Source organism: Streptomyces sp. NRRL F-2664 (assembly GCF_000719345.1).
Classification (GTDB): domain Bacteria; phylum Actinomycetota; class Actinomycetes; order Streptomycetales; family Streptomycetaceae; genus Streptomyces.
Genome location: NZ_JOFX01000022.1, coordinates 1 through 57502 on the forward strand (window position 1 = coordinate 1; position 57502 = coordinate 57502).

Genomic DNA, 57502 nt, shown 5'->3' on the forward strand with positions numbered 1-57502 from the left:
GCGTACTCCTCGATCTTCATCGCGACCCCGCTGGTCGTCGACCTCAAGGAGCGCGAGCCGGCGATGAAGGCGCTGAAGAAGCGGGTGCTCGCCAAGCGCGCCTCCGCCGCGGCGAAGGGCGAGTCCGCGGAGGACGACCAGGGCTCCGCCGACGAGCCGCAGGTCGTCACCCAGGGCCGGCAGCCGGGGCGGCGACGTTGACCGCTCAACTGTCGGACGACGTACGGACCCTGCTGCTCAGCCGCATCAAGGACGTCGCGGACTACCCGAAGCCGGGCGTGATGTTCAAGGACATCACGCCGCTGCTGGCGGACCCCGCGGCGTTCGGCGCGCTGACCGGCGCGCTGGTGGAGCTGGCCGGGCGGTACGGCGCGACGAAGATCGTCGGGCTGGAGGCGCGCGGGTTCATCCTCGCGGCCCCGGTTGCGGTGCAGGCCGGGATCGGCTTCGTGCCGGTCCGCAAGGCCGGCAAGCTGCCGGGCGCGACGCTCGCGCAGTCGTACGCGCTGGAGTACGGCACGGCGGAGATCGAGGTCCACGCCGAGGACCTCGCGGCCGGTGACCGGGTCATGGTCATCGACGACGTGCTGGCCACCGGCGGCACGGCCGAGGCGTCCCTCTCGCTCATCCGGCGGGCCGGGGCCGAGGTCGCCGGCGTGGCGGTCCTGATGGAGCTGTCGTTCCTGCCCGGCCGGGCCAGGCTGGCGGGGGCCCTCGCCGGCGCCCCGCTGGACGCGCTGATCGTGGTCTGACCGCGCACCCCTGCGAAAAACGGCGGGCACCCGGGATCCCCGGGGCCACGGCGGCCGCCGCCACGCCCCCGCCGGCGACGCCGGCCCCGCCGGTCAGGCCCGCGCCCAAGCCGGCGCCGGTCAAGCCCGCGCCTGCGAAGTCGGCCGCGTCCTCCAACCGGGTCCGTGCCCGCCTCGCCCGGCTCGGTGTGCAGCGCTCGAACCCGTACAACCCGGTCCTGGAGCCGCTGCTCCGCATAGTGCGCAGCAACGACCCGAAGATCGAGACGTCGACGCTGCGCCAGCTCGAACAGGCCTACCAGGTCGCCGAGCGCTGGCACCGCGGCCAGAAGCGCAAGAGCGGCGACCCGTACATCACCCACCCGCTCGCCGTCACCACCATCCTCGCCGAGCTCGGTATGGACCCGGCCACCCTCATGGCCGGGCTGCTGCACGACACCGTCGAGGACACCGAGTACGGCCTGGAGGACCTGCGCCGGGACTTCGGCGACGCCGTGGCGCTGCTCGTCGACGGCGTCACCAAGCTCGACCGGGTGAAGTTCGGCGAGGCGGCCCAGGCCGAGACCGTCCGCAAGATGGTCGTCGCCATGGCGAAGGACCCGCGGGTCCTGGTCATCAAGCTGGCCGACCGGCTCCACAACATGCGCACGATGCGCTACCTCAAGCGGGAGAAGCAGGAGAAGAAGGCCCGCGAGACCCTGGAGATCTACGCCCCGCTGGCCCACCGGCTGGGCATGAACACGATCAAGTGGGAGCTGGAGGACCTCTCCTTCGCGATCCTCTACCCCAAGATGTACGACGAGATCGTGCGCCTGGTGGCGGAGCGCGCGCCCAAGCGCGACGAGTACCTCGCCCTCGTCACGGACGAGGTCCAGGTGGACCTCAGAGCCGCCCGGATCAAGGCCACGGTGACGGGCCGCCCCAAGCACTACTACAGCGTCTACCAGAAGATGATCGTCCGCGGCCGCGACTTCGCGGAGATCTACGACCTGGTGGGCATCCGCGTCCTCGTCGACACCGTCCGCGACTGCTACGCGGCCCTCGGCACGGTGCACGCGCGCTGGAACCCGGTCCCGGGCCGGTTCAAGGACTACATCGCGATGCCCAAGTTCAACATGTACCAGTCGCTCCACACGACGGTCATCGGACCCAACGGCAAGCCCGTCGAGCTGCAGATCCGCACCTTCGACATGCACCGCCGCGCCGAGTACGGCATCGCAGCGCACTGGAAGTACAAGCAGCAGACCGTGGCGGGCACCTCCAAGGTCCGCACCGACGTCCCGCAGGCCGCCAAGGGCAGCGCCGGCCAGGACACGGTCAACGACATGGCCTGGCTGCGCCAGCTGCTGGACTGGCAGAAGGAGACCGAGGACCCGGGCGAGTTCCTCGACTCGTTGCGCTTCGACCTCTCGCGCAACGAGGTCTTCGTCTTCACCCCCAAGGGCGATGTCATCGCGCTGCCCGCCGGCGCCACCCCGGTGGACTTCGCCTACGCCGTCCACACCGAGGTCGGCCACCGGACGATAGGGGCCCGCGTCAACGGCCGCCTGGTCCCCCTGGAGTCGACGCTCGACAACGGCGACCTGGTCGAGGTCTTCACCTCGAAGGCCGAAGGGGCCGGCCCCTCCCGCGACTGGCTGGGCTTCGTCAAGTCCCCGCGGGCCCGGAACAAGATCCGCGGCTGGTTCTCCAAGGAACGCCGCGACGAGGCCATCGAGCACGGCAAGGACGCCATCGCCCGCGCCATGCGCAAGCAGAACCTGCCGATCCAGCGCATCCTGACCGGCGACTCGCTCGTGACCCTCGCCCACGAGATGCGCTACCCGGACATCTCCTCCCTCTACGCGGCGATCGGCGAGGGCCACGTGGCCGCGCAGGGCGTCGTGCAGAAGCTGGTGGCCGCCCTGGGCGGCGAGGAGGCCGCCAACGAGGACATCGAGGAATCGATCCCGCCGGCGCGGGCCCGCAGCAAGCGGCGCAGCAACGCCGACCCGGGCGTCGTCGTCAAGGGCGTCGACGACGTGTGGGTCAAGCTGGCCCGCTGCTGCACCCCGGTGCCGGGCGACCCGATCATCGGGTTCGTCACCCGCGGCAGCGGCGTATCGGTTCACCGCGCGGACTGCGTCAACGTCGACTCCCTCTCCCAGCAGCCCGAGCGGATGCTGGAGGTCGAGTGGGCGCCCACCCAGTCCTCGGTCTTCCTGGTCGCCATCCAGGTCGAGGCCCTGGACCGGTCCCGGCTGCTGTCCGACGTCACACGGGTCCTGTCCGACCAGCACGTCAACATCCTGTCGGCGGCCGTGCAGACCTCCCGCGACCGGGTGGCGACCTCGCGGTTCACCTTCGAGATGGGCGACCCCAAGCACCTGGGGCACGTCCTGAAGGCCGTCAGGGGCGTCGAGGGGGTCTACGACGTCTACCGCGTCACCTCGGCCCGCAGGCCGTAGCGGACAGCGCGAGGGCCCCGGTACGGAACTCCGTACCGGGGCCCTCGTGCACGGGCGGCCCGATCAGCCGCCGAACTCCTCCAGGCCCTTCAGCGCCTGGTCCAGCAGGGCCTGGCGGCCCTCCAGCTCACGCGCCAGCTTGTCGGCCTTCGCGTTGTTGCCCGCGGCGCGCGCCGCGTCGATCTGCTGACGCAGCTTGTCGACCGCCGCCTGGAGCTGGCCCGTCAGACCGGCCGCACGGGCCCGCGCCTCCGGGTTCGTACGGCGCCACTCGCCCTCCTCGGCCTCCTGGATCGCGCGCTCGACCGCGTGCATCCGCCCCTCGACCTTCGCCCGGGCGTCGCGCGGCACGTGGCCGATGCCCTCCCAGCGCTCGTTGAGGGAACGGAACGCGGCACGGGCCGCCTTCAGGTCCGTCACGGGGACGAGCTTCTCGGCCTCCTCGGCCAGCTCCTCCTTGAGCTTGAGGTTCTCGATCTGCTCGGCGTCACGCTCCGCGAAGACCTCGCTGCGGGCCGCGAAGAACACGTCCTGCGCACCGCGGAAGCGGTTCCACAGGTCGTCCTCGGCCTCGCGCTGCGCCCGGCCGGCCGCCTTCCAGTCCGCCATCAGCTCGCGGTAGCGGGCGGCCGTCGGACCCCAGTCGGTCGACTTCGACAGCGACTCGGCCTCCGATACCAGCCTCTCCTTGACCTTGCGGGCGTCCTCGCGCTGCGCGTCCAGCGAGGCGAAGTGCGCCTTGCGGCGCTTGGAGAAGGCGGAACGGGCGTGCGAGAACCGGTGCCACAGCTCGTCGTCCGACTTGCGGTCCAGGCGCGGCAGGCCCTTCCAGATGTCCACCAGCGCGCGCAGCCGCTCTCCGGCACTGCGCCACTGGTCGCTCTGCGCCAGCTGCTCGGCCTCGGCGACCAGCGCGTCCTTGGCTGCCCGGGCCTCGTCCGCCTGCTTGGCCTTGGCGACCTTGCGCTCCTCGCGCCGGGACTCCACGGTCTCGACCAGCTTGTCCAGCCGCACGCGCAGGGCGTCCAGGTCGCCCACGGCGTGGTGCTCGTCGACCTGCGCACGCAGGTGGTCGATCGCCGTCTGGGCGTCCTTGGCGGACAGATCAGTGGTCCGCACCCGCTTTTCGAGGAGGCCGATCTCGACCACCAGGCCCTCGTACTTGCGCTCGAAGTAGGCCAGGGCCTCCTCGGGGGTGCCCGCCTGCCACGAACCGACGACCTTCTCGCCATCGGAAGTACGCACGTACACGGTGCCCGTCTCGTCGACTCGGCCCCACGGGTCGCTGCTCACAGCGCCTCCTCCACCTGATGCCTGCGAGGGGTTCACCCCCTGGGCATCGTCCACAGTTTCCTGGGGCGGGCAGCGCCCGCCCTGCACAACGCCAACATAGGCGACCGCCGGGCCGGCTGTCCGCATCCCGCACGACGGAATATCGGCACGGGGGGCGGGCCGGCCGGCCCGGGGTCGCGTCACCCCGTCAGTTCTGGGTGACGGTGCCCTTCTCGATCTTGACCTCGTTCTTCGGCGCACCGTCCTGGCCGCCGTCGACGGTCCCGGCCTTGGCGATCTCCTCCAGGACCTTCATGCCGGCTGCGTCGATCCTGCCGAACGGCGTGTACGTCGGCGTCAGCGGGCTGTCCTTGTAGACCAGGAAGAACTGGCTGCCGCCGGAGCCGGGCTGGCCGGTGTTGGCCATCGCGACCGTGCCGGCCGGGTAGACGACCTGGCCCTGCTCGTTCGGCTTGCCCAGCGAGTCCAGGTTCTCGTCGGGGATGGTGTAGCCGGGGCCGCCGCGGCCGGTGCCCTCGGGGTCGCCGCACTGGAGCACGAAGATCCCGCCGGACGTCAGCCGGTGGCACTTGGTGTTGTCGAAGTAGCCCTTGTCGGCGAGCGATTTGAAGGAGTTCACCGTCTGCGGGGTCTTCGCCGCGTCCATCGCGAAGCTGATGTCGCCCGCGCCGGTCTTCAGGGCGAAGGTGTACTTCCCCTTCTGGTCGATCGCCATCTCCGGCGAGGGGGACTGCTTCGGCTCCGGCGGGGTCGCCGAGGCCGAGGGGTCCGCCGCCGTGTCCTTCGGGTCCTTGTCCTTGTCGAAGACACCGCCCACGATCAGGCCCACCAGCGTGGCGATCACCACGGCGGCCACCGCCCCGACCACCGCCGCCCGCTGCCGGCTCTTCTTCCGGGCCTCGGCGCGGCGCTTCTGCTGGCGCTCGTACTTCTCCCTGGCGAGCTGTCGCCGCCGCTGATCGCTCGTGACCACCGGGTCGTCTCCTTGTACGTGTCTGATACTGCTGTCCGGGCTGGGATAGGCCGTACCGTATATGGGTTCGCTGTGTAATGAGCGGCGCCGGTAGGCTCTGAGCAGCAGGATTGACGACCTGCACCCTCCCGCCGACGACGATTGAGGACGAACGTGCTGATTGCCGGGTTCCCCGCAGGCGCCTGGGGCACCAACTGCTACGTGGTCGCCCCCGCCCCCGGCGAGGAGTGCGTCATCATCGACCCGGGCCACCAGGCCGCCCAGGGCGTCGAGGAGACGCTGAAGAAGCATCGGCTCAAGCCCGTCGCGGTCGTCCTGACCCACGGCCACATCGATCATGTGGCCTCGGTGGTCCCGGTGTGCGGAGCACACGACGTACCGGCCTGGATCCACCCGGAGGACCGCTACATGATGAGCGACCCGGAGAAGGCCCTCGGCCGCTCCATCGGGATGCCGCTCATGGGCGAGCTGACCGTGGGGGAGCCCGACGACGTCCGCGAGCTGGCCGACGGCGCAGCCCTGAAGCTGGCCGGAATGGACTTCTCCGTGGCGCACGCGCCGGGCCATACCAAGGGGTCGGTGACCTTCCGGATGCCCGAGCTGGCCGACGTCCCGCCGGTCTTCTTCTCGGGCGACCTGCTCTTCGCCGGCTCCATCGGGCGCACCGACCTGCCGGGCGGCTCCCACGCCGAGATGCTCGACTCGCTGGCCCGCGTGTGCCTGCCGCTCGACGACTCGACCGTGGTGCTGTCCGGCCACGGTCCCCAGACCACCATCGGCCGCGAGCGCGCGACCAACCCGTACCTGCGGGAAGTCGCCGCCGGCCCGGCAGCAGGCCCCCACGAGGGTGCGCCCGCTCCACGACGAGGAATGTGACGAGAGGTCCGTGGCTACTTTCAAGGCCCCCAAGGGCACGTACGACCTGATCCCGCCGGTCTCCGTGAAGTACCTGGCGGTGCGCGAGGCCATCTCCGCGCCCCTGCGCAACTCCGGGTACGGCTACATCGAGACCCCCGGCTTCGAGGACGTCGGCCTCTTCGCCCGCGGCGTGGGCGAGTCCACCGACATCGTCTCCAAGGAGATGTACGCCTTCGAGACCAAGGGCGGCGACCAGCTCGCCCTGCGCCCGGAGGGCACGGCCTCCGTGCTGCGCGCGGCCCTGGAAGCCAGCCTGCACAAGCAGGGCAACCTGCCGGTCAAGCTCTGGTACTCCGGTTCCTACTACCGCTACGAACGCCCCCAGAAGGGGCGATACCGCCACTTCTCGCAGGTGGGCGCCGAGGCCATCGGCGCCGAGGACCCCGCGCTGGACGCCGAGCTGATCATCCTGGCCGACCAGGCCTACCGCTCGCTCGGCCTGCGCGCCTTCCGGATCCTGCTCAACTCGCTGGGGGACAAGGAGTGCCGCCCGGTGTACCGGGAGGCGCTGCAGGGCTTCCTGCGCGGCCTCGACCTGGACGAGGAGACCGTCCGCCGGGCCGAGATCAACCCCCTGCGCGTCCTCGACGACAAGCGGCCCGACGTGCAGAAGCAGCTCGTCGGCGCACCGGTGCTGCGCGACTACCTGTGCGACGCCTGCAAGGCGTACCACGAGGAGGTCCGGGCCCTGATCACGGCGGCCGGCGTCGCCTTCGAGGACGACGAGAAGCTGGTGCGCGGGCTGGACTACTACACCCGCACCACCTTCGAGTTCGTCCACGACGGACTGGGCTCGCAGTCCGCGGTGGGCGGCGGCGGCCGCTACGACGGCCTGTCCGAGATGATCGGCGGACCGGCGCTGCCGTCGGTGGGCTGGGCGCTCGGCGTGGACCGCACGGTCCTGGCCCTGGAGGCCGAGGGCATCGAACTCGACATCCCGGCGCCCACGGCGGTCTTCGCGGTGGCCCTGGGCGAGGAGGCCCGCCGGGTGCTCTTCGGCAAGGTCACCGAACTCCGCAAGGCGGGTGTCGCGGCCGACTTCTCGTTCGGCGGCAAGGGCCTCAAGGGCGCGATGAAGGACGCGAACCGCTCCGGTGCCCGCTTCGCCGTGGTCGCGGGCGAGCGCGATCTCGCGGAGGGCCTGGTCCAGCTCAAGGACATGGAGTCCGGGGAGCAGTCCCCGGTGGCGCTGACCGAGCTGGTCGACGCGGTCAGGGCCCGTCTCGCCTGACGGCGCCGGCACGCACGCCCGACGACGGGGCCGGGGACCTTTCCCCGGCCCCGTCCGTTCACAGACACGTACGGCACAATGACCCGTGCTTGATCACCTGGCAGATGTGGAGCGGGCGGCATGACGACACGGGATACGGACGCGGAGACCGCCGGGGCGAAGACCTTCGGGGCGAGCCGGGCGCTGGCCCTGCTGCTGGTGATCACGGGGGCCGCAGGCCTGCTCGCCGCCTGGGTGATCACGATCGACAAGTTCAAGCTGCTGGAGGACCCGGACTTCACGCCGGGCTGCAGCCTCAACCCGGTCGTCTCCTGCGGCAACATCATGAAGAGCGACCAGGCGGCCGTCTTCGGCTTCCCGAACCCGATGCTCGGCCTGGTCGCCTACGGCATCGTGATCTGCGTCGGCGCGAGCATCCTGGCCGGGGCCCGGTTCCGCCGCTGGTACTGGCTCACCCTCAACGCCGGCACCCTCTTCGGCGTCGTCTTCTGCGCCTGGCTGACCTACCAGTCGCTCTACAACATCAACGCGCTGTGCCTGTGGTGCTGCCTGGCCTGGGTCGCCACGATCCTGATGTTCTGGTACGTCACCTCGCACAACGTCCGCGCGGGCATGCTGCCCGCGCCCGGCTGGCTCCGGAGCTTCTTCGAGGAGTTCACCTGGGTGCTGCCGGTGCTGCACATCGGGATCATCGGGATGCTGATCCTGACCCGCTGGTGGGACTTCTGGACGTCCTGACGGCGGGCCGCCCTGTCGGTGGACTCGCTTAGGCTTCCCCTGTGGAACCAGACCTGTTCACGGCCGCCGCCGAAGAACGCCAGAAGAAGGACCCCGCGAGCTCGCCGCTCGCCGTCCGGATGCGCCCGCGCACCCTGGACGAGGTCGTCGGCCAGCAGCACCTGCTCAAGCCCGGCTCGCCGCTGCGGCGGCTGGTCGGCGAAGGCGCGGGCGGCCCGGCCGGCGCCTCCTCGGTGATCCTCTGGGGCCCGCCCGGCATCGGGAAGACCACCCTCGCCTACGTGGTCAGCCAGGCGACGCAGAAGCGCTTCGTGGAGCTGTCCGCCATCACGGCGGGCGTCAAGGAGGTCCGGGCCGTCATCGAGGGCGCGCGCCGCGCGGCCGGCGGGTACGGCAAGGAGACCGTCCTCTTCCTGGACGAGATCCACCGCTTCAGCAAGGCCCAGCAGGACTCCCTGCTGCCGGCCGTCGAGAACCGGTGGGTGACGCTGATCGCGGCCACCACGGAGAACCCGTACTTCTCGATCATCTCCCCGCTGCTGTCCCGGTCGCTGCTGCTGACGCTGGAACCGCTGACCGACGACGACCTCAGCGGGCTGCTGCGGCGCGCGCTCACGGAGGAGCGCGGCCTGGCCGGCGCGGTGACCCTGCCGCAGGACGCCGAGGCGCACCTGCTGCGGATCGCCGGCGGTGACGCACGGCGGGCCCTGACCGCGCTGGAGGCGGGGGCCGGCGCGGCCATCGCCAAGGGCGAGGAGGAGATCACCCTCCAGACGCTGGAGGAGGCCGTCGACCGGGCGGCCGTCCGCTACGACAAGGACGGCGACCAGCACTACGACGTGGCGAGCGCGCTGATCAAGTCGATCCGCGGCTCGGACGTGGACGCCGCGCTGCACTACCTCGCACGGATGATCGAGGCCGGCGAGGACCCCCGGTTCATCGCGCGCCGCCTGATGATCTCCGCGAGCGAGGACATCGGCCTCGCGGATCCGACGGCGCTGCCGCTCGCGGTGGCGGCGGCGCAGGCGGTGGCCATGATCGGCTTCCCGGAGGCCGCGCTGACCCTCTCGCACGCCACGATCGCGCTGGCCCTGGCCCCGAAGTCGAACACCGCGACGACCGCGATCGGCGCGGCGCTGGCCGACGTACGGGCCGGCCTCGCGGGCGCCGTGCCCACGCACCTGCGGGACGGGCACTACAAGGGAGCGGCGAAGCTGGGTCACGCAGTGGGGTACGTCTACCCCCACGACGTCCCGGGTGCCATCGCCGCCCAGCAGTACGCTCCGGACGAGATCCACGGCAAGCGCTACTACGAGCCGACCCGCTACGGTGCCGAGGCCCGCTACGCGGACGTGGTCGAGAAGGTCCGCGAACGCCTGCGCGGCACCGACGGCGCCTGAGGGCCTCGGGCCGGTCGATCCGTGCACCGGTCCGCACCGACGTCCGGACCGACCCGGTCGGTGTCCTCAGTGGGAGGCGGCCGAAAAGAGGGTGCGCATCGCCCGGCGCAGGCCGCAGATGTCCGCCACCGGCTCCGGGAAGTCGAAACGGGCGTCGAAGGAGCCGCCGCGGGCGCCGCCGGTGAAGCGGACGCGCAGGCCGGCGCGGTCCAGGGCGAGCGGGACGGCGGTCAGGCCCCGCGCCCCGCGCTCGCCCAGGAGCCCGCACAGCTCGCCGAGCCGGTCGCCGTGGGCGGAGTGCAGGTGCTGGAGCAGCTCGGCCTCGTGCGGCGCCACCGGGTCCGGCTCGGCGGCGGCCAGGTCGTCGGGGTCCACGCGCTCGGCGCCCCACAGGTCGTCCACCGAGATCTCGCCGACCTCCAGCCGCAGCATCATCCAGGCCGGGCGGCCGGCGCCCCGGAGCAGCTCGGCGGGGGAGTCGAGGGACTCGCCCAGGCCCAGCAGCTCGCCCACCGGGTCCCGCTCCGCCAGGAGGGCCGCGCACCGGGCGCGGTCGTCGCCCCGCACCGGCGTCAGCCACCCGGCCAGCCACGCACGGCCTCGGATACGATGGGGCACGGACACCGGCGCCACATCCGTGATCTCGATCACGGCGGTGAGGTCGTCGTCCTGGGCGTGAGCGGCTGCCCTGGCAGCCGCGGACTCCCCTGACATCAGGAGAATCACGTCCCCGTCCGGGGTGACGGTCCGCGCGACCGGCATCCCTGTCCCGAACTCCTCGGCGCTCTGACTGTCACGAGCATCGATCAGCGTGAGGGATACTGAGGCGTTGGACTCTACGAGGGTTCGTACGCGTTCGGCTCCGGTGAGCTGCCGAACGCCTTCCCTGGGACGCGGCTGACCTTGCTTATCGTCGGCGCAAGCGGATTCTGTTTCGTTGGAATCCGAACTGCGTTGCGCACTGGGCAGGGGGATCCCATGTGGTCGAGACATTACGTCCTCCTCGATAAGGTAAGCCTCACCTAACTTACATGGAGGTAGGTTCCCCGTGAACCAGAAGCGACCCAAGGTCAAGAAGTCTCGCGCCCTCGGCATCGCGCTGACGCCGAAGGCCGTCAAGTACTTCGAGGCCCGCCCCTACCCGCCGGGCGAGCACGGCCGTGGCCGCAAGCAGAACTCGGACTACAAGGTCCGTCTGCTGGAGAAGCAGCGTCTGCGCGCTCAGTACGACATCTCCGAGCGCCAGATGGCCCGCGCGTACGACCGCGCCAAGAAGGCCGAGGGCAAGACGGGCGAGGCGCTGGTCGTCGAGCTCGAGCGTCGTCTCGACGCCCTGGTCCTGCGTTCGGGCATCGCCCGCACGATCTACCAGGCCCGCCAGATGGTCGTTCACGGCCACATCGAGGTCAACGGCGCCAAGGTCGACAAGCCGTCGTTCCGTGTCCGCCCGGACGACGTCATCACCGTGCGCGAGCGCAGCCGCGAGAAGGTTCCGTTCCAGGTCGCCCGTGAGGGTGGCTACGCAGGCGAGGGCGAGACCCCGCGCTACCTGCAGGTCAACCTGAAGGCCCTGGCCTTCCGCCTGGACCGCGACCCGAACCGCAAGGAGATCCCGGTCATCTGCGACGAGCAGCTCGTCGTCGAGTACTACGCCCGCTGATCCTCCAGCAGGCGTAGCCCTCACAGGCTGGGGGAAACCCGCCGCCCCCTCCGGGGGACGGCGGGTTTTCCGCTTCCCCGGCAGCTACGGCTGGTCCGCCGGCGCCGTGCTGCGCGCGACCCGGGGGCCGGGCACGCCGCCCCGCTCCACCGGCAGCGGCTTTCGGGCCGCCCCCCGCAGCGCCCGCACCACCAGCGACTCCCGGTTCAGCTCCCGCCCCTCGGCCGCGTGCGCGGCGTAGCGGTCGGCCCCGAGCAGCTCGGCCGCCCGCTCCCGGCACATCAGCCGCGGGGCGTTGAAGTACCCCGAGCCGAACAACTGCAGCCCCACCCCGCCCCACAGGGGCTCCGCCGCACCCTGGAGCACCGCGGCCTCCGCCGGGTCGCCCTCCGCGACCGTGACGAGCGCGAGCAGCTCCAGCGCGAGCACGAGCCCCACCAGGTCGTGGAAGACGTGGTTGATCTCCACGCACTCGGTCAGCAGCCGCCGGGCCTCCTGGGTGCCGCCGGCGTCCAGTGCCGCGTAGGCCAGCACGTACAGCGCGTACGCCTTCGTCCAGCGCTCCCCGCGCTCCTCGCAGATCTCCCGGACCTCCCCGCACAGTGCGAGCGCGCCCGGCACGTCGCCGAGGAAGGCCAGCGCCATCCCCAGCTCCACCTGGCACATCAGGACGTTGCTGTTCAGCTCCCCGGCCGCCCGGTACTGCTCCAGCGCCCCGCCGAGCAGCTCCCGGGCCCGGGCCATGTCGTCCGAGACCAGGGCCAGACACCCCAGGCGGTGCACCGCGTACGCCGCGGCCACCCGGTTCCCGCTGCGTTCCGCCCCGTCCCGGCACTCGTACAGGGCGCCCATCGAGGCCGTCGCGTCGCCCTGGAGGGCCGCCACGTAGCCCAGCACCCACAGGGCCTTCAGGCGTGAGCTCTCGTACTCCGTCACCGCCCCGCCCGCGGCCCCCAGGCTCCGGTCCAGCCAGTGCCGACCCTCGGTGAGGCGCCCGCAGCCCGCCCAGAAGAACCACAGGGTGCCCGCCAGGTACTGGCCCAGGTGCAGCTCGTCCGGCTCGTCGAGGCAGCACTCCAGGGCGAGCCGCAGGTTCGGCAGCTCCGCCTCCACCAGCGCGGCCACCTCGTGCTGGCGCGGGCTGAACCAGTCCAGCTCGCACCAGGTCGCCAGCCCCATGTACCAGTCCCGGTGCCGGCGCCGCAGCCGCACCGCGTCGCCCAGCGACTCCAGCCAGCCCGCTCCGTACAGCCGTACGGTCTCCAGCATCCGCAGGCGCACCCCCGCGGGCGTCTCCTCCCGGACCAGGAGGGACTGGGCGAGGAGCTCGCCCAGGAGGTCCAGGATCCCCTCCACCGGCAGGTCGGGACCGGCGCACACGTACTCCGCGGCGTCCAGGTCGAACTGACCGGCGAAGACCGACAACCGCGCCCACAGCAGCCGCTGCGCCGGGGTGCACAGCTCATGGCTCCAGCCGATGGCCGTCCGCAGCGCGCGGTGCCGCGGCAGGCCACCGCGCGCACCGCCGGTGAGCAGGCCGAAGCGGTCGTCCAGCCGGGCCAGCACCTGGGCCGGGGACAAGGTCCGCAACCGGCACGCCGCCAGCTCCAGGGCGAGGGGGATTCCGTCCAGGCGGGCGCACACCTCCGCCAGCACCACCCGGTCGGCGTCGCTCACCGCGAAGTCCGGGTCGGCGGCGGACGCCCGCGCGAGCAGCAGCGCCAGCGCCTCCTCGGGGGCCGGCGGGGCGAGCGGGAACGTCCGCTCCCCCTCCACGTCCAGCGGGCGCCGGCCCGCCGCCAGCACCCGCAGCCCGGGGGAGCGCCGCAGCAGCTCCCGCACCAGCCCGGCGGTCTCCTCCACCAGCTGCTCGAAGCCGTCCAGGACCAGCAGCAGCCGCTTGCCGGCCAGGTGCTCGGCCAGCACGGTCCGCGGCGGCCGGGTGGTGTGGTCGGTGAGCCCGAGCGCCTCCGACACGGTCAGCTCCAGCAGCGACGGATCCCGTACGCAGGCCAGCTCGACCAGCCAGACCCCGTCGCAGTAGCGTTCCTGCCCCGGCCTACGCGCCTCCTGCGCGCCGTGCACACCCTGCGCCCCGCCGTCCGCCGGTACCTCCTGCGGCTCGGGCGCCTCCTGCGCGTCCCACTCCTCCGCAGCCGCCCCGGCGGCCGACCGCGCCGCCGCCAGCACCAGCCGGGACTTCCCGACCCCGCCCACACCGGTCACGGTCACCAGCCGCGAGGCCTCCAGGAGCCGCCCCACCTCGGCGAGTTCGGCACCCCGCCCGATGAACCCGCTCAGCTCCGAGGGAAGATTGCCCCGGGCGGTCTGTCGAAGGGGTCTGTGTCGCATGGGACACGGAGCGTACTGGTCCGGATGCGCTGCGTCCAAGACGGGGCCCTCCGGTCCCGCATCGGGGTACGGCCGGGTATCCCCGGCGCGATAGGGTCGGAGGACCATTTGTAGGAATCGCTGCTGCCGGCGGTTCGGGTACAGACAGAGAGCGGTGGGACGTGTCCGGTGTAGAGGTGGCCGGGATCATCGTGGCCGTCTTCTGGGCCATCCTGATCTCCTTCCTCGCCGTCGCCCTGGTGCGGCTGGCGCAGGTGCTCAGGGCGGCCACCAGGCTGGTGTCGGAAGTGACCGACCAGGCCGTACCGCTCCTGGCCGACGCCTCCAGCACCGTCCGCTCCGCCCGCACCCAGCTCGACCGGGTCGACGCCATCGCGAGCGACGTCCAGGAGGTCACCTCCAACGCCTCCGCGCTGTCCTCCACCGTGGCCACCGCCTTCGGCGGACCGCTCGTGAAGGTCGCCGCCTTCGGCTACGGCGTCCGCAAGGCGCTGGGCAGGGGGGACGCCGCCCGGGACGGCGCGCCGCCGAAGGCATCCCGCCGTACTGTGATCGTTGGCCGAACGGTGCCGGCCGCCCGGCGCCGGAAGCAGAAGGACTGAGACCGCCGATGTTCCGCCGAGCCTTCTGGTTCACCGCAGGCGCAGCCGCCGGCGTGTGGGCCACCACCAAGGTCAACCGCCGGCTGAAGCAGCTGACGCCGGAGAGTCTCGCGGCCCAGGCCGCCGACAAGGCCGTGGAGGCGGGTCACCGCCTCAAGGACTTCGCCCTCGACGTGCGCGCGGGAATGACGCAGCGCGAGGACGAGCTGAACGATGCACTGGGGCTCCACCAGGACCCCGACCGGCCCGACAACGTCACCGCCCTCCCCGGGCCGCGGCGCCTTCGGGCCATCGAGAACGACCAGACCAACCCCCGACCAAAGCTTTCGTACAACCGGAATGAGGACCACTGATGGAGTCGGCTGAAATCCGCCGCCGCTGGCTGAGCTTCTTCGAGGAGCGCGGTCACGCCGTTGTCCCTTCGGCGTCGCTCATCGCGGACGACCCGACTCTGCTGCTGGTCAACGCGGGCATGGTCCCCTTCAAGCCGTACTTCCTCGGCGAGACCAAGCCCCCGGCCCCCCGGGCCACCAGCGTGCAGAAGTGCGTCCGTACCCCGGACATCGAAGAGGTCGGCAAGACCACCCGCCACGGCACGTTCTTCCAGATGTGCGGCAACTTCTCCTTCGGGGACTACTTCAAGGAAGGCGCCATCAAGTACGCCTGGGAGCTGCTGACCAGCTCCGTGGCGGACGGCGGCTACGGCCTGGAGCCGGAGAAGCTCTGGATCACGGTCTACCTCGACGACGACGAGGCCGAGCAGATCTGGCGCGAGAAGATCGGCGTCCCCGCGGAGCGCATCCAGCGCCTGGGCAAGAAGGACAACTTCTGGTCCATGGGCGTCCCCGGCCCCTGCGGCCCCTGCTCCGAGATCAACTACGACCGCGGTCCGGAGTTCGGCGTCGAGGGCGGCCCCGCCGTCAACGACGAGCGCTACGTGGAGATCTGGAACCTGGTCTTCATGCAGTACGAGCGCGGCGCCGGCGAGGGCAAGGAGGACTTCCCGATCCTCGGGGACCTGCCCTCCAAGAACATCGACACCGGTCTCGGCCTCGAGCGCCTCGCCATGATCCTGCAGGGCGTGCAGAACATGTACGAGACCGACACCCTGCGCGTGGTGATGGACAAGGCCACCGAGCTGACCGGCGTCCGGTACGGCGCGGCCCAGGACACCGACGTCTCGATGCGCGTGGTCGCCGACCACATGCGCACCTCCGTCATGCTCATCGGCGACGGCGTCACCCCCGGCAACGAGGGCCGCGGCTACGTGCTGCGCCGCATCATGCGCCGCGCCGTCCGCAACATGCGCCTCATGGGCGCCACCGGCCCGGTCGTCCAGGACCTCATCGACGTCGTGATCGACACGATGGGGCAGCAGTACCCGGAGCTCATCACCGACCGCAAGCGCATCGAGACCGTCGCGCTCGCCGAAGAGGCCGCCTTCCTCAAGGCGCTCAAGGGCGGCACGAACATCCTCGACACCGCCGTCACCGAGACCAAGGCCGCCGGCGGCACCGTCCTGTCCGGCGACAAGGCGTTCCTGCTCCACGACACCTGGGGCTTCCCGATCGACCTCACCCTGGAGATGGCCGCCGAGCAGGGCCTCTCCGTGGACGAGGCGGGCTTCCGCCGTCTGATGCAGGAGCAGCGCGACCGCGCCAAGGCCGACGCGAAGGCCAAGAAGACCGGCCACGCCGACGTCTCCGCCTACCGCGAGATCGCCGACAGCGCCGGCGCCACCGAGTTCACGGGTTACGCCACCAACCAGGGCGAGTCCACCATCGTCGGCCTGCTGGTCAACGGCGTCTCCGCGCCCGCCGCCTCCGAGGGCGACGACGTCGAGGTCGTCCTGGACCGTACGCCCTTCTACGCCGAGGGCGGCGGCCAGCTCGCCGACCAGGGCCGCATCAAGCTCGACTCGGGCGCCGTCATCGTCGTGCGCGACGTGCAGCAGCCCGTCCCGGGCGTCTCCGTGCACAAGGGCTCCGTCCAGGTCGGCGAGGTCACGGTCGGCGCCTCCGCCTACGCCGCCATCGACGTCCACCGCCGCCGGGCCATCGCCCGCGCCCACTCGGCCACCCACCTGACCCACCAGGCGCTGCGCGACGCCCTCGGACCCACGGCCGCCCAGGCCGGTTCCGAGAACAGCCCCGGCCGTTTCCGCTTCGACTTCGGCTCCCCGAACGCCGTCCCCGGCTCGGTGCTCACCGACGTGGAGCAGAAGATCAACGACGTGCTCTCGCGCGAGCTCGACGTCACCGCCGAGATCATGAGCATCGACGAGGCGAAGAAGCAGGGAGCCATCGCCGAGTTCGGCGAGAAGTACGGCGAGCGCGTGCGCGTCGTGACCATCGGCGACTTCTCCAAGGAGCTGTGCGGCGGCACGCACGTCGGCAACACCGCCCAGCTGGGTCTGGTGAAGCTGCTCGGCGAGTCCTCCATCGGCTCCGGCGTGCGCCGCGTCGAGGCCCTCGTCGGCGTGGACGCGTACAACTTCCTCGCCAAGGAGCACACGGTCGTCGCCCAGCTCCAAGAGCTGGTCAAGGGCCGTCCGGAGGAGCTGCCGGAGAAGATCTCCGCCATGCTCGGCAAGCTGAAGGACGCCGAGAAGGAGATCGAGAAGTTCCGCGCGGAGAAGGTGCTCCAGGCCGCTGCGGGGCTCGCCCAGAACGCCCAGGACATCCACGGTGTCGCCCTCGTCGTCGGCCAGGTGACGGACGGCGTCGGCGCCGACGACCTGCGCAAGCTGGTCCTCGACGTCCGGGGCCGCATCCCGGGCGACCGGCCGGCCGTCGTGGCCCTGTTCACCGTGGCGAACGACCGCCCGCTGACCGTCATCGCCACCAACGAGGCCGCCCGCGAGCGCGGTCTCAAGGCGGGCGACCTGGTCCGCACGGCCGCCAAGACCCTCGGCGGCGGTGGTGGCGGCAAGCCGGACGTCGCCCAGGGCGGCGGCCAGAACCCGGCCGCGGTGCCGGAGGCCATCAGCGCCGTCGAGCGCCTCGTCGTCGAGACGGCCTGACCATGACACTGCGCCGCGGCCGCCGACTGGCCATCGACGTCGGGGACGCCCGGATCGGGGTCGCGTCCTGCGACCCGGACGGGGTGTTGGCCACACCGGTGGAAACCGTTCCCGGGCGGGACGTCCCCTCCGCCCACCGGCGGCTGCGGCAGCTCGTCGAGGAGTACGAGCCCCTCGAAGTCGTCGTCGGCCTCCCCCGCTCGCTCAGCGGGCGGGAGGGGCCGGCCGCGGCCAAGGTGCGCGCCTTCGCGGGTGAACTCGCCAAGGGCATCAAGCCGGTGACGGTCCGTCTGGTGGACGAGCGGATGACCACGGTCACCGCCGCCCAAGGTCTGAGGGCCTCCGGGAGGAACGCGAAGAAGGGGCGTTCGGTCATCGACCAGGCCGCCGCTGTGGTGATCCTTCAGAACGCTCTTGAGACCGAACGGGTATCAGGTAATCCGCCCGGCGAGTGCGTCGAAGTGGTTGTCTGATCGCGATACGGTAACGTTCCGCGCGATGAGACGGCATTCGAACAGCCGTCGCCCACCGTCAAAGAGGCGGAACCGGGTGCCATGGACGACGGGGTCCGCGGCCTCGCGTCTCGCGGCTCTAGGGGACCGATGACTGAGTATGGCCGGGGCCGTGGCCCCGAACCCTGGCACCCCGAGGACCCCCTGTACGGGGACCAGGGGTGGACCGGGCACCAGACCCAGCAGGGCCAGGTGCCGTACGCCGGTGCCCCGCAGCAGGAGTACCAGCAGCCGTCCCACTACCAGCAGCAGCACCCCCAGCAGCCGCAGTACCAGGAGTACCAGCAGTACCCCGAGTACCAGCAGCAGTACGGGCAGCAGCAGTACGCCCAGCAGCAGCCGCAGCAGGGGTACGCCCAGCCCCAGCAGGGCTACGCGCCGCAGCAGGCCCAGCAGTACGCGCAGCAGCCGGCCGGCTACGACGACCAGGGCTGGGACACCGGCCAGGGCCAGTACACGGCCGCGGTGCAGACCGACCCGTATGCCGGCGCGGACTACGCCCAGCACCCGTCGGCGGGCTATCCGGGGGAGACCCCCGACCTCTACGGCACGGACGAGGCCTACCCGCCGCCGCAGCCGCCGGGCCGGCGCCACCTGGAGCCGGAACCGGTCGAGCAGGAGGAGCCCGAGGAGGAGCTCGCCGGTGGTGCGGGCGGCCGCGACGACGACGGTGACGAGCCCACGGGCCGCCGCGGCGGCCGTTCGTCCAAGGGCGGCAAGCCCAAGCAGCGCAGCGGCACGGCCTGCCTGCTCGCCGCCGTGGTCATCCTCGGCGTGGTCGGTGGCGGCGGCTACTACGGCTACACCTACATCAAGGACCGCTTCGCCCCCGCCGCGGACTTCGCGGGCGAGGGCGCCGGCGAGATCGTCGACGTCGAGATCCCCAAGGGAGCGGGCCTGGGGCAGATGGGCCGCATCCTCAAGGAGGCGGGCGTCGTCGCCAGTGCGCAGGCCTTCGTCGACGCGGCGAACGCCAATCCCAAGGGCAAGTCCATCCAGCCCGGCGTCTACCCGATGAACAAGAAGATGTCGGCTGCGGCCGCCGTCGCGCTGATGATCGACCCCACCAAGCTGAACGTCATCACCGTCACCGAGGGCATGCGCAACTCGAAGGTGTACGAGGCGATCGACAAGAAGCTGGGCAAGCCGGACGGCACCACCAAGGACATCGCCCTGCGCGAGGCCAAGAACCTGGGGCTGCCCGCCTGGGCCGGGAACAACCCGAAGCTCATGGACCCGCTCGAAGGCTTCCTGTTCCCGACGCGCTACGACCTCAGCAAGGACAGCACCCCGGAGTCGCTGCTCAAGCAGATGGTCAAGGAAGCCAGCGACAAGTACGCGGAGCTGGGCATCGAGGCCAAGGCCAAGGAGCTGGGGCTGGAGAACCCGCTCCAGGTCGTCACGGTCGCCAGCCTCGTCAACGCCGAGGGCAAGAACCACGACGACTTCCGCAAGATGTCCGAGGTCGTCTACAACCGCATGAAGAAGACCAACGACGTCACGAACCAGAAGATCGAGTTCGACTCGACGTACAACTACGCCAAGAACCAGAGCGAGATCAACTTCAACCTCAAGGAAGCCCAGGCGTTCAACAACCCGTACAACACCCACTTCATCAAGGGGCTGCCCGTCGGCCCGATCGGGAACCCGGGCATGGACGCCCTTACCGCTACGCTCAACCCGGACCACGGCGGCTGGATGTTCTTCGTGTCGGTCGACGGCAACACGACGACCTTCACCAAGACCTACGACGAGCACCTCAAGCTCGTCGCCGAGTTCCAGGAACGGCAGAAGCAGAAGAACGGCGGGTAGCAGGACATGACACGGATACGGGCTGCGGTGCTGGGTTCGCCCATCGAGCACTCGCTCTCACCGGTACTGCACCGTGCCGCGTACCAGGAGCTCGGCCTCGACGACTGGTCCTACGACCGGTTCGAGATCGACGAGGCCGCGCTCCCGGAGTTCGTCTCCGGGCTCGGCCCCGAGTGGGCCGGGCTGTCGCTGACCATGCCGCTCAAGCGGGCGGTGATCCCGCTGCTCGATGCCATCAGCGACACCGCGGCCTCCGTCGAGGCCGTCAACACGGTCGTCCTCACGCAGGACGGCCGACGCCTGGGTGACAACACCGACATCCCCGGCATCGTGGCCGCCCTGCACGAGCGCGGCGTCGAGAAGGTGTCCTCGGCAGCCGTCCTCGGCGCCGGGGCCACCGCATCCTCGGCGCTCGCCGCGCTCTCGCGGATCTGCACCGGCGAGGTCACGGCGTACGTCCGCTCGTCGGCGCGCGCCGGCGAGATGAGGCAGTGGGGCGAGCGGCTCGGCGTCGCCGTACGCACCGCCGACTGGTCGCAGGCGGCCGCGGCGCTGGAGGCGCCCCTGGTCGTCGCGACCACCCCGGCCGGAGCCACCGACGAACTGGCCGCCGCGGTCCCGGACGCCCCGGGCACCCTCTTCGACGTCCTCTACGACCCCTGGCCCACCGCCCTCGCCGCTGCCTGGTCGCAGCGCGGGGGAGCCCTCCTGGGCGGCCTGGACCTGCTGGTGCACCAGGCGGTCCTCCAGGTCGAGCAGATGACGGGCCGCTCGCCGGCGCCCCTCGACGTGATGCGGCGGGCGGGTCTCGCGGCCCTGTCGCAGGCCCACTGAGACGCCGGCCCCGACCGCCCCCCTCTCTGTTACTGGACGGTAATACCAGCCGCTATCCTGATCATCCGCGCATGTACAGGGGGATGGACGGGATGGACGGAACGGACACCGGGCAGGGACTCGCGTCGAAGTGGGACATCCCCTTCGTGCTGCTCGGCGCCATCAGGGTGGCCTTCGGCGACCTGCCGGTCTGGGCCAAGGCCCTGGTGCTCGCGGCGGTGGGTTCCCTGGGCGTGTGGACGGCGATCACCTGGCTCCGGGCGCGCCGCAGCCGGGTCCTGTGACCACCAGGGCGTCCGCCAGCTGGAACGGGGCCCGTGGAACCGGTCCGGACGTGGGAGGATTCGGGTGAGGCGGGTCCGGGCCGCGCACCCGATCGCGCCGTCGCAGTACCAGGCGCGAGCATGAGGAGCATCGTTGAGCAGGTTGCGTTGGCTGACCGCAGGAGAGTCGCACGGACCGGCACTGGTCGCGACGCTGGAGGGCCTTCCCGCCGGCGTCCCGGTCACGACCGAGCTGGTGGCCGATCACCTGGCCCGGCGCCGGCTCGGCTACGGCCGCGGTGCCCGCATGAAGTTCGAGCAGGACGAGATCACCTTCCTCGGCGGTGTCCGCCACGGCCTGTCCCAGGGCGGCCCGGTCGCGATCATGATCGGCAACACCGAGTGGCCCAAGTGGGAGACCGTCATGTCGGCCGACCCGGTCGACCCCTCGCTGCTCAAGGACACCGGCCGCAACGCGCCGCTGACCCGGCCGCGCCCCGGCCACGCCGACCTCGCGGGCATGCAGAAGTACGGCTTCGACGAGGCCCGGCCGATCCTGGAGCGCGCCAGCGCCCGTGAGACCGCCGCCCGCGTGGCCCTCGGCGCCGTCGCCCGCTCCTTCGTCAAGGAGGTCGCCGGCATCGAGATCGTCTCCCACGTGGTGGAGCTGGCCGCGGCCAAGGCGCCCTACGGTGTCCTCCCGACCCCCGCCGACGTCGACAAGCTCGACGCCGACCCGGTGCGCTGCCTCGACGCCGACGCGTCGAAGGCGATGGTCGCGGAGATCGACCAGGCCCACAAGGACGGCGACACCCTCGGCGGCGTCGTCGAGGTCCTGGCCTACGGCGTGCCGGTCGGACTCGGCTCCCATGTCCACTGGGACCGCCGTCTCGACGCCCGCCTCGCCGCCGCCCTCATGGGCATCCAGGCCATCAAGGGCGTCGAGGTCGGCGACGGCTTCGAGCTCGCCCGCGTGCCCGGCTCGAAGGCGCACGACGAGATCGTCTCCACCCCCGAGGGCATCAAGCGCACCTCCGGCCGCTCCGGCGGCACCGAGGGCGGCCTGACCACCGGCGAGCTGCTGCGCGTACGGGCCGCGATGAAGCCCATCGCGACCGTCCCGCGCGCCCTCGCCACCGTCGACGTCGCCACCGGCGAAGCGGCCGTCGCCCACCACCAGCGCTCCGACGTGTGCGCCGTGCCCGCCGCCGGCATCGTCGCCGAGGCGATGGTCGCCCTGGTGCTGGCCGACGCGGTCGTGGAGAAGTTCGGCGGCGACTCGGTCCCCGAGACCCGCCGCAACGTCCGGTCCTACCTCGACAACCTGCAGATCCGGTGACGGCCGGACCGCTCGTCGTCCTCGTCGGGCCCATGGGGTCCGGCAAGTCCACGGTGGGGGCGCTGCTGGCCGCACGGCTCGGCGTCCCCTACCGGGACACCGACGCGGACATCGTCACGGCCCAGGGCCGGCCGATCTCCGACATCTTCGTCGACGAGGGCGAGCCGTACTTCCGCGAGCTGGAACGGCAGGCCGTCGCGGCCGCCGTCGCCGAGCACACCGGAGTCCTCGCCCTCGGCGGCGGCGCCGTCCTCGACGAGGGCACCCGCGCGCTGCTGGCCGGCCGGCCCGTCGCCTACCTCTCGATGGACGTCGAGGAGGCCGTTCGGCGCGTGGGCCTCGGCGCCGCGCGCCCGCTGCTCGCCGTCAACCCGCGCCGACAGTGGCGCGAGCTGATGGAGGCCAGGCGCCCCCTCTACACCGAAGTCGCCCGCGTCGTCGTGGCCACCGACGACCGCACCCCCGAAGAGGTCGCCCAGGCGGTCCTCGACGCTCTGGAGTTGAAGGACGTATGACAGACCAGGTGACGCGGATCCACGTCGGCGCGAGCGCCGGCCACGACGCGTACGACGTGCTGGTCGGCCGGCAGCTGCTCGGGGAGCTCGGCTCCCTGATCGGCACGCGGGCCCAGCGGGTCGCCGTGATCCACCCCGAGGCCCTCGCCTCGACCGGCGAGGCGTTGCGCGACGACCTCGCCGACCAGGGCTACGAGGCGATCGCCATCCAGGTGCCCAACGCCGAGGAGGCCAAGACGGCCGAGGTCGCCGCGTACTGCTGGAAGGCACTCGGCCAGTCCGGCTTCACCCGCACCGACGTCGTCGTCGGCGTCGGCGGCGGCGCCACCACCGACCTCGCGGGCTTCGTCGCCGCCACCTGGCTGCGCGGCGTGCGCTGGGTCGCCGTCCCGACCACCGTCCTGGCGATGGTGGACGCGGCCGTCGGCGGCAAGACCGGCATCAACACCGCCGAGGGCAAGAACCTCGTGGGCGCCTTCCATCCGCCGGCCGGCGTGCTCTGCGACCTGGCCGCGCTGGAGTCGCTGCCCGTCAACGACTACGTCAGCGGCCTCGCCGAGATCATCAAGGCGGGCTTCATCTCCGACCCGGTGATCCTCGACCTGATCGAGGAGGACCCGCAGGCGGCCCGTACGCCCGCCGGTCCGCACACCGCCGAGCTGATCGTGCGCTCCATCCGGGTCAAGGCCGACGTCGTCTCCAGCGACCTCAAGGAGTCCGGACTCCGCGAGATCCTCAACTACGGCCACACCCTCGCGCACGCCATCGAGAAGAACGAGCGCTACAAGTGGCGGCACGGCGCGGCCGTGTCGGTCGGCATGGTCTTCGCCGCCGAACTCGGCCGGCTCGCCGGCCGCCTCGACGACGCGACCGCCGACCGGCACAAGGAGGTCCTCGCCTCCGTCGGGCTGCCGCTGACCTACCGCGGAGACCAGTGGCCCAAGCTGCTCCAGACCATGCAGGTCGACAAGAAGTCCCGCGGCAACCTGCTGCGCTTCATCGTCCTCGACGGCCTGGGCAAGCCCACCGTCCTGGAGGGCCCCGACCCGGCGCACCTGATCGCCGCCTACGGCGAGGTGTCGGCGTGAGCCGCCCCGTCCTCGTGCTGAACGGCCCGAACCTGGGCCGGCTCGGCTCGCGCGAGCCCGACGTGTACGGGGCCACCTCGTACGCGGGGCTGGTCGAGAGCTGCCGGGCGCTGGGCGAGGAGCTCGGCTTCGACGTCGAGGTCCGCGAGACCAACGACGAGGGCGAGCTCATCCGCTGGCTGCACGAGGCGGCGGACGGCAAGATCCCCGTGGTCATCAACCCGGGGGCCTTCACCCACTACTCGTACGGCATGCGGGACGCGGCCGCGCAGCGCACGGCGCCGCTGATCGAGGTGCACATCTCGAACCCGTACGCACGCGAGGAGTTCCGGCACACCTCGGTCATCGCGGCCGTGGCGACCGGGACCGTGGCCGGCTTCGGGATCGGCTCCTACCGGCTGGCGCTGCGCGCACTGGCGGACGAGATCGACTCCTGACACACCCGCCCGGCGGCCTGGTGGACGGCCGGGCCCCCGCGGTCATATAACGTTCTCGCATCAGTCGCAGGAACGAGACGGAGTGGCAGCGGATGCACCAAGGAGTGGGTGGCGGGGCCTGGGGGCAGCCGGGGCAGCGTCCTGCGGCGCCCCCGCAGCCGCCTATACCCCCGGCGCAGGGCTGGCCGGGTGCCCACCCGCCGCCGTCCCAGCAGCAGGCCCCGTCCCACCACCAGGTCCCGGCACCACCCCCGGGCGTGCCCGGGCCGGAGACGACCGGGCACATCCCGCTGCCGCCCGCGGTGGCGGGGACCGGCGGCGCCGTGCTCGCCGTCCTGCTGATCGGCCCCGCCGGCGCGGGGAAGACCACCGTGGCCCGGCACTGGGCCAGCACCCGCCCGGTGCCGACCGCGCACATCAGCCTCGACGACGTGCGCGAGTGGGTCTGCTCCGGCTTCGCCGACCCGCAGGCCGGCTGGAACGAGCACTCCGAGGCCCAGTACCGGCTCGCCCGCCGCACCTGCGGCTTCGCGGCCCGCAACTACCTGGCCAACGGCATCTCCTGCATCCTCGACGACGCCGTCTTCCCCGACCGGCCCGTGGTGGGCCTGGGCGGCTGGAAGCGGCACGTGGGCCCGGCCCTGCTGCCGGTCGTGCTCCTGCCCGGCCTGGAGATCGTCCTGGAGCGCAACGCCGAGCGCTCCGGCAACCGCCGGCTCTCCGACGAGGAGGTCGCCCGCATCCACGGCCGGATGGCCGGCTGGTACGGATCGGGCCTGCCGATAATCGACAACTCCCACCTCGACGTCGAAGGCACCGCCCGCGCCCTGGACGAAGCCCTGGCCAGGGCCCTTCCGGCGCCCAGCGGCTGGTAGCGGCCCGCCGCGCGTCCGGGGGAGGGGCCCGCCGCGCCGTGCCGTACCGCGCCCCGTCCGGACGCGCTCGCCGGGCCGGATCCGCGGGGCGCTCGTAGGCTCGAAGACATGTCAGACGTGTACGCCGCCCGTCGGGGCCTGCTTCGCGACCGATGCGCCGCCGCGGGGAACGCCGCTGCGCTGATCACGCGTCCGGCGAACGTCCGCTACCTCTCCGGGGCGTCACCGCTCGGCGCCGTCCTGCTCGTCGGACCCTCCGATGACGTCATGTTCTGCGCCGGCGCCCCCACCGGCGAGGCCGACGAGGGCCGCCTCGACGAACACCTCCGGGTCACCGTGCTGTCCGGCCGCGGCGGGGACCCCGCCGTGGCGGCGGCCGACGCCGCCTCCTCCGTGCGGGCCGACTCGCTCGCCGTCGAGGAGCACCACCTCACCGTCGCCCGGCACCGGGCGCTGCGCTCCGTCGCGCCCGCACTGCGCCTCGCCGACCTCGGGACCGCCGTCGAGCAGCAGCGCCTCGTCAAGGACGAGGGGGAGATCGCCTGCCTGCGGATCGCCGCCGAGATCGCGGACCAGGCCCTGGGCGAGCTGCTGGAGTCCATCCTGGTCGGCCGCACCGAACGCCACCTGGCGCTGGAGCTGGAGCGGCGGCTCGTCGACCACGGCGCGGACGGCCCGGCCTTCCCGACCTCCGTCGGCACCGGCCCGCACTCGGGCCGCTCCCGGCACCGGCCCTCCGACCGCAGGGTGGAGGAGGGGGACTTCCTCTCCGTCTGCCTGGGCGCCAACTACCGCGGATACCGCTGCGAGATCGGCCGGACCTTCGTCATCGGCACCACCCCGGCCGACTGGCAGATCGAGCTCTACGACTGCGTCTTCACCGCCCAGCGCGCGGGCCGCGAGGCGCTGTTGCCGGGGGCCGCCTACCGGGAGGTGGACCACGCGGCCCGGTCCGTGCTGGACTCCGCGGGGCACGCGGAAGCCCTCGCTCCATGGACGGGACACGGTGTCGGCCTCGAAATCGACGAGGACCCGCAGCTTGCACCTACGGCAATGGGTAAACTGGACGCTTGCGTGCCGGTCACCGTCGAACCGGGGGTTCACCTCCCCGGCCGGGGAGGTGTCCGGATCGATGACACGCTCGTCGTACGCCCCGAGGCGGACGGCGGTCCCGAGCTACTCACCATTACGACCAAGGAGCTGCTCGCGCTCTAGCCCGCACTGCCGGGTCGTGCGCGCACCCGTGGTCTTCCAGTGCAGGAGATTCCGCAACCGTGGCTTCCACGAACGACCTCAAGAACGGCATGGTGCTCAAGCTCGACGGTGACCAGCTCTGGTCCGTCGTCGAGTTCCAGCACGTCAAGCCCGGCAAGGGCCCGGCCTTCGTGCGCACCAAGCTCAAGCACGTGCTCTCCGGCAAGGTCGTCGACAAGACCTTCAACGCCGGCACGAAGGTCGAGACGGCCACCATCGACCGCCGTGACATGCAGTTCTCGTACATGGACGGCGAGTACTTCGTCTTCATGGACATGCAGACCTACGACCAGCTGATGGTCGACCGCAAGGCCGTCGGCGACGCCGCCAACTTCCTCATCGAGGGCTTCACCGCCTCGGTCGCGCAGCACGAGGGCGAGGTGCTCTACGTGGAGCTCCCGGCCGCCGTCGAGCTCGTCATCGAGCACACCGACCCGGGCGTCCAGGGCGACCGCTCCACCGGCGGCACCAAGCCGGCGCGCCTGGAGACCGGCCACGAGATCCAGGTCCCGCTCTTCGTCACCACCGGCGAGAAGATCAAGGTCGACACCCGCACCAGCGACTACCTCGGCCGGGTGAACAGCTAACCGTGGCTGCCCGGAGCAACGCGCGCAAGCGCGCCTTCCAGATCCTTTTCGAGGCCGACCAGCGCGGGGTGTCCGTCCGCGAGGTCCTCGCGGACTGGATCCGCCACGCGCGGTCGGACGAGCGGCAGCCGCCGGTCAGCGCCTTCACGATGGACCTCGTCGAGGGTTACGCCGACAAGGTGAACCGCATCGACGACCTGATCGTCACCTACGCCGTGGACTGGGACCTCGACCGCATGCCGGCCGCGGACCGGAACATCGTGCGGCTCGGCGCCTACGAGCTGATCTGGGTGGACGACACCCCGGACGCCGTGGCCATCGACGAGGCCGTCCAGCTGGCCAAGGAGTTCTCGACGGACGAGTCCCCCTCGTTCGTCAACGGGCTGCTGGCCCGTTTCAAGGACCTGAAGCCGAGCCTGCGGCGCAGCGAGAGCTGACCGCACGCGGCCGCCCGGCGGCGGCAGCACCGGCACCGCCCTACGGAAGGGCCCGCAGCACAGGCTGCGGGCCCTTCCGTACGGCGGCGCCGCCCGAAACGAAAAACCGGTGGGTGCCGGACCCGCAAAGGGCCCGGCACCCACCGGTAAACGTTTCTGCTGGGGAAGTCGGAGGATCAGACGTCCTCGTGCGCCACCGCGCGTCGGGCGTCCGCATCCAGCACGCCCCAGCTGATGAGCTGCTCGGTCAGGACCGAAGGCGACTGGTCGTAGATGACGGCCAGGGTGCGCAGGTCGTCCTGGCGGATCGACAGCACCTTGCCGTTGTAGTCGCCGCGCTGGCTCTGGATCGTCGCCGCATAACGCTGCAGCGGGCCGGCCTTCTCGGCGGGGACGCCCGCCAGGCGCTCCAGGTCGAGGCGCAGCTTCGGCGGCGGCTCCGCCGCTCCGCCGGGAGTCGTGCCCGGCAGCAGTTCCTGCACCGGCACCCCGTAGAAGTCCGCCAGTTCGGCGAGGCGCTGGACGGTCACGGCGCGGTCCCCGCGCTCGTACGACCCGACCACCACGGCCTTCCACCGGCCCTGCGACTTCTCCTCGACACCGTGGAGGGAAAGGCCCTGCTGGGTGCGGATGGCGCGGAGCTTGGCCCCGAGCTGTTTGGCGTATTCGCTGGACATAACGCTCCCGGACGCTGTGACGCTGTGACTGCGATGGACACTGCGACTACGTAACTACGTGCGGCTCCGCCGCGCGGCTGGTAACTCACTGTGAGGTTACGCAGCGTTACTTGGGTGCGTCAAGCCGAATGGTCACCGTCCCCCCGCGAGGGCGTCGGTCGCGGCCCCGTGGGCGCCCCCGCCGCGACCCCGGGTGCCGGGCCACCCCCTGCGCCCTGGTAACGTGGCAGACGTACATCAGACGTCCTTTAAGGTCCGTCCCGTGAGGCGGAGAAGGAGGTCCTTTTCATGGACGCCCAGCAGAACGCCGAGTCCGCGCGCCCCGTACTGGAGCCGCAGGACATCGCCCGGGTCCTGACCCGCATCGCCCACGAGATCGTCGAACGCGCCAAGGGCGCCGACGACGTGGTGCTCCTCGGCATCCCCACCCGCGGCGTGTACCTGGCCCGCCGGCTGGCCGCCAAGCTCGAAGGCATCACCGGTACGAAGATCCCGGTCGGCTCCCTCGACATCACCATGTACCGCGACGACCTGCGGATGAAGCCCGCCCGCGCGATCGGCCGCACCGAGATCCCCGGCGACGACCTCGACGGGCGCCTGGTCGTCCTCGTCGACGACGTGCTCTTCTCCGGCCGCACCATCCGCGCCGCGCTCGACGCCCTCGGCGACCTCGGCCGCCCCCGCGCCGTCCAGCTCGCGGTCCTCGTCGACCGGGGCCACCGCGAACTGCCGATCCGTGCCGACTACGTCGGCAAGAACCTCCCCACGTCGCTGCGGGAGACCGTCAAGGTCCAGCTCCAGGAGGAGGACGGCCGTGACGCCGTGCTGCTCGGCCAGCGGACCGCCCAGGCAGCAGGGCAGTAGCCCACCCCGACGACGGACCCCCGCCGGGTCCGCGCCGAGCCCTGCCCTGCCCGCACCCCCGCACGTCCGTCCGCCTGCATGCCCTCCCGACCTACGGAGCCATCCAGATGAAGCGCCACCTCATCTCGGCCGCCGATCTCACGCGCGACGACGCCGTCCTGATCCTCGACACCGCCGAGGAGATGGCCCGCGTCGCGGACCGGCCGATCAAGAAGCTGCCCACCCTGCGCGGCCTCACCGTCGTCAACCTCTTCTTCGAGGACTCCACCCGCACCCGGATCTCCTTCGAGGCGGCCGCCAAGCGGCTCTCCGCGGACGTCATCAACTTCTCCGCCAAGGGCTCCTCGGTTTCCAAGGGCGAATCCCTGAAGGACACCGCGCTGACCCTGGAGGCGATGGGTGCCGACGCCGTCGTCATCCGCCACCACGCCTCCGGCGCCCCCTACCGGCTCGCGACCTCCGGCTGGATCGACTCCGCCGTCGTCAACGCCGGCGACGGCACCCACGAGCACCCCACGCAGGCCCTGCTGGACGCCTTCACCATGCGCCGCCGCCTGGTCGGCCGCGACGCCGGCCTCGGCAAGGACCTCTCCGGCCGCCGCATCACCATCGTCGGCGACGTCCTGCACAGCCGCGTCGCGCGCTCGAACGTCCACCTGCTGCACACCCTCGGCGCCGAGGTCACCCTGGTGGCCCCGCCCACGCTGGTCCCGATCGGCGTCGAGAGCTGGCCGTGCGAGGTCTCGTACAGCCTCGACGACGTGCTGCCGAAGTCCGATGCGGTGATGATGCTCCGTGTGCAGCGCGAACGCATGAACGCCGCCTTCTTCCCGACCGAGCGCGAGTACTCCCGCCGGTACGGCCTCGACGGCGACCGCATGGCCCGCATGCCCGAGCACGCCATCGTGATGCACCCCGGCCCCATGAACCGCGGCATGGAGATCACCGCCCAGGTCGCCGACTCCGACCGCTGCACCGCCGTCGAGCAGGTCGCCAACGGCGTGTCCACCCGGATGGCCGTCCTCTACCTGCTGCTCGGAGGCTCCGAGCCCGCCGTCACCACCACCCCCGCCGCCCGCACCGAGGAGAGCAAGTAACCATGAGCAAGATCCTTATCCGTGGCGCGAAGGTACTCGGCGGCGAGGCGCAGGACGTCCTGATCGACGGCGAGACCATCGCGGAGGTCGGCACCGGCCTGTCCGCCGAGGGCGCGACCGTCATCGAGGCCGAGGGCCAGGTCCTCCTCCCCGGACTCGTCGACCTGCACACCCACCTGCGCGAGCCCGGCCGCGAGGACTCCGAGACCGTCCTCACCGGCACCCGCGCCGCCGCCTCCGGCGGCTACACCGCCGTCTTCGCCATGGCGAACACCTTCCCGGTCGCCGACACCGCCGGCGTCGTCGAGCAGGTGTGGCGCCTGGGCAAGGAGTCCGGCTACTGCGACGTGCAGCCCATCGGCGCCGTCACCGTCGGCCTGGAGGGCAAGCAGCTCTCCGAGCTGGGCGCGATGCACGAGTCCGCCGCCCGCGTCACCGTCTTCTCCGACGACGGCAAGTGCGTCGACGACGCCGTGATCATGCGCCGCGCGCTGGAGTACGTGAAGGCCTTCGGCGGCGTCGTCGCCCAGCACGCCCAGGAGCCCCGCCTCACCGAGGGCGCCCAGATGAACGAGGGCGTGGTCTCCGCCGAGCTCGGCCTCGGCGGCTGGCCCGCGGTCGCCGAGGAGTCGATCATCGCCCGCGACGTCCTCCTCGCCGAGCACGTCGGCTCCCGCGTCCACATCTGCCACCTCTCCACCGCCGGCTCGGTCGAGATCGTCCGCTGGGCCAAGTCCCGCGGCATCGACGTCACCGCCGAGGTCACCCCGCACCACCTGCTCCTCACCGACGAGCTCGTCCGCACCTACAACGCGGTCTACAAGGTCAACCCGCCGCTGCGCACCGAGCGCGACGTCATGGCCCTGCGCGAGGCCCTCGCCGACGGCACGATCGACATCGTCGCCACCGACCACGCCCCGCACCCCCACGAGGACAAGGACTGCGAGTGGGCCGCCGCCGCCATGGGCATGGTCGGCCTGGAGACCGCCCTCTCCGTCGTCCAGCAGACGATGGTCGAGACCGGACTGCTCGACTGGGCGGGCGTCGCCGAGCGGATGTCCTTCGCCCCGGCGCGCATCGGCGGCCTGGAGAACCACGGCCGTCCCGTCTCGGCAGGTGAACCCGCGAACCTGACCTTGGTCGATACCTCGTACCGTGGTGTCGTGGACCCCGCACACTTCGCCTCCCGGAGCCGCAACACGCCCTACGAGGGCCGTGAGCTCCCGGGACGCGTCACCTACACCTTCCTGCGGGGCCGGGCAACGGTCGTGGACGGGAAACTGGCGTGACACCTGCAGTGATCCAACTGGCCGCCGAGGCCGCCGAACGACAGTCGGCGGAGGTGACCGAAGTCGGCGCCCGCATCGCGTGGGTGATCGGCCTGGTCGTCTTCATCGCGTTCGTGTACTGGCTGATGCGGCAGGGCTGGAAATGGCGAGGGGCCTTGCAGAGCGATCTGCCCGAGCTCCCTGCCGCCCCCGACGGCCTGCCGGAACACCGGCTGGCCCTCACCGGGCGCTACCACGGCTCCACCACCGCCGGGCAGTGGCTCGACCGGATCGTCGCCCACGGTCTGGGCGTCCGCAGCAGGGTCGAGCTGACCCTCACCGACGCGGGCCTCGACGTGGTCCGACCGGGTGCAGGCGACTTCTTCGTACCGGCCGCGCAGCTGCGCGGCGCCCGCCTCGACAAGGGAATCGCGGGCAAGGTACTCACCGAGGGCGGTCTGCTCGTCGTCACCTGGGCGCACGGCGACAAGCTGATCGACTCCGGATTCCGCTCCGACCGCGCGGCCGAGCACGCCGCCTGGGTCGAAGCCATCAACCTCATGAACCCATCCATCACGACGGAAGGCGCCGAACGATGACGACCTCCACCAGGGGAGCAGCCAAAGCTCCCGCCGTACTCGTCCTGGAGGACGGCCGCATCTTCCGCGGCCGCGCCTACGGCGCAGTGGGGGAGACCTTCGGCGAGGCCGTGTTCTCCACCGGCATGACCGGCTACCAGGAGACCCTCACCGACCCGTCGTACCACCGGCAGGTCGTCGTCATGACCGCCCCCCACGTGGGCAACACCGGCGTCAACGACGAGGACCCCGAGTCCTCCCGCATCTGGGTCTCCGGCTACGTCGTGCGCGACCCCGCACGCGTCCCCTCCAACTGGCGCTCCCGGCGCACCCTCGACGAGGAGCTCGTCCGGCAGGGCGTCGTCGGCATCTCCGGTATCGACACCCGCGCCCTGACCCGCCACCTGCGCGAGCGCGGCGCCATGCGCGTCGGCATCTTCTCCGGCGAGGCCTGGGTGGGCATCCGCGACGAGGCCCTGCTGGCCAAGGTCCGCTCCCAGCCCGAGATGAAGGGCGCGAACCTCTCCGCCGAGGTCGCCACCAAGGAGACCTACGTCGTCCCGGCGATCGGCGAGAAGCGCTTCACCGTCGCCGCCGTCGACCTCGGCATCAAGGGCATGACCCCGCACCGCATGGCCGAGCGCGGCATCGAGGTCCACGTCCTGCCCGCCACCGCCACCGTCGAGGACGTCTACGCGGTCCGGCCCGACGGGGTGTTCTTCTCCAACGGCCCCGGCGACCCCGCCACCGCCGACCACGCCGTCTCCGTCATGCAGGGCGTCCTGGAGCGCAGGACCCCGCTCTTCGGCATCTGCTTCGGCAACCAGATCCTCGGCCGCGCCCTCGGCTTCGGCACCTACAAGCTGAAGTACGGCCACCGCGGCATCAACCAGCCGGTCCAGGACCGCACCACCGGCAAGGTCGAGGTCACCGCGCACAACCACGGTTTCGCCGTCGACGCGCCCCTCGACAAGGTCTCCGAGACCCCTTACGGCCGCGCCGAGGTCTCCCACGTCTGCCTGAACGACAACGTCGTGGAAGGCCTGCAGCTGCTCGACCGGCCGGCCTTCTCCGTCCAGTACCACCCCGAAGCGGCCGCCGGCCCGCACGACGCCGCGTACCTCTTCGACCGCTTCACGTCTTTGATGGAAACCGCCCTGATGGAGGCCGAGCGTGCCTAAGCGCACCGATATCCAGTCCGTCCTGGTCATCGGCTCCGGCCCGATCGTCATCGGCCAGGCCGCGGAGTTCGACTACTCCGGTACCCAGGCCTGCCGCGTCCTCAAGGCCGAGGGCCTGCGCGTCATCCTGGTCAACTCCAACCCGGCGACGATCATGACCGACCCGGAGATCGCCGACGCCACGTACGTCGAGCCGATCACCCCCGAGTTCGTCGAGAAGATCATCGCCAAGGAGCGCCCCGACGCGCTGCTCCCCACCCTCGGCGGCCAGACCGCGCTGAACACCGCCATCTCCATGCACGAGCAGGGTGTGCTGGAGAAGTACGGCGTCGAGCTCATCGGCGCCAACGTCGAGGCCATCAACAAGGGCGAGGACCGCGACCTCTTCAAGGGCGTCGTCGAGGCCGTCAAGGCCAAGATCGGCTACGGCGAGTCCGCCCGCTCGGTGATCTGCCACTCGATGGAGGACGTCCTCAAGGGCGTCGAGACCCTCGGCGGCTACCCCGTCGTCGTCCGCCCCTCCTTCACCATGGGCGGCGCCGGCTCCGGCTTCGCCCACGACGAGGACGAGCTGCGCCGCATCGCCGGCCAGGGCCTCACGCTGTCCCCGACCACCGAGGTGCTCCTGGAGGAGTCCATCCTCGGCTGGAAGGAGTACGAGCTGGAGCTGATGCGCGACACCAAGGACAACGTGGTCGTCGTCTGCTCCATCGAGAACTTCGACCCGATGGGCGTCCACACCGGCGACTCCATCACCGTCGCCCCCGCCATGACGCTCACCGACCGCGAGTACCAGCGGCTGCGCGACATCGGCATCGCGATCATCCGCGAGGTCGGCGTCGACACCGGCGGCTGCAACATCCAGTTCGCGATCGACCCGGTCGACGGCCGCGTCATCGTCATCGAGATGAACCCGCGCGTCTCGCGCTCCTCGGCGCTCGCGTCGAAGGCCACCGGCTTCCCGATCGCCAAGATCGCTGCCAAGCTGGCCATCGGCTACACGCTCGACGAGGTCCCCAACGACATCACCGAGAAGACGCCGGCCTCCTTCGAGCCGACCCTCGACTACGTCGTCGTCAAGGCCCCGCGCTTCGCCTTCGAGAAGTTCCCGGTCGCCGACGCCACCCTCACCACCACCATGAAGTCGGTCGGCGAGGCCATGGCCATCGGCCGCAACTTCACCGAGGCCCTCCAGAAGGCCCTGCGCTCCCTGGAGAAGAAGGGCTCGCAGTTCACCTTCGTCGGCGAACCCGGCGACAAGGACGAACTCCTCGCCACCGCCGTGCGCCCCACCGACGGCCGCATCAACACCGTCATGCAGGCCATCCGCGCCGGCGCCACCCAGGAGGAGGTCTTCGCGTCCACGAAGATCGACCCCTGGTTCGTCGACCAGCTCTTCCTGATCAAGGAGATCGCCGACGAGCTCGCCGGCGCCGAGAAGCTGGAGCCCGAGCTGCTCGCCGAGGCCAAGCGCCACGGCTTCTCCGACGCCCAGATCGCCGAGATCCGCGGTCTGCGCGAGGACGTCGTCCGCGAGGTCCGCCACGCCCTCGGCGTCCGCCCGGTCTACAAGACCGTCGACACCTGCGCCGCCGAGTTCGCCGCCAAGACCCCGTACTTCTACTCCTCCTACGACGAGGAGTCCGAGGTCGCCCCGCGCACCCGGCCCGCGGTGATCATCCTGGGCTCCGGCCCGAACCGCATCGGCCAGGGCATCGAGTTCGACTACTCCTGCGTCCACGCCTCCTTCGCCCTCAGCGACGCCGGCTACGAGACCGTGATGGTCAACTGCAACCCGGAGACCGTCTCCACCGACTACGACACCTCCGACCGCCTGTACTTCGAGCCGCTGACGCTGGAAGACGTGCTGGAGATCGTCCACGCCGAGTCCCTGGCCGGCCCCATCGCCGGCGTCGTCGTCCAGCTCGGCGGCCAGACCCCCCTCGGCCTCGCCCAGGCCCTCAAGGACAACGGCGTGCCCGTCGTGGGCACCTCCCCGGAGGCCATCCACGCCGCCGAGGACCGCGGCGCCTTCGGCCGCGTCCTCGCCGAGGCCGGCCTGCCCGCCCCCAAGCACGGCACCGCCACCACCTTCGCCGGCGCGAAGGCGATCGCCGACGAGATCGGCTACCCGGTCCTGGTGCGCCCGTCCTACGTGCTCGGCGGCCGCGGCATGGAGATCGTCTACGACGAGGCCCGCCTGGAGTCGTACATCGCGGAGTCCACCGAGATCTCCCCGACCCGCCCCGTGCTGGTCGACCGCTTCCTCGACGACGCCATCGAGATCGACGTCGACGCCCTCTACGACGGCCACGAGCTCTACCTCGGCGGCGTCATGGAGCACATCGAGGAGGCCGGCATCCACTCCGGCGACTCGGCCTGTGCCCTGCCCCCGATCACCCTCGGCGGCTTCGACATCAAGCGCCTGCGCGCCTCCACCGAGGCCATCGCCCAGGGCGTCGGCGTCCGCGGCCTGATCAACATCCAGTTCGCCATGGCGGGCGACATCCTCTACGTCCTGGAGGCCAACCCGCGCGCCTCCCGGACCGTGCCCTTCACCTCGAAGGCCACCGCCGTCCCGCTCGCCAAGGCCGCCGCCCGCATCTCGCTCGGCGCGACCATCGCCGAGCTGCGCGAGGAGGGCCTGCTCCCGAAGACCGGCGACGGCGGCACCCTGCCGATCGACGCGCCGATCTCCGTCAAGGAGGCCGTCATGCCGTGGTCGCGCTTCCGCGACATCCACGGCCGCGGCGTGGACACCGTCCTCGGCCCGGAGATGCGCTCGACCGGTGAGGTCATGGGCATCGACGCCGTCTTCGGCACCGCCTACGCCAAGTCCCAGGCCGGCGCCTACGGCCCGCTGCCGACCAAGGGCCGCGCCTTCATCTCCGTCGCCAACCGCGACAAGCGTTCGATGATCTTCCCGGCGCGCGAGCTCGTCGCCCACGGCTTCGAGCTGATGGCCACCTCCGGCACCGCGGAGGTCCTGCGCCGCAACGGCATCAATGTCACCGTGGTGCGCAAGCTCAGCGAGGGCGAGGGCCCGAACGGCGAGAAGACCGTCGTCCAGCTGATCCACGACGGCCAGGTCGACCTGATCGTCAACACCCCGTACGGCACCGGCGGCCGCCTCGACGGCTACGAGATCCGCACGGCCGCCGTGGCGCGCGGCGTCCCGTGCCTGACGACGGTCCAGGCGCTCGCCGCGGCCGTCCAGGGCATCGACGCGCTGAACCGCGGCGACGTGGGCGTCCGCTCCCTCCAGGAGCACGCGGAGCAGCTGACCGCGGCCCGCGACTAGCAGCCCGTCCGCAAGGGGGGCACCGGCGAGAGCGACCGGTGTCCCCCCTTTCATGGGGTCCTTCCGAGCGCACAAGGGATGCAAGGGAAAAATCGGACGATGTACAAGCTGTTCTTCAACCTGGTCTTCAAGCGGATGGACCCCGAGCGGGCCCACCACACGGCCTTCCGCTGGATCCGCCTCGCCGCCCGCACGCCCGTGCTGCGCACCTTCACGGCCGCCGCCCTGGCCCCGCGGTACAAGGAACTGCGCACCGAGGCGCTCGGCCTGCGCATGCACGGCCCCTTCGGCCTCGCCGCAGGCTTCGACAAGAACGCCGTCGCCATCGACGGCATGTCGATGCTCGGCTTCGACCACGTCGAGATCGGTACGGTCACCGCCGAGCCGCAGCCCGGCAACCCCAAGAAGCGGCTCTTCCGGCTCGTGCCGGACCGGGCGCTGATCAACCGCATGGGCTTCAACAACGAGGGCTCGGCGGCCGTGGCGGCCCGCCTGGCCGCCCGGGAGGCCGCCCTCGGCCACAGGCGCGGCCGGACGGTCGTCGGGGTCAACATCGGCAAGACCAAGGTCGTGCCCGAGGAGGAGGCCGTCGCGGACTACGTCACCTCCACCGAGCGCCTGGCCCGCCACGCCGACTACCTCGTCGTCAACGTCTCCTCGCCCAACACGCCCGGCCTGCGCAACCTCCAGGCCACCGAGTCGCTGCGCCCGCTGCTGACGGCCGTGCGCGAGGCCGCGGACCGCACGGTGACCGACCGCCGCGTCCCCCTCCTGGTCAAGATCGCGCCCGACCTCGCCGACGAGGACGTCGACGCCGTCGCCGACCTGGCCCTGGAACTCGGCCTCGACGGCATCATCGCGACCAACACCACCATCGCGCGCGACGGTCTCGGCCTGAAGTCCTCCCCGTCCCTGGTCAAGGAGACCGGCGGGCTCTCCGGTGCGCCCGTCAAGGAGCGCTCCCTGCAGGTCCTGCGCCGCCTCTACGCCCGGGTGGGGGACCGCCTGGTGCTCGTGGGCGTCGGCGGCATCGAGAACGCCGAGGACGCCTGGCAGCGGATCCTCGCCGGCGCCACGCTGATCCAGGGCTACAGCGCCTTCATCTACGAGGGCCCGTTCTACGCCCGTGCCCTCCACAAGGGCCTGGCCGCGCGCCTGGCCGCCAGCCCGTACGCGACGCTCGCCGACGCGGTGGGCGCCGAGACCCGAAAGGCCGCCCAGTGACCCCGACCCCCTTCGGTACCCGCCTGCGCGCCGCCATGGACTCCCGCGGCCCCCTGTGCGTGGGCATCGACCCGCACGCCGCCCTGCTGGCCCAGTGGGGCCTGCAGGACGACATCGCGGGCCTGGAGCACTTCTCCCGCACCGTCGTCGAGGCGCTCGCGGAGTCGGTGGCGGTCTTCAAGCCGCAGGCCGCCTTCTTCGAGCGGTTCGGCTCCAGGGGCGTCGCCGTCCTGGAGCGGACCGTCGCCGACGCCCGCGCGGCCGGGACCCTCGTCGTCATGGACGCCAAGCGCGGCGACATCGGGTCGACCATGGCCGCATACGCCTCGGCCTTCCTGGACCCGGCCTCGCCGCTGTTCTCCGACGCGCTGACGGTCTCCCCGTACCTGGGCTACGGCTCGCTGGCGCCGGCGGTGGAGCTGGCGCGCACGTCGGGCGCCGGCCTCTTCGTCCTGGCGCTGACGTCGAACCCGGAGGGCGCCGAGGTCCAGCGCGCCGTCCGCGAGGACGGTCGGACCATCGGGGCGACGATGCTGGCCCACCTGGCGGCGGAGAACGCCGGCGCCGCCCCGATGGGATCCTTCGGCGCGGTCGTCGGCGCCACCCTGGGCGACCTCTCCTCCTTCGACCTGGACATCAACGGGCCGCTGCTCGCCCCCGGTATCGGCGCGCAGGGCGCGACCGCCGCGGACCTCCCCGCGGTCTTCGGCAAGGCCGTGCGCAACGTGGTGCCGAACGTCTCGCGCGGCGTCCTGAAGCACGGTCCGGACGTGGACGCCCTGCGTGACGCGGCGCGGCGGTTCGCCGACGAGGTCCGCGAGGCCGTTTCCGCGTAAGGGACGCCCCGCGCGACCTCCCGGGACCCCGCTGCGCAGCCGCGCGGAGCGGGGTCTCGCACTTTCTGACGAAATTCGAACGCCCTTCACCGGACAAAACCGGGGTATTTTGTCCGTGATGTACGGTTCAGTGGAGGCTGACCAGGACTTTTCGTTCGTTCTCGCTGACTGGAGCGGTGTTGGCCGCTAGTCTCCGAGCAGAGTGAACGTGCAGCGAACGAGTTCCATCGCTGTTCGGGAGCTCGCCTGGTGTGGTGCCCTTGGGTTCCCCACCGGTCCGTATCCGACAGTTCGACATCCGAGGTGACGTAGGCGTGGCTCTTCCGCCCCTTACCCCTGAACAGCGCGCAGCCGCGCTCGAAAAGGCCGCCGCGGCTCGCCGGGAGCGGGCCGAGGTGAAGAATCGACTCAAGCACTCCGGCGCCTCGCTCCAAGAGGTCATCAAGACGGGCCAGGAGAACGACGTCATCGGCAAGATGAAGGTCTCCGCCCTGCTGGAGTCCCTGCCTGGCGTGGGCAAGGTCCGCGCCAAGCAGATCATGGAGCGTCTCGGCATCTCCGAGTCCCGGCGTGTCCGAGGTCTCGGCTCCAACCAGATCGCCTCTCTGGAGCGCGAGTTCGGCAGCACCGGCGCCTGAAGCGTCGACTGAAGTTCTCCCGGCGTTCTCAGGCAGTCCCGAGAACCTGGATAATCGCTCTATGGCAGCAGAGGTTCGTCCGCGGCTGACCGTGCTCTCCGGCCCCTCAGGGGTCGGCAAGAGCACGGTCGTCGCGCATATGCGCAAGGTTCACCCCGAGGTATGGCTCTCGGTGTCGGCCACCACCCGCAAGCCGCGGCCCGGTGAGCGACACGGAGTCCAGTACTTCTTCGTCAACGACGACGAGTTCGACAAGCTGATCGCCAACGGCGAGCTGCTGGAGTGGGCCGAGTTCGCGGGCAACCGCTACGGCACACCGCGCGGCGCGGTGCTGGAGCGCCTGGACAGCGGGGAGCCCGTGCTGCTGGAGATCGACCTCCAGGGCGCACGGCTCGTCCGCGAGTCCATGCCCGAGGCGCAGCTGGTCTTCCTGGCCCCGCCGAGCTGGGAGGAACTGGTCCGCCGGCTGACCGGCCGGGGCACCGAATCCGCCGAGGTGATCGAGCGCCGGCTCGCCGCTGCCAAGGTCGAGCTCGCTGCCGAGTCGGAGTTCGACACCACCCTGGTCAACACCTCCGTCGAGGACGTGGCACGTGAGCTGCTAGCCTTGATGGAAGTTGTCTGAACCGTCGATCGAACTTCACGGAAGTCGCCCGACACCGGACGGCCCCATCTTTCATCCATCTTCGGAAGGTAGAGCGTGTCCTCTTCCATCACTGCGCCCGAGGGCATCATCAACCCGCCGATCGACGAGCTGCTCGAGGCCACGGACTCGAAGTACAGCCTCGTGATCTACGCGGCCAAGCGCGCGCGTCAGATCAACGCGTACTACTCGCAGCTCGGTGAGGGCCTGCTCGAGTACGTCGGCCCGCTGGTGGACACCCACGTCCACGAGAAGCCGCTTTCGATCGCGCTGCGCGAGATCAACGCGGGTCTGCTGACCTCCGAGGCCATCGAGGCCCCGGCCCAGTAAGGCCCCGAGGATTCCTTCACCACAGGCCCGGCAGAACATCTGCCGGGCCTGTGGTGTGTCATGGGTGGGTACGACGGATCAGAGCCGAACGCATCGGGCGGGTCGAGAGTGTCAAAAGGGGTGTCTCGGATGGGTAAGCCGAAGGTCGTGCTGGGCGTCAGCGGCGGGATCGCCGCCTACAAGGCGTGCGAACTGCTCCGCCGGCTGACCGAGTCCGGACACGACGTACGCGTCGTGCCCACGGCGGCCTCCCTCAACTTCGTCGGCGAGGCCACCTGGGCCGCCCTGTCCGGCAACCCCGCCTCCACCGAGGTGTGGGAGACCGTCCACGAGGTGCCGCACGTGCGCATCGGCCAGGCCGCGGACCTCGTCGTCGTCGCACCGGCCACCGCCGACATGCTGGCCAAGGCCGCCCACGGGCTCGCCGACGACCTGCTCACGAACACCCTGCTCACCGCTCGCTGCCCGGTCGTCTTCGCCCCCGCCATGCACACGGAGATGTGGGAGCACCCCGCCACCCAGGAGAACGTGGCCGTGCTGCGCCGCCGCGGCGCCCTCGTCATCGAGCCCGCCGTCGGCCGGCTCACCGGCAAGGACACCGGCAAGGGGCGGCTGCCCGACCCCGAGGAGATCTTCGAGGTGTGCCGCCAGGTCCTGCGCCGAGGGACCGCCGAGCAGGACCTCGCCGGCCGCCACGTCGTGATCAGCGCGGGCGGCACGCGTGAACCGCTGGACCCGGTGCGCTTCCTCGGCAACCGCTCCTCCGGCAAGCAGGGCTACGCGCTCGCCCGGACGGCCGTGGCCCGCGGCGCGCGGGTCACCCTGGTCGCGGCCAACACCGCGCTGGCCGATCCGGCCGGAGTGGACGTCGTGCGCGTGGGGACGGCCGTACAGCTGCGGGAGGCGGTCCTCAAGGCGGCCGCGGACGCCGATGCCGTGGTCATGGCCGCGGCCGTGGCCGACTTCCGGCCCGCGGAGTACGCCGGCGGAAAGATCAAGAAGAAGGACGGGGAGGACCCCGCTCCGGTCGCGCTCGTGCGCAACCCCGACGTCCTCGCGGAGATCTCCGCGGACCGGGCCCACGAGGGACAGGTCGTGGTCGGCTTCGCCGCGGAGACCGACGACGTCCTCGACAACGGCCGTGCCAAGCTCCGCCGCAAGGGATGTGATCTTCTCGTCGTGAACGAGGTCGGTGAGACCCGAACCTTCGGATCCGAGGAGAACGAAGCGATCATCCTGTCGTCGGATGGTTCGGAAACCCCGGTACCTTATGGTCCGAAGGAAGTGCTCGCCGAGGCGATCTGGGACCGGGTTACGCAGCGGTTCACGTCACGACGCGCCTGAGCCGATTGCCCTTCACTCGGTCACCTCCGTACGTAAGAATGGGAGTGCCGCAGGTCACACGGCTCCCACAAGGCGAGACGGATGGTCCGGGCAACGGTGGCGACCGATAAACTGCACCCGGAACGTGATCGGGCGCAGCCCCCGATGTGGTTCCGCCAAATGATCAGCCAGCAGCCGCTGCAACCCCAGGAGCGTTGTGTCCCGTCGTCTGTTCACCTCGGAGTCCGTGACCGAGGGCCACCCCGACAAGATCGCTGACCAGATCAGCGACACGATCCTCGATGCACTCCTCACCGAGGACCCGACCTCGCGCGTCGCCGTGGAGACCCTCATCACCACGGGCCTCGTGCACATCGCGGGTGAGGTGACGACGAAGGCCTACGCGCCGATCGCGCAGCTCGTCCGGGACAAGATCCTCGAGATCGGCTACGACTCCTCGAAGAAGGGCTTCGACGGCGCCTCCTGCGGCGTGTCGGTGTCCATCGGCGCCCAGTCCCCCGACATCGCGCAGGGCGTCGACACCGCCTACGAGAAGCGCGTCGAGGGCGACGAGGACGAGCTCGACAAGCAGGGCGCCGGCGACCAGGGCCTGATGTTCGGCTACGCCTGCGACGAGACCCCCGAGCTGATGCCGCTGCCGATCCACATCGCGCACCGGCTCTCGCGCCGCCTGTCCGAGGTCCGCAAGAACGGCACCATCCCGTACCTGCGCCCCGACGGCAAGACCCAGGTCACCATCGAGTACGACGGCGACAAGGCCGTCCGCCTCGACACGGTCGTGGTCTCCTCGCAGCACGCCTCCGACATCGACCTCGACTCGCTGCTCGCGCCCGACATCCGCGAGTTCGTCGTCGAGCACGTCCTGGCGCAGCTCGTCGAGGACGGCATCAAGCTCGACACCGAGGGCTACCGCCTGCTCGTGAACCCGACCGGCCGCTTCGAGATCGGCGGCCCCATGGGCGACGCCGGCCTGACCGGCCGCAAGATCATCATCGACACCTACGGCGGCATGGCCCGCCACGGTGGCGGCGCCTTCTCCGGCAAGGACCCGTCCAAGGTCGACCGCTCCGCCGCCTACGCCATGCGCTGGGTCGCCAAGAACGTGGTCGCCGCCGGCCTCGCCTCGCGCTGCGAGGTCCAGGTCGCGTACGCCATCGGCAAGGCCGAGCCCGTCGGCCTCTTCGTCGAGACCTTCGGCACCGCCAAGGTCGAGACGCAGAAGATCGAGGACGCGATCGGCGAGGTCTTCGACCTGCGTCCGGCCGCGATCATCCGCGACCTCGACCTGCTGCGCCCGATCTACGCCCAGACCGCCGCCTACGGCCACTTCGGCCGTGAGCTGCCGGACTTCACCTGGGAGCGCACCGACCGCGTCGACGCGCTGCGCGCCGCCGCCGGTCTGTAAGGACCACGTCCCGAAAGGCCCCGGACCCCGCGGTCCGGGGCCTTTCGCGTGCGCCCGCCTGTCCGAGCGGTTTGGTAAGAATGCTGATGTGAGCAGCGCGAACGATTCCCCGCCGGAGCAGCTCGCCCTGATCCGGGAGATGGTCGCCGAGGCGAAGGCCAAAGCACCGAAGGCGAAGCCGCGTACCTGGCGGGGGGCCGCGCTCGCCGAAGAGCTGCCCGTCGCCCGGGTCCTCGTGAACAAGGGCGTGCTCCACCTCGACCGGACCTTCGACTACGCCGTGCCCGCCGAGCTCTCCGAGGCCGCCCAGCCCGGCGTCCGCGTCCGCGTCCGCTTCGGCGCCGGCTCCCACCAGGTGCACGGAGGCCGCCGCGAGGGCGGCGGCCTCATCGACGGCTTCATCGTCGAGCGCCGCGCCGAGTCCGACTACAACGGAGCCCTCGCCGCCCTCGCCCAGGTGGTCTCCCCCGAGGTGGTGCTCGGCCCACGCATGCTCACGCTCGCCCGCGCCGTCGCCGACCGGTACGCGGGCAGCCTCGCCGACGTGCTCCAGCTCGCCCTGCCCCCGCGCAACGCCCGCGCCGAGGCCAAGCCCTCCCCGGAGCCGCTGCCGCCGCCCGCCGCCCCCGGGCCCGGCGGCTGGGAGCGCTACGGTGCGGGCCCCGACTTCCTGCGCGCCCTCGCCACCGGCGCCACCCCGCGTGCGGTGTGGACCGCCCTGCCCGGCCCCGGCTGGGCCGACGAACTCGCCCGCGCCATGGCCGCCACCCTGGCCTCCGGCCGCGGCGCCCTCGCCGTGCTGCCCGACGGCCGCACCGCCGCGCGAGTGGATGCCGCCCTCACCGCCCTCCTCGGCGAAGGGCGGCACGCCCTGCTGACCGCCGAGTCCGGTCCGGAGAAGCGCTACCGCCAGTGGCTCTCCGTCCACCGCGGATCCGTCCGCGCCGTCGTCGGCACCCGCGCCGCGATGTTCGCCCCCGTACGCGACCTCGGACTGGTGGCGATATGGGACGACGGCGACTCCAGCCACAGCGAGGACCGCGCCCCCTTCCCGCACGTCCGCGAGGTGCTGGAACTGCGCGCGGTCAGCGACGGCTGCGCCTTCCTCGCCGGAGGCACCAACTGCACCGTCGAGGCGGCCCAGCTCGTCGAGTCCGGCTGGGCCCGCCCCCTCGTCGCGGCCCGCGAGACCGTACGCGCCCACGCCCCCCGGATCCGTACCGTCGGCGACGAACTGCTGGCCCGCGACGAGGCGGCCCGCGCCGCCCGCCTGCCCACCCTGGCCTGGGAGACCGTACGGGAGGGGCTCAAGAACGGTCCCGTCCTCGTCCAGGTGCCCCGCCGGGGCTACGTACCCCGGCTGGCGTGCGAGCGGTGCCGCACACCGGCCCGCTGCACCGTCTGCGCAGGCCCTCTGGAGGCCCCCGACGAGCGGGACCTCACCTGCGGCTGGTGCGGCCGCGGCGAGGAGGCCTGGCACTGCGAGGAATGCGGCTCCTTCCGGCTGCGCGCGCAGGTCGTCGGCGCCCGGCGCACCGCCGAGGAACTGGGGCGGGCCTTCCCGGCCGTCCCCGTCCGGACCTCCGGCCGCGACCACGTCCTGGACGAGGTGCCGGACCGGCCGGCGCTCGTCGTCAGCACCCCCGGCGCCGAACCGGTGGCGGCGGGCACCGGCTACGCCGCCGCGCTGCTGCTCGACGGCTGGGCCATGCTCACCCGACCCGACCTGCGGGCCGGAGAGGACGCGCTGCGCCGCTGGATCGCCGCCGCCTCCCTCGTACGGGCGGACGGCCAGGTCGTGGTCGTCGCCGAGCCGACGCTGCGCCCCGTCCAGGCGCTCGTCCGCTGGGACCCGGTGGGCCACGCCGTGCGGGAGCTCGCGGAGCGCGCCCAGCTGGGTTTCCCGCCCGTCTCCCGGATGGCCGCCGTCGCCGGGCGGGGCGAAGCCGTGGAGGCCTTCCTGGCCGGCGCCGGACTGCCGCCCGACGCCGAGGTCCTGGGCCCGGTGCCGCTGCCCGGGCGGCGCGGGGAGCCCTCCCCCGGGGAGCGGGCCCTGGTCCGGGTCCCGCCCGGCAGCGGGGCCGCTCTCGCGGCCGCCCTGAAGTCGGCGCAGGCGGCGCGCCTGGCCCGCGGCGTGCCGGCGGCGGACGCGGTGCGGGTCAGGATCGATCCGCCCGACATCGGCTGACCTCGCCGGCCTCCGCCGGCACCGCTGGCGGCGCCCGACCCGGCTGACGTCGCCCGAGGTCCTGGCACCGCTGACGTCTGCCCGTCCCGTACGCGCGCGGAACGCCGAAACCCCGGCGGAGAACCGTACGGTCCTCCCCGCCGGGGCGGTGGCGTGCGAGGCGGCGGCCCTGGGCCGGCCGTCGGGGGTCGGCGTCCCGGCGGCGGGACGGGATCAGCCGTTGCGCGGACCGGGGAAGGCGGGCGAGCGCGGGATCTCCCCGAGGGCGCGTCCGGGAGCACTGCCGGTGGCGGCCGCCTGGGCCTCCTCGCGCACGGGCTGCGGCGGCACCGAACGGGCGGCCGGGACGGTGGGCAGCGGCCCCATGGTCCGGGTCGTCGTCCCCTCGGCCAGCGCTTCCGAGGACTCCGCGGACTGCGCCCGCCGGGCACCGTAGCGGCGGTGCACGGCCTGCTTGGTGACACCGAGGGCCGAGCCGACCGCGTCCCACGAGAAACCGAGCGAGCGGTCGAAGTCCACGGCGGCCGTGACCAGCGTCTCGACGCTGTCCCGCAGCTCCTGGGCGAGGCGGACGGTGGGTGCGGGAGCCCGGCCGTAGACGACGAAGCCGGTGGAGGGGCCCGAGCGCCGCGGGCGGTACACGTTGCCGAGCTGGGCGGTGAGCGTACGCAGGGCATCCACCTGCCGGCGAACCCGCTCGATGTCCCGTACCAGGAGGTGCAGGCTGGCCCGGGCTTGGGCGTCGTGGGTGGCGTGGTCGGCCATGAAGAAGCCTCTCGAACCGGTGCTGAAGGGCGGATCGGGCCGCAGACATCGTTCGCACGCGGCCCGTTTCGGTCAATCTCTCTTGACCAACGCGCCACCCGTCGCCCAGGTCACGCTGTGGGGGCGCGTCGGCATATGCGAGTGGCGCGCGGGTCTGCGCACGCCCCCTCCGAGCCACAGGTGGGGCGTCCGGCTGACGCCCCATAGACTGGTGCGCTGCTGACAGCCGACATAGCGAGGTAGGACCCCCAGTGAAGCTCGTCTTCGCAGGCACCCCCGAGGTCGCCGTACCCGCCCTGGACGCCCTGATCGCCTCCGGGCGGCACGAGGTCGCGGCCGTCGTCACCCGGCCCGACGCACCGGCCGGCCGCGGCAGGCGCCTCGTCGCCAGCCCGGTCGCCGAACGCGCCGAGGAGGCCGGCATCGAGGTCCTCAAGCCCGCCCGGCCGCGCGACCCGGACTTCCAGGCCCGGCTGCGCGAGATCGACCCCGACTGCTGTCCGGTCGTCGCCTACGGCGCCATCCTGCCCAAGAGCGCGCTCGACATCCCGCGCCACGGATGGGTCAACCTGCACTTCTCGCTGCTGCCGGCCTGGCGCGGCGCCGCGCCCGTGCAGCACTCGATCATGGCGGGCGACCAGCTCACCGGCGCCTCCACCTTCCAGATCGAGGAGGGCCTGGACTCGGGCCCGGTCTACGGCGTCCTCACCGAGGAGATCCGGCCGACCGACAACAGCGGCGACCTGCTCACCCGCCTCGCCTTCGCCGGCGCCGGACTGCTCGCCGCCACGATGGACGGCATCGAGGACGGCACCCTGCGCGCCGTCGCCCAGCCCCTCGACGGGATCTCCCTCGCCCCCAAGATCACGGTGGAGGACGCCCGGATCGACTGGACGGCGCCCGCGATGCGCGCCGACCGCGTCGTGCGCGGCTGCACGCCGGCGCCGGGCGCGTGGACCGTCTTCCGGGGGGAGCGGCTCAAGCTGATCTCGCTGGGCATGGTCGCCGACCGTACGGACCTGGCACCGGGCGCGCTCTCCGCAACCAAGAACAACGTCCACGTCGGCACCGGTTCGCACGCCGTCGAGCTGCTCTGGGTCCAGCCGCAAGGCAAGAAGCCGATGCACGCCGCGGACTGGGCGCGCGGGGTGCGGATCGCTCCCGGCGAGCGGCTGGGCGGGGCCGACGTAGGCTGAACAGCGCAACACCGCGCAGCACCCCCAGAACCGCAGCACCCCCAGAACCGCAGCACCCCCAGAACCGCAGCACCCGCAGCACTCGCAGCACTCGTACACCCGGAGCACCTTTCACGTGAGCGAACAGCCCCGCCAGCCCCGTCGCAGGCCAGCCCCCGCAGGGGCGGGCGGCAAGCAGGCCAAGCCGTACCGCCGGCCCCAGAAGGACCCCGTCCGGATGCTGGCCTTCGAGGTGCTGCGGGCGGTGGACGAACGCGACGCCTACGCCAACCTCGTCCTGCCGCCCCTGCTGAGGAAGGCCCGCCAGGACGAGAAGTTCCAGGCGCGCGACGCGGCGCTGGCCACCGAGCTGGTCTACGGCACGCTGCGCCGCCAGGGCACCTACGACGCCGTCATCAGGGCCTGCATCGACCGCCCGCTGCGCGAGGTCGACCCGCCGGTGCTCGACGTCCTCTCGCTCGGTGCCCACCAGCTGCTGGGCACCCGGATCCCGACCCACGCCGCCGTCTCGGCGAGCGTGGAACTGGCCCGGGTGGTGCTCGGGGACGGGCGCGCCAAATTCGTCAACGCCGTTCTGCGCAAGATCTCCGCGCACGACCTGGACGGCTGGCTGGAGCGGGTCGCGCCGCCGTACGAGGAGGACGCCGAGGAGCACCTCGCCGTCTACCACTCGCACCCCAGGTGGGTCGTCAGTGCCCTCTGGGACGCGCTGGGCGGCGGGCGCGCCGGCATCGAGGACCTGCTTGAGGCCGACAACGAGCGGCCCGAGGTGACGCTGGTCGCCCGGCCCGGCCGGGCCACGCCGCAGGAGCTGCTGGAGGCGGTCGGCGAGGAGTCGGCGCTCCCGGGGCGCTGGTCCCCGTACGCCGTCCGGATGGCCGAGGGCGGTGAGCCGGGTGCCCTGGAGGCGGTGCGCGAGGGCCGGGCCGGTGTGCAGGACGAGGGCAGCCAGCTGGTGGCGATGGCCCTGGCGGCCGTACCGGTCGAGGGCCGCGACGAGCGCTGGCTCGACGGCTGCGCGGGCCCGGGCGGCAAGGCGGCGCTGCTCGCCGCGCTCGCGGCCGAGCGCGGGGCCTTCCTGCTGGCCTCGGAGAAGCAGCCGCACCGGGCACGGCTGGTGGAGCGGGCCCTGGCGGGCAACCCGGGTCCCTACCAGGTCATCGCGGCGGACGGTACCCGTCCGGCGTGGCTGCCGGGCTCCTTCGACCGTGTCCTGATGGACGTGCCGTGCTCGGGCCTGGGCGTGCTGCGCCGCCGCCCGGAGGCTCGCTGGCGCCGCCGCCCGGAGGACCTGGAGGGCTTCGCACCGCTCCAGCGCGGGCTGCTGCGGCAGGCCCTCTCGGCGGTGCGCGTCGGCGGCATCGTGGGCTACGCGACGTGCTCGCCGCACCTGGCGGAGACCCGGGTCGTGGTGGACGACGTCCTCAAGGGCCGCGGTGCGGGCGCCTCCCCGGTGTCCGCCGAACTCGTCGACGCCCGACCGTTCATGGCGGGCGTCCCCGCCCTGGGCGACGGCCCGGACGTCCAGCTCTGGCCGCACCTCCACGGCACGGACGCGATGTACCTGGCCCTCCTGCGCCGCACGGCGTAGCCGCGGTCGTGCGCCACGGCCCCCCGCGATGATGTCTGTCGCGAGGGGCCGTCGCGTATCTGCGGGCTTCCGCGGCCCTCAGTGGGCGTCTGCGGACGGACGCCATGTGTTCGCCTCGTGTCACGACTGCGCCAGGACCGGTGCATGGCGGAAGACGCCACCGACCCCGACGACTACGCCCGGGCTGGGACGTCGAGGTCCAGCTCCTGCCGGCCGATGCCTGCACGGTGCGGTCGTGAGATGGCGAGAGGCTGTCCCGCGCCTTGTCACAACTCCGTGACAGAGACGGCCGACCAGGCGGAATGACCCTCATTCACTTTGCAGTCAGCAATGCCAAGTTGATAGAAATGGATCACCTGTGCGGGTGGGCGGCGGCGCCGTCGCCGGTGATCGGGGCACTGGAGAGAAGCGTTGTGAAGAACGGGGGACAACGTGTCTGCATGGGACATCAAGCCGGGCGGCGTCCGAGGCGTCCTGAACAAGACCGCCGAAGCGGGCAGTAAGTTCGAGGAGGAGTTCACCTCGTACAGCGACGGCTTGGTCGGCGCCGCGACATCGGCCGGCACGATGGTGCTGGGCGGGACCGAGCTGCCCAAGGAAGGCGCGTTCGGCCCCGTGGCCCAGGCGTTGCTCGAGTTTCAGCAGCGAACGGAAAGCGACCTGAAGTTCCTTCCCGTTCGGACGGGAAAGTCCATCACGGGTGCGCGCCTGGCCACTGAGGAGTACGTCAAGGGCGACCTGCAGATGGCGAAGAACAAGCAGGAGGAGTACTCCAAAGCTCCGACCGCGGAAGAGCTGAAGGGGCCCAAGAAGTGATCGACGTCGGGAAGATACCCACCTTCACCGGCAATCTGGAGACCCTGGAGACGCACGCGGCCGCGCTGAAGACGACCGCCTCCAGCATCCGCGGCACCGGCAGGGACGTGCACACCGCCTTCCAGGCGCTGGACGCGGTCTACGACGCCCCGGAGCAGGAGGAACTGCTCGACTCGACCATTCCCGTGCGGGACAGGGCGGACGCGTTCGCCACGAAGCTGGAGTCCGTCAGCGGGGCGCTGACGACGTTCGCGTCGAGCGCCCGTCCGCTGGTGGACAGGATGAAGCAACTCCGCACCGATGCGGAGAAGTTCGTCGCAGACAACAAGGACGACGAGGACTGGCAGCAGGACCAGGGCAAGATCGACGAGAACGCGCGCCTCGTCCGCGAGGTCGGCGTGACGTGGGTGGCCTTCCAAGGTGTCGAGCGCGACGCTGCCAACAAGATCACCACGCTGGTGGGCGGCACGCACTTCGTCGTAGACGACGGTTCGCACAAGGCCGGCATGTACGGCTTCAAGGAGAGCGACGTCAAGGACGCCAAGGAGACGCCTTGGGGGACGGCCGACGAGCGCGAGTACACCGGCCTGCGAGCCGCGTGGGAGTGGACGAAGGACAACGTCGGCAGCGGCCTGAAGGGCTTCTTCGTCGACGGAGTCTGGGGCACCCTCAAGGGCCTCGGCAACATGGTCAACGTGTTCGACATGGACACCTTCAAGAAGACCTGGTCGGGGATCGGTGACGTCTTCGCCGGTGTCAGCGGCTACATCATCACGCCCTACGACTGGGCGATGGACAAGATGTTCGGCCCGGTCGACCACAGCGACCGGGAGAAGAGCAAGGCCGCGCTGCGCAACTTCGGCAAGTCGCTGGTCGCGTGGGACGAGTGGGGCAAGGACCCGGCGCGCGCCGGCGGCACGGTCGTGTTCAACGTCCTCACCATCGGTGCGGGTTCGTTCCTCAAGCTCGGCAAGGCCGGAAAGATGGGCGTGGGCGCGGAGATCGCGACAGCGGTGGGCAAGGCGGGCGTGCTGGTCGACCCGATGAGCTACCTGGGCAAGGCCGCGAACGTCACCAAGATCAAGGTCGGCGACTTCATGGAGGGCCTGAAGGCCAGCCGCGCGGGCGTGGACGACATGGCCCGCGGCATGCCCGGCGGAACCTCACCCCACCCGACCGACACCGCCGCACCCCCCGTCGGCGCGGGCGACGGTACGCCGCCCGGTTACGAGTACGCCGACCCGCAGGGCAACAAGCGCGTCATCGGCCGCGACGGCATCATCCGCGACGAGCACGGCAACGTCGTCCGGGACACCGAGCCCGTCAGGGAGCCGCACAAGGACGACCTGCCCAACACCCACGAGCCCACCCCGGTCAAGGAGCGCGTCCTCGAAGGCGCGGGCGGCCCCAGCCGCGTGGAGAACTCCACGGGCCACCCGACAAACCCCGCTCACTCCAGCGGTGGATCGCACGCCCCGGGCGGGCATGCCGGGGCAGGGCCGACGGCTCATGTTCCGGCGCACGACCATGGGCACACCTCCTCCGGCGCCGGGCACGGCACACCGCACACGGGGGCCGGCGGCGGCTCCTCCGGCAGTAGCGGCCACGGCACCGGCCAGCATGACCCCGCGGGTCACGGTTCCGGTTCCGGTCACGCCGGCGATCCCCATGACCCTGCGGGTCATGGCGACTCGGCCCACGACCCCGCCGACCCCGGCACGGGCGCGGATTCGGGGTCGGGGCACACCGGGGACACCGCCACTCCCCAACAGGATCCCCCGACGGTGGAGGAGCTCCCTCCCTTGCCGAAGGGCGGTCGTATCCCCGAGCACACCTTCGAGCACGTTATCCGGGGGGAGCTCAAGTACGATCGCAATGGCAACCCCAAGGTGTCCGGTTACCACTTCCGACCCGATGGCCGAGATCTCAACCCCTACATGGTGAAGGTCCCGAGGATCATCGAGATCGATCACAGGACGGGATTGACCACCGGCAATGTGTGGATGCGTGATCCGCGCACCGGGGAGATGGTGATGAAGCGGGCCAAGACCACCTTCTTCCCGCCGGGTTGGTCGGAAAAGCAGGTCAGGCGCGCCATGGAAAAGTCCTTCGAGAACGGCCGGGTCGTCGACGCCGCCACGAACAAATGGCGTGGGGACTGGAAGGGAATCACGTTCGAAGGATATTTCGACCCGATCACCGGCGACGCGAAGACCATTTACCCGCTCATGCCGAAGTGAGCGCAAAGGAGAACAGAGCAGTGATCCGCACCAAGTACTACGTCGAGGACGCCTTCGGGGCGCCTTCCTACTCGGGCCCGGCCGAGCTGAACATCCTGGGGCAGTGGGTCACGGCCGACATCCAGCTCTCGCCGCTGTCCGTCCTGGAGGCTATCGACCTGGTTGCCGAGGCGAAGGCACAGCAGGGATTCACCCCGGAGGACCTGGACGGCAACGCGCACACGGTCACCATCGGCCCTCGGGGCGTGCGGGTGGAGAACTATTTCGTCGAACACGTTCAGGGCGAATACACGCTCGACGATGCGTTCCGCGTACTGGTCGACTTCTGGGACTACTGTTGCCTGGCAAATCCGCAGAAGGCCGACTCGCGCCGCCGCGAGTATGCCGAGGAGCACGGTCGCGATCCGCTGGCCGGAATCCGCGAATACCTCGGGGCATGACGGTTCAGTGCTGACGGCAGCCCTGTTCGCGACCGGGACAGCCGGCCCGGAGGCACCGCCGGGGGGTTGCCGTGCGGTGGTACGGCCCGGGCCATCGTCCGCGAGGGCGATGCGCTGAGGGTCCGGGCGGACTGGCACAGCACGCTCGGAGGCCATGAGTCGCTGCTGGCCGAGCGCGGTGGTGTCGTCGTCCCTGTGCGGGACTTCATCGGTGAGTGGGCGAAGGTTCTGCGGCGGATCGTCACCGACATCGGCGCGGAACGCGTGGAGTTGGAGGAGGACGACCCCTCCGCCGGGCCAAGGCGCTCCTCGCCTCGTGAGCCGTTTGCACGCCGATCCGCCATCTCCCGATCGGCTGCGCGTCCGTCATCCCCAGGTCCGGATCGGCCCGATGCGGCGTTCGGCCGGAGGGCGACGAATCAACGAGATCAGAGGTCGGACCGCGCCGGACTGTCGGCAACTGCTCGGCACGATTGACATGACGACAAGGAACACGGCATGACCAAGGACGTGATCGCGCTCACCGAGCGTATGCCGGACGCGCTCAGCGTCTTGGCGGGCCTGCTCGCGGGCGGCCCGGACCTGCTGGTCGAGGCCGCCGGAGAGGGCGCCGTCGTCCAGCTCTGCGACACCGAGGGCCGGCCGCTCGTCTCGATCGAGGTCCCGCTGATGCTGCAGGTGCCGGGCGAGGCGGTCCGGTTGCTGGGGCCGGGTGCCGAGCTGTCGGGCGGCGGGCCGGCGTGGTGGGTCGAGGCCCGGGCCGCCGCGGGCGTACCGCAGGCCGAGCAGCTCGCCGGAGCCTTCGCGGCCCGTCTGACCATGCTCCTGGGCGGCCGGGTCTGGCCGCCGGACGCCCCGGGCACCGTCGGCGCGGCCCGCCCGGTCGATCTGTCGGGCATCACCGCCGTGCCTGCGCCTGCGGCAGCCCAACCGGCCGTCGACATGCTCACCGACAGGGCCGCCGTCGTCCTCCAGGACCGTCCGGTCGTCCCCATGACGAGCTGGCTCTCCGAGGTACTGCGGGCCACAGTGGAGAGCGATCGGTCCCTGCAGATCGTCACCCCGCCGCACTGCCGCCTCTCGATGCCCACCCGCCTGCTGCTGCAGTCGATGCCCTCACGCTGGGTGGTGCAGGACGAGCGGTGCGGCTACTACGACGGCCTCACGGGTGCCGTGCTCACCTGGCAGGACGACGCCTTCGCCCCGGCCGGGGGCGAGAACGGCGAGACTCCGGTGGCGGACGCGTTCACACAGGCCGAGCCCAGCGGTGAAAAGCAGCTCAGCATCTCCTTCCGTACCCTGCACCGTCCGACGGCGGACCTCGTTCTCGGCGGTGCGCTCGAAGCGGCCTGGCAGGCGCTGACGGGCGGCCTTCCGGCCGGCTGGGGGACCTCGGAGCCCGCCGGCCTGACGTGGTCGCGGCGCCAGCTGACCGAGCTGGCCCACGAGCGGGCCCCCCAATCCACCTGGACCGTCGTCGTCGGCACGCCGGACCGGCCCGCCGTCGCGACGTTGCGTGTGATCCGCACCCCGGAGGGGGTGGAGGAGGACATCACCCTCACGGTCGGCTACGGCCCGGGCGAGGAACTCCCTCTGGAGGCCCTTCCGGGGCTGGCCGAGGGGCTGGTGACGCGGTACGGGCTCAAGACCATGCTGTGCCAGCTGCGCGAAGCCCGCCGGGACCTCAGCACCCCGCCCCATTACGAGAACCCGCCGCTGCCGTACGCCTTCGTACTCGGCCCTGCCGAGGTCCAGGAGGCGGGGCGGGACATCGCGAGCAGGACGCCGCTCAAGGAACGCCCGGTGCCACTGGGCCCGCCAGCCCGGCCGGGCTTCTTCTACGCACTCGGCGACGCCGAGACCGCCGAGAACTGGGCCGCCCTGGAGGTACTGCTGCGCCACCTGCGCGGCGCGCCGCCCGCCTGACCGCCCACCTGTTCGATGCGAGGCCGGTGGTCGGAAGCTGGAGGTTTCCCGTCAGTCCCATCGCCTCTCCGGTGCGGGCCGGTCCCTGCGAAACGGGCCGGACCGGAAAGGCACAGACGGGGCGGTCAGCGGCGTCGGACGAAGCCCGGCGGCCCGAGATCGCCACGCGCTCCCGCACGACGGCGGTGGCAGGCCGCGTGGGCTGGTCACAGACGCCTCCGGTTGCGCGCGGAGCGCGGATCCGACTTGCGGGGTCGTGGCCGGAAGGGGCTGTTGGCATGGCAGGCTTGGGGCATGGCCGCTCAGATTTATCCCAGCATCCTGTCCGCCGACTTCGCCCGTCTCGCCGAGGAGGCGAAGGCCGTCGAGGGGGCCGACTGGCTGCATGTCGATGTCATGGACAACCATTTCGTCCCGAACCTCACCCTCGGCATGCCGGTCGTGGAGTCCTTGAGTCGCGCCACGGACATCCCGCTGGACCTGCACCTGATGATCGAGAACCCGGACCGCTGGGCGCCGCAGTACGTGGAGGCCGGCGCGGGCTCGGTCACCTTCCATGCCGAGGCCGCGGCGGCGCCGGTCCGCCTCGCGCGGGAGATCCGGGCCAAGGGCGCGCGGGCCTCCATGGCGCTCAAGCCGGCGACCCCCGTGGAACAGTACGAGGACATCCTCCCCGAGCTCGACATGCTGCTGATCATGACGGTCGAGCCCGGCTTCGGCGGCCAGCCCTTTCTCGACATCATGCTCCCCAAGATCCGCCGTACCCGGGAGCTGATCGCCAAGCACGGTCTGGAGCTGTGGCTCCAGGTCGACGGCGGGGTCTCGGCCTCCACCATCGAGCGCTGCGCCGAGGCCGGCGCGGACGTCTTCGTGGCGGGCAGCGCGGTGTACGGGGCGGTCGATCCGGCGGCGGCCGTCCGTACGCTGCGTGACCAGGCGGGTGCGGCGATCGCGGCGGCGCCGTGGGCCTGCGACCACTGAACCGCGCGTTGGTGGACAGCTCGGTGAACGGAAGCTGTCCAGGCTGATCAACGGCCGTCGGATCTGACAGGATGAACGGCGAGTCGAGAGTGTGAACACGAGAGTGTGAACAGCAGTGAGGAGAACGCGGTGTCTGCAATGTCGGCGGGACGGTCAGCCCTGCGGATGGGACCCGCGGAGCTGGTTCAGGCGGCGGCCATGGCCCGCCGCTTCTACCTGGAGGGCAAGTCCAAGATCCAGATCGCCGAGGAGTTCGGCGTGAGCCGCTTCAAGGTGGCCAGGGTCCTGGAGACCGCTCTCGAACGCGACCTCGTGCGCATCGAGATCCGTGTCCCCGCCGAGCTCGACGCCGAGCGGTCGGACGCGCTGCGGGCCCGCTACGGCCTCCGGCACGCCGTCGTCGTGGAGTCGCCGGCCGACGCCACCACCGAGGACGCGCCCGACCCGGAGAACCTGGGCGCGGTCGCCGCCGACCTGCTCGGCGAGCTCGTGAGCGAGGGCGACGTCCTGGGGCTGGCGTGGGGCCGTTCGACCATCCACATGGCCGCCTCCCTGCACCGGCTGCCGCAGTGCACCGTGGTGCAGCTGACGGGCGTGTACGACGCGGGGACCGCGGAGCGCGGCTCGGTGGAGGCCGTCCGCAGGGCCGCGCAGGTCTCGGGCGGCGACGCCCACCCGATCTACGCCCCCATGCTGCTGCCGGACCCGGCGACGGCGGCGGCGCTGCGCAGCCAGACCGGGATCGCGCGCGCCTTCGACTACTTCGACAAGGTCACGGTCGCGGCCGTCTCCATCGGTTCCTGGGAGCCGGGCATCTCGACCGTCCACGACATGCTGACGGACGAGGAGCGGGCGCACTACGCCTCGCTGGGCGTGGCGGCGGAGATGTCCGCCCACCTCTTCGACTCCGAGGGCCGGCGGGTCGGCCGGGACCTCGGCGAGCGGTGCATCACCGTCGAGGCGGACCGGCTGCGGCGGATCCCCGAGGTCGTGGCGATCGCGGGCGGGCTGCGCAAGGCTTCCGCGATCGGTGCGGTGCTGCGGTCGGGGCTGGTCACCAGCCTCGTCACCGATACGGCGGTGGCCGACTACCTGCTGACGGAGTCGGCTCCGGGGCTGCGGCCGGCCCTGGACCGGGCCGACCCCGACGACCTGTAGGAACGGCCTCTCAGGACGACCCGCCGGGGCGACCCGTCGGGGTGGCCCGAACCGGCGCGGCGCGGGCCGTGGTGCGGATGGTGCCCGGATCGAGATCCGAAGGGCCGCCGCACATCGGCCCGCCGGGCGCATACTGGGTGCGATGACAAAATCAGCAGTGCCTCGCCGTCATTTGCCGTCCAGCCCGTTCAAGGCGCCCGTGGAACAGCCCGTCCGGCAGTTCAGCGTGGGCGACCGGGTCAGCCACGACGAGCACGGTCTCGGCCGTGTCGTCGGAATCGAGGAGGGGATCGCCGTTCTCGTCGACTTCGGTTCGGTCCAGAAGCGCATTCTGAGTCCGTACAGCAAGATGGCCGTGCTCTGACGCGACCATCGAGCGGTTCGCGGACGAACCGGATATTTGGCACGATCGGCGCATGATCTTCCGGACCATGCGCCGACGGCTGTCGCGTCCGCTGGGGGCCGTGTTCCTCTGCATCGCGCTCGTCGCCTCGGCGGGCTGCGGCGTGCAGGAACGCGGCCCCTCCGCCGTCGGGGGCAGCAGCGCCGCCGCTGCCGAGACGGGCGGTGTGCCGGGCTGGGCCCGGGGGATGGCCGTCGTACGGGCCGACGAGCTGCCGCGGCAGGCGCGGGACGTCCTCGCGCTCATCGACCGGGGCGGGCCGTATCCGTACCGGCAGGACGGCGCCGTCTTCGGGAACTTCGAGAAGGCCCTGCCGCGGCAGAAGCGCGGCTACTACCACGAGTTCACGGTGCGTACGCCGGGGGAGCGGGATCGGGGGGCCCGGCGGATCGTGACGGGCGGGGGCGGGGAGTTCTACTACACGGACGACCACTACGAGACCTTCAAGGCGGTTCTCCGATGACCCTGCATCCGCAGCCGCTCGCCCCGGCCCTCGCGGCGGCCGAGGCGGCGGGCCGGACGACCGTACGGCTTGACCTGGACGGCGTACGGGGGAAGGCGGAGCTGATGCGGCGGTGCGGGGGTGCCTTGCGGCTGCCGGAGTGGGGCGGCGGGAACTGGGACGCGTTGGCGGACGCGTTGCGGGATCTGTCCTGGTTGGCTCCGGAGGGCGGGGCCGGGGCCGGGGCCGGGGGCGCGGGGTGGGTCGTCGTGGTGACGTCGTGGGAGGGGTACGCGGGGGCGCGGCCCGGGGAGTGGGAGACGTTCGTGGAGGTGCTGGAGGAGGCCGTTGCGTTCTGGAGGGAGGGGCGTGGGGAGGCCGGGCTTGTGGTGGTGCTGGCCGCGCCGGAGTCCGGGTGCGGGCCGGCCGCCGGGGCTCCGCCCCGGACCCCGCGCCTCAAGCACCGGCGGGGCTGAAAGAGCGCCTCAAGCACCGGCGGGGCTGGAGGGTGCGGCGGGGTGAACCGGGTGGTACAGCCACCCGGTTCGGTGGGGTCAGTCCGTCTTCGGGATCCATGGCGGGGTCTGGCCCCAGGTCCAGACCGGGATGTCGGCCGCGTCGACCGGTGG

General features: G+C 71.6%; 54 protein-coding genes and 1 pseudogene (1 of these 55 cut by a window edge). 48 read left to right on the forward strand and 7 right to left on the reverse strand.

What is annotated here, in order from left to right; translation table 11 throughout:
• From IF89_RS0119845 to IF89_RS0119855, 3 genes and pseudogenes are all read left to right on the forward strand, one after another.
• Positions 1–201: pseudogene (locus IF89_RS0119845) on the forward strand (protein translocase subunit SecF); the annotation flags it as partial.
• On the forward strand, positions 198–752 hold the full coding sequence (locus IF89_RS0119850; protein ID WP_043194164.1) for an adenine phosphoribosyltransferase: 555 nt from the start codon (positions 198–200) through the stop codon (positions 750–752). The pseudogene IF89_RS0119845 and the gene IF89_RS0119850, both read left to right, overlap by 4 nt.
• A gap of 35 nt (positions 753–787) precedes the next feature.
• Positions 788–3199, forward strand: coding sequence for a RelA/SpoT family protein (locus tag IF89_RS0119855; RefSeq protein WP_234327821.1), 2412 nt, complete (start codon positions 788–790; stop codon positions 3197–3199).
• Between the two features lie 63 nt (positions 3200–3262).
• On the opposite strand, the gene IF89_RS0119860 is transcribed toward IF89_RS0119855, so the two are convergent.
• Together IF89_RS0119860 and IF89_RS0119865 are read right to left on the reverse strand one after the other, a co-directional pair.
• Complete coding sequence (locus IF89_RS0119860; protein ID WP_030769577.1) at positions 3263–4492, reverse strand: DUF349 domain-containing protein; 1230 nt, start codon at positions 4490–4492, stop codon at positions 3263–3265.
• Between the two features lie 187 nt (positions 4493–4679).
• A complete protein-coding gene (locus IF89_RS0119865; protein WP_030769580.1) occupies positions 4680–5465 on the reverse strand; it encodes a peptidylprolyl isomerase in 786 nt (261 codons plus the stop codon).
• Between the two features lie 153 nt (positions 5466–5618).
• Between IF89_RS0119865 and IF89_RS0119870 the strand changes: the two genes are divergently transcribed.
• The 4 genes from IF89_RS0119870 (at position 5619) to IF89_RS0119885 (ending at position 9752) form a co-directional block, all read left to right on the forward strand.
• Positions 5619–6341, forward strand: coding sequence for an MBL fold metallo-hydrolase (locus IF89_RS0119870; protein WP_030769582.1), 723 nt, complete (start codon positions 5619–5621; stop codon positions 6339–6341).
• 10 nt (positions 6342–6351) lie between these two features.
• Positions 6352–7614, forward strand: a complete 1263-nt coding sequence (gene hisS, locus IF89_RS0119875) for a histidine--tRNA ligase (protein WP_030769585.1) — start codon at positions 6352–6354, stop codon at positions 7612–7614.
• Positions 7615–7734: 120 nt separating this feature from the next.
• The gene (locus IF89_RS0119880; protein ID WP_030769588.1) at positions 7735–8352 is read left to right on the forward strand and encodes a vitamin K epoxide reductase family protein; all 618 of its coding nucleotides are present in this window, start codon (positions 7735–7737) and stop codon (positions 8350–8352) included.
• A 41-nt stretch (positions 8353–8393) separates the two neighbouring features.
• The gene (locus IF89_RS0119885; protein ID WP_030769591.1) at positions 8394–9752 is read left to right on the forward strand and encodes a replication-associated recombination protein A; all 1359 of its coding nucleotides are present in this window, start codon (positions 8394–8396) and stop codon (positions 9750–9752) included.
• Between the two features lie 66 nt (positions 9753–9818).
• Here the strand turns inward: IF89_RS0119885 and IF89_RS0119890 are convergent, their stop codons facing one another.
• A complete protein-coding gene (locus IF89_RS0119890) occupies positions 9819–10745 on the reverse strand; it encodes a DUF2470 domain-containing protein (RefSeq protein ID WP_420706945.1) in 927 nt (308 codons plus the stop codon).
• A gap of 55 nt (positions 10746–10800) precedes the next feature.
• Between IF89_RS0119890 and rpsD the strand changes: the two genes are divergently transcribed.
• Positions 10801–11412 (forward strand): 30S ribosomal protein S4, encoded by a 612-nt coding sequence (gene rpsD / locus IF89_RS0119895; RefSeq protein WP_030026606.1) that lies wholly within the window; start codon positions 10801–10803, stop codon positions 11410–11412.
• Between the two features lie 84 nt (positions 11413–11496).
• Here the strand turns inward: rpsD and IF89_RS47725 are convergent, their stop codons facing one another.
• The gene (locus IF89_RS47725; protein WP_063831321.1) at positions 11497–13764 is read right to left on the reverse strand and encodes an ATP-binding protein; all 2268 of its coding nucleotides are present in this window, start codon (positions 13762–13764) and stop codon (positions 11497–11499) included.
• A gap of 161 nt (positions 13765–13925) precedes the next feature.
• On the opposite strand from IF89_RS47725, the gene IF89_RS0119905 reads away from it, so the two are divergent.
• The 15 genes from IF89_RS0119905 (at position 13926) to nusB (ending at position 27341) form a co-directional block, all read left to right on the forward strand.
• A complete protein-coding gene (locus IF89_RS0119905) occupies positions 13926–14366 on the forward strand; it encodes a DUF948 domain-containing protein (RefSeq protein ID WP_030769601.1) in 441 nt (146 codons plus the stop codon).
• An 8-nt stretch (positions 14367–14374) separates the two neighbouring features.
• Positions 14375–14719 (forward strand): DUF6167 family protein, encoded by a 345-nt coding sequence (locus IF89_RS0119910; RefSeq protein ID WP_030769604.1) that lies wholly within the window; start codon positions 14375–14377, stop codon positions 14717–14719.
• Positions 14719–17388 (forward strand): alanine--tRNA ligase, encoded by a 2670-nt coding sequence (gene alaS, locus IF89_RS0119915; RefSeq protein ID WP_030769607.1) that lies wholly within the window; start codon positions 14719–14721, stop codon positions 17386–17388. Before IF89_RS0119910 ends, alaS begins: the two co-directional genes overlap by 1 nt.
• 2 nt (positions 17389–17390) lie before the next feature.
• Positions 17391–17861 carry a Holliday junction resolvase RuvX gene (ruvX, locus tag IF89_RS0119920; RefSeq protein ID WP_030769610.1) on the forward strand — a complete coding sequence of 157 codons (471 nt, stop codon included), beginning with the start codon at positions 17391–17393 and terminating at the stop codon, positions 17859–17861.
• 129 nt (positions 17862–17990) lie between these two features.
• On the forward strand, positions 17991–19712 hold the full coding sequence (gene mltG, locus IF89_RS0119925; RefSeq protein WP_030769613.1) for an endolytic transglycosylase MltG: 1722 nt from the start codon (positions 17991–17993) through the stop codon (positions 19710–19712).
• A 6-nt stretch (positions 19713–19718) separates the two neighbouring features.
• Positions 19719–20546 (forward strand): shikimate dehydrogenase, encoded by an 828-nt coding sequence (locus tag IF89_RS0119930; protein ID WP_030769617.1) that lies wholly within the window; start codon positions 19719–19721, stop codon positions 20544–20546.
• Between the two features lie 71 nt (positions 20547–20617).
• Complete coding sequence (locus IF89_RS0119935) at positions 20618–20830, forward strand: hypothetical protein (RefSeq protein ID WP_158717893.1); 213 nt, start codon at positions 20618–20620, stop codon at positions 20828–20830.
• 133 nt (positions 20831–20963) lie between these two features.
• Entirely contained in the window at positions 20964–22148 is a 1185-nt protein-coding gene (gene aroC / locus IF89_RS0119940; protein ID WP_030769622.1) for a chorismate synthase, read from the forward strand.
• Positions 22145–22663, forward strand: coding sequence for a shikimate kinase (locus IF89_RS0119945; protein ID WP_030769625.1), 519 nt, complete (start codon positions 22145–22147; stop codon positions 22661–22663). The genes aroC and IF89_RS0119945 overlap by 4 nt, the downstream gene beginning before the upstream one ends.
• Positions 22660–23751, forward strand: coding sequence for a 3-dehydroquinate synthase (gene aroB, locus IF89_RS0119950; protein WP_030769628.1), 1092 nt, complete (start codon positions 22660–22662; stop codon positions 23749–23751). The genes IF89_RS0119945 and aroB overlap by 4 nt, the downstream gene beginning before the upstream one ends.
• Positions 23748–24188 carry a type II 3-dehydroquinate dehydratase gene (gene aroQ / locus IF89_RS0119955; protein WP_030769631.1) on the forward strand — a complete coding sequence of 147 codons (441 nt, stop codon included), beginning with the start codon at positions 23748–23750 and terminating at the stop codon, positions 24186–24188. Before aroB ends, aroQ begins: the two co-directional genes overlap by 4 nt.
• A gap of 92 nt (positions 24189–24280) precedes the next feature.
• Positions 24281–25063, forward strand: a complete 783-nt coding sequence (locus IF89_RS0119960) for an AAA family ATPase (protein WP_030769634.1) — start codon at positions 24281–24283, stop codon at positions 25061–25063.
• Positions 25064–25171: 108 nt separating this feature from the next.
• On the forward strand, positions 25172–26278 hold the full coding sequence (locus tag IF89_RS0119965; protein ID WP_030769638.1) for an aminopeptidase P family protein: 1107 nt from the start codon (positions 25172–25174) through the stop codon (positions 26276–26278).
• A gap of 59 nt (positions 26279–26337) precedes the next feature.
• The gene (gene efp, locus IF89_RS0119970; RefSeq protein WP_030769641.1) at positions 26338–26904 is read left to right on the forward strand and encodes an elongation factor P; all 567 of its coding nucleotides are present in this window, start codon (positions 26338–26340) and stop codon (positions 26902–26904) included.
• A gap of 2 nt (positions 26905–26906) precedes the next feature.
• Positions 26907–27341 carry a transcription antitermination factor NusB gene (gene nusB / locus IF89_RS0119975; RefSeq protein WP_030769644.1) on the forward strand — a complete coding sequence of 145 codons (435 nt, stop codon included), beginning with the start codon at positions 26907–26909 and terminating at the stop codon, positions 27339–27341.
• A 176-nt stretch (positions 27342–27517) separates the two neighbouring features.
• Here nusB and bldD read toward each other — a convergent pair whose 3' ends face one another.
• The gene (gene bldD / locus IF89_RS0119980; RefSeq protein WP_030026184.1) at positions 27518–28018 is read right to left on the reverse strand and encodes a transcriptional regulator BldD; all 501 of its coding nucleotides are present in this window, start codon (positions 28016–28018) and stop codon (positions 27518–27520) included.
• A 288-nt stretch (positions 28019–28306) separates the two neighbouring features.
• Between bldD and pyrR the strand changes: the two genes are divergently transcribed.
• The 14 genes from pyrR (at position 28307) to IF89_RS0120050 (ending at position 44915) form a co-directional block, all read left to right on the forward strand.
• Positions 28307–28882, forward strand: a complete 576-nt coding sequence (gene pyrR / locus IF89_RS0119985) for a bifunctional pyr operon transcriptional regulator/uracil phosphoribosyltransferase PyrR (protein ID WP_030769648.1) — start codon at positions 28307–28309, stop codon at positions 28880–28882.
• A gap of 107 nt (positions 28883–28989) precedes the next feature.
• A complete protein-coding gene (locus IF89_RS0119990) occupies positions 28990–29979 on the forward strand; it encodes an aspartate carbamoyltransferase catalytic subunit (protein ID WP_030769651.1) in 990 nt (329 codons plus the stop codon).
• A gap of 2 nt (positions 29980–29981) precedes the next feature.
• Complete coding sequence (locus tag IF89_RS0119995; RefSeq protein WP_030769654.1) at positions 29982–31268, forward strand: dihydroorotase; 1287 nt, start codon at positions 29982–29984, stop codon at positions 31266–31268.
• Positions 31265–31846, forward strand: coding sequence for a hypothetical protein (locus IF89_RS0120000; RefSeq protein ID WP_030769657.1), 582 nt, complete (start codon positions 31265–31267; stop codon positions 31844–31846). Before IF89_RS0119995 ends, IF89_RS0120000 begins: the two co-directional genes overlap by 4 nt.
• On the forward strand, positions 31843–33006 hold the full coding sequence (carA, locus tag IF89_RS0120005) for a glutamine-hydrolyzing carbamoyl-phosphate synthase small subunit (RefSeq protein WP_030769660.1): 1164 nt from the start codon (positions 31843–31845) through the stop codon (positions 33004–33006). The genes IF89_RS0120000 and carA overlap by 4 nt, the downstream gene beginning before the upstream one ends.
• Entirely contained in the window at positions 32999–36307 is a 3309-nt protein-coding gene (carB, locus tag IF89_RS0120010) for a carbamoyl-phosphate synthase large subunit (RefSeq protein WP_030769662.1), read from the forward strand. Before carA ends, carB begins: the two co-directional genes overlap by 8 nt.
• A gap of 99 nt (positions 36308–36406) precedes the next feature.
• Positions 36407–37531 carry a quinone-dependent dihydroorotate dehydrogenase gene (locus tag IF89_RS0120015; RefSeq protein ID WP_030769665.1) on the forward strand — a complete coding sequence of 375 codons (1125 nt, stop codon included), beginning with the start codon at positions 36407–36409 and terminating at the stop codon, positions 37529–37531.
• Positions 37528–38367, forward strand: a complete 840-nt coding sequence (gene pyrF, locus IF89_RS0120020) for an orotidine-5'-phosphate decarboxylase (protein WP_030769668.1) — start codon at positions 37528–37530, stop codon at positions 38365–38367. The genes IF89_RS0120015 and pyrF overlap by 4 nt, the downstream gene beginning before the upstream one ends.
• 314 nt (positions 38368–38681) lie before the next feature.
• On the forward strand, positions 38682–39005 hold the full coding sequence (locus IF89_RS0120025) for an integration host factor (RefSeq protein ID WP_030008746.1): 324 nt from the start codon (positions 38682–38684) through the stop codon (positions 39003–39005).
• A 61-nt stretch (positions 39006–39066) separates the two neighbouring features.
• A complete protein-coding gene (gene gmk, locus IF89_RS0120030) occupies positions 39067–39630 on the forward strand; it encodes a guanylate kinase (protein ID WP_030769671.1) in 564 nt (187 codons plus the stop codon).
• Between the two features lie 75 nt (positions 39631–39705).
• Positions 39706–39978 carry a DNA-directed RNA polymerase subunit omega gene (rpoZ, locus tag IF89_RS0120035; protein ID WP_004948662.1) on the forward strand — a complete coding sequence of 91 codons (273 nt, stop codon included), beginning with the start codon at positions 39706–39708 and terminating at the stop codon, positions 39976–39978.
• 129 nt (positions 39979–40107) lie between these two features.
• Positions 40108–41322 (forward strand): bifunctional phosphopantothenoylcysteine decarboxylase/phosphopantothenate--cysteine ligase CoaBC, encoded by a 1215-nt coding sequence (gene coaBC, locus IF89_RS0120040; RefSeq protein ID WP_030769674.1) that lies wholly within the window; start codon positions 40108–40110, stop codon positions 41320–41322.
• Positions 41323–41518: 196 nt separating this feature from the next.
• Complete coding sequence (gene metK, locus IF89_RS0120045; protein ID WP_030656249.1) at positions 41519–42727, forward strand: methionine adenosyltransferase; 1209 nt, start codon at positions 41519–41521, stop codon at positions 42725–42727.
• 88 nt (positions 42728–42815) lie between these two features.
• Positions 42816–44915 carry a primosomal protein N' gene (locus IF89_RS0120050; protein ID WP_030769677.1) on the forward strand — a complete coding sequence of 700 codons (2100 nt, stop codon included), beginning with the start codon at positions 42816–42818 and terminating at the stop codon, positions 44913–44915.
• Positions 44916–45128: 213 nt separating this feature from the next.
• Here the strand turns inward: IF89_RS0120050 and IF89_RS0120055 are convergent, their stop codons facing one another.
• Complete coding sequence (locus IF89_RS0120055) at positions 45129–45680, reverse strand: hypothetical protein (RefSeq protein WP_030769679.1); 552 nt, start codon at positions 45678–45680, stop codon at positions 45129–45131.
• Between the two features lie 251 nt (positions 45681–45931).
• Here IF89_RS0120055 and fmt point away from each other — a divergent pair, with 251 nt between their 5' ends.
• The 11 genes from fmt (at position 45932) to IF89_RS38115 (ending at position 57349) form a co-directional block, all read left to right on the forward strand.
• Positions 45932–46876 (forward strand): methionyl-tRNA formyltransferase, encoded by a 945-nt coding sequence (gene fmt, locus IF89_RS0120060; RefSeq protein ID WP_030769682.1) that lies wholly within the window; start codon positions 45932–45934, stop codon positions 46874–46876.
• A 115-nt stretch (positions 46877–46991) separates the two neighbouring features.
• Positions 46992–48467 (forward strand): RsmB/NOP family class I SAM-dependent RNA methyltransferase, encoded by a 1476-nt coding sequence (locus IF89_RS0120065; RefSeq protein ID WP_030769687.1) that lies wholly within the window; start codon positions 46992–46994, stop codon positions 48465–48467.
• A gap of 432 nt (positions 48468–48899) precedes the next feature.
• A complete protein-coding gene (locus IF89_RS0120070) occupies positions 48900–49283 on the forward strand; it encodes a DUF6507 family protein (protein WP_030769690.1) in 384 nt (127 codons plus the stop codon).
• Positions 49280–51523, forward strand: a complete 2244-nt coding sequence (locus IF89_RS0120075) for an EndoU domain-containing protein (RefSeq protein ID WP_051807304.1) — start codon at positions 49280–49282, stop codon at positions 51521–51523. Before IF89_RS0120070 ends, IF89_RS0120075 begins: the two co-directional genes overlap by 4 nt.
• A gap of 20 nt (positions 51524–51543) precedes the next feature.
• The gene (locus IF89_RS0120080) at positions 51544–51963 is read left to right on the forward strand and encodes a hypothetical protein (RefSeq protein ID WP_030769694.1); all 420 of its coding nucleotides are present in this window, start codon (positions 51544–51546) and stop codon (positions 51961–51963) included.
• A gap of 498 nt (positions 51964–52461) precedes the next feature.
• Positions 52462–53889: a DUF6177 family protein gene (locus IF89_RS0120085; protein ID WP_030769701.1), complete on the forward strand. Its 1428-nt coding sequence runs from the start codon at positions 52462–52464 to the stop codon at positions 53887–53889.
• Positions 53890–54183: 294 nt separating this feature from the next.
• Positions 54184–54870, forward strand: coding sequence for a ribulose-phosphate 3-epimerase (gene rpe, locus IF89_RS0120090; RefSeq protein ID WP_030769703.1), 687 nt, complete (start codon positions 54184–54186; stop codon positions 54868–54870).
• Between the two features lie 138 nt (positions 54871–55008).
• Positions 55009–56028, forward strand: a complete 1020-nt coding sequence (locus IF89_RS0120095; RefSeq protein ID WP_030769705.1) for a sugar-binding transcriptional regulator — start codon at positions 55009–55011, stop codon at positions 56026–56028.
• Positions 56029–56170: 142 nt separating this feature from the next.
• The gene (locus IF89_RS0120100; protein WP_030769707.1) at positions 56171–56392 is read left to right on the forward strand and encodes a CarD family transcriptional regulator; all 222 of its coding nucleotides are present in this window, start codon (positions 56171–56173) and stop codon (positions 56390–56392) included.
• A 52-nt stretch (positions 56393–56444) separates the two neighbouring features.
• Positions 56445–56894: a ribonuclease domain-containing protein gene (locus IF89_RS0120105; protein WP_030769710.1), complete on the forward strand. Its 450-nt coding sequence runs from the start codon at positions 56445–56447 to the stop codon at positions 56892–56894.
• Positions 56891–57349 carry a barstar family protein gene (locus tag IF89_RS38115; RefSeq protein WP_051807305.1) on the forward strand — a complete coding sequence of 153 codons (459 nt, stop codon included), beginning with the start codon at positions 56891–56893 and terminating at the stop codon, positions 57347–57349. Before IF89_RS0120105 ends, IF89_RS38115 begins: the two co-directional genes overlap by 4 nt.
• Positions 57350–57427: 78 nt before the next feature.
• Here the strand turns inward: IF89_RS38115 and IF89_RS49370 are convergent, their stop codons facing one another.
• Positions 57428–57502, reverse strand: partial view of a group II truncated hemoglobin gene (locus tag IF89_RS49370; RefSeq protein ID WP_030769717.1) — the 3' end only. It continues 396 nt past the right edge of the window; 75 of the gene's 471 nt are visible here — the last part of the coding sequence; its start codon lies off the right edge, out of view — the gene reads right to left on this strand; its stop codon occupies positions 57428–57430.

Bases quoted from the DNA above. Each gene is read 5' to 3' on its own strand.
- bldD (WP_030026184.1), bottom strand. From the start codon at position 28,018: ATGTCCAGCGAATACGCCAAACAGCTCGGGGCCAAGCTCCGCGCCATC.
- rpe (WP_030769703.1), top strand. From the start codon at position 54,184: ATGGCCGCTCAGATTTATCCCAGCATCCTGTCCGCCGACTTCGCCCGT.
- ruvX (WP_030769610.1), top strand. From the start codon at position 17,391: ATGACACTGCGCCGCGGCCGCCGACTGGCCATCGACGTCGGGGACGCC.
- gmk (WP_030769671.1), top strand. From the start codon at position 39,067: ATGGCAGCAGAGGTTCGTCCGCGGCTGACCGTGCTCTCCGGCCCCTCA.
- IF89_RS0119995 (WP_030769654.1), top strand. From the start codon at position 29,982: ATGAGCAAGATCCTTATCCGTGGCGCGAAGGTACTCGGCGGCGAGGCG.
- IF89_RS0119930 (WP_030769617.1), top strand. From the start codon at position 19,719: ATGACACGGATACGGGCTGCGGTGCTGGGTTCGCCCATCGAGCACTCG.
- IF89_RS0119890 (WP_420706945.1), bottom strand. From the start codon at position 10,745: ATGTCTCGACCACATGGGATCCCCCTGCCCAGTGCGCAACGCAGTTCG.
- pyrR (WP_030769648.1), top strand. From the start codon at position 28,307: ATGGACGCCCAGCAGAACGCCGAGTCCGCGCGCCCCGTACTGGAGCCG.
- IF89_RS0119935 (WP_158717893.1), top strand. From the start codon at position 20,618: ATGTACAGGGGGATGGACGGGATGGACGGAACGGACACCGGGCAGGGA.
- IF89_RS0120100 (WP_030769707.1), top strand. From the start codon at position 56,171: ATGACAAAATCAGCAGTGCCTCGCCGTCATTTGCCGTCCAGCCCGTTC.
- IF89_RS0119880 (WP_030769588.1), top strand. From the start codon at position 7,735: ATGACGACACGGGATACGGACGCGGAGACCGCCGGGGCGAAGACCTTC.
- carA (WP_030769660.1), top strand. From the start codon at position 31,843: ATGACGACCTCCACCAGGGGAGCAGCCAAAGCTCCCGCCGTACTCGTC.
- IF89_RS0119965 (WP_030769638.1), top strand. From the start codon at position 25,172: ATGTCAGACGTGTACGCCGCCCGTCGGGGCCTGCTTCGCGACCGATGC.
- IF89_RS47725 (WP_063831321.1), bottom strand. From the start codon at position 13,764: ATGCGACACAGACCCCTTCGACAGACCGCCCGGGGCAATCTTCCCTCG.
- IF89_RS0119960 (WP_030769634.1), top strand. From the start codon at position 24,281: ATGCACCAAGGAGTGGGTGGCGGGGCCTGGGGGCAGCCGGGGCAGCGT.
- aroB (WP_030769628.1), top strand. From the start codon at position 22,660: ATGACAGACCAGGTGACGCGGATCCACGTCGGCGCGAGCGCCGGCCAC.
- mltG (WP_030769613.1), top strand. From the start codon at position 17,991: ATGACTGAGTATGGCCGGGGCCGTGGCCCCGAACCCTGGCACCCCGAG.
- IF89_RS0120095 (WP_030769705.1), top strand. From the start codon at position 55,009: ATGTCGGCGGGACGGTCAGCCCTGCGGATGGGACCCGCGGAGCTGGTT.
- IF89_RS0120055 (WP_030769679.1), bottom strand. From the start codon at position 45,680: ATGGCCGACCACGCCACCCACGACGCCCAAGCCCGGGCCAGCCTGCAC.
- IF89_RS0119990 (WP_030769651.1), top strand. From the start codon at position 28,990: ATGAAGCGCCACCTCATCTCGGCCGCCGATCTCACGCGCGACGACGCC.
- IF89_RS0120085 (WP_030769701.1), top strand. From the start codon at position 52,462: ATGACCAAGGACGTGATCGCGCTCACCGAGCGTATGCCGGACGCGCTC.
- IF89_RS0120015 (WP_030769665.1), top strand. From the start codon at position 36,407: ATGTACAAGCTGTTCTTCAACCTGGTCTTCAAGCGGATGGACCCCGAG.
- IF89_RS0120105 (WP_030769710.1), top strand. From the start codon at position 56,445: ATGATCTTCCGGACCATGCGCCGACGGCTGTCGCGTCCGCTGGGGGCC.
- IF89_RS0119910 (WP_030769604.1), top strand. From the start codon at position 14,375: ATGTTCCGCCGAGCCTTCTGGTTCACCGCAGGCGCAGCCGCCGGCGTG.
- IF89_RS38115 (WP_051807305.1), top strand. From the start codon at position 56,891: ATGACCCTGCATCCGCAGCCGCTCGCCCCGGCCCTCGCGGCGGCCGAG.
- alaS (WP_030769607.1), top strand. From the start codon at position 14,719: ATGGAGTCGGCTGAAATCCGCCGCCGCTGGCTGAGCTTCTTCGAGGAG.
- coaBC (WP_030769674.1), top strand. From the start codon at position 40,108: ATGGGTAAGCCGAAGGTCGTGCTGGGCGTCAGCGGCGGGATCGCCGCC.